The sequence below is a fragment of the Paenibacillus sanguinis 2301083 = DSM 16941 genome (genome assembly GCF_000374825.1).
Taxonomy (GTDB): Bacteria; Bacillota; Bacilli; order Paenibacillales; family Paenibacillaceae; genus Fontibacillus; species Fontibacillus sanguinis.
On the sequence record NZ_KB895379.1, the window covers coordinates 288357 to 346027 of the forward strand.

Annotated in this window: 51 protein-coding genes and 1 other annotated feature (1 of these 52 only partly in view); of the genes, 7 read left to right on the forward strand and 44 right to left on the reverse strand. The window is 50.9% G+C overall.

Annotated features, from left to right (window positions below; genetic code table 11):
* Positions 1–101: 101 nt before the first annotated feature.
* From C557_RS0109150 to C557_RS0109175, 6 genes are all read right to left on the reverse strand, one after another.
* Positions 102–614 carry a Crp/Fnr family transcriptional regulator gene (locus tag C557_RS0109150; protein WP_018751558.1) on the reverse strand — a complete coding sequence of 171 codons (513 nt, stop codon included), beginning with the start codon at positions 612–614 and terminating at the stop codon, positions 102–104.
* A 214-nt stretch (positions 615–828) separates the two neighbouring features.
* Complete coding sequence (map, locus tag C557_RS0109155; protein WP_018751559.1) at positions 829–1575, reverse strand: type I methionyl aminopeptidase; 747 nt, start codon at positions 1573–1575, stop codon at positions 829–831.
* 310 nt (positions 1576–1885) lie between these two features.
* Positions 1886–2203, reverse strand: coding sequence for a stage VI sporulation protein F (locus C557_RS0109160; protein ID WP_018751560.1), 318 nt, complete (start codon positions 2201–2203; stop codon positions 1886–1888).
* 58 nt (positions 2204–2261) lie between these two features.
* On the reverse strand, positions 2262–4307 hold the full coding sequence (recG, locus tag C557_RS0109165; RefSeq protein ID WP_018751561.1) for an ATP-dependent DNA helicase RecG: 2046 nt from the start codon (positions 4305–4307) through the stop codon (positions 2262–2264).
* A 28-nt stretch (positions 4308–4335) separates the two neighbouring features.
* Positions 4336–5208, reverse strand: a complete 873-nt coding sequence (locus tag C557_RS0109170; RefSeq protein ID WP_018751562.1) for a DegV family protein — start codon at positions 5206–5208, stop codon at positions 4336–4338.
* Positions 5209–5241: 33 nt separating this feature from the next.
* Positions 5242–7014, reverse strand: a complete 1773-nt coding sequence (locus C557_RS0109175) for a DAK2 domain-containing protein (protein ID WP_018751563.1) — start codon at positions 7012–7014, stop codon at positions 5242–5244.
* 534 nt (positions 7015–7548) lie between these two features.
* Between C557_RS0109175 and rpmB the strand changes: the two genes are divergently transcribed.
* Positions 7549–7737, forward strand: coding sequence for a 50S ribosomal protein L28 (rpmB, locus tag C557_RS0109180; RefSeq protein WP_018751564.1), 189 nt, complete (start codon positions 7549–7551; stop codon positions 7735–7737).
* 148 nt (positions 7738–7885) lie between these two features.
* Here the strand turns inward: rpmB and spoVM are convergent, their stop codons facing one another.
* The 7 genes from spoVM to C557_RS0109215 form a co-directional block, all read right to left on the reverse strand.
* Complete coding sequence (gene spoVM / locus C557_RS23235) at positions 7886–7966, reverse strand: stage V sporulation protein SpoVM (RefSeq protein ID WP_018751565.1); 81 nt, start codon at positions 7964–7966, stop codon at positions 7886–7888.
* A gap of 138 nt (positions 7967–8104) precedes the next feature.
* Complete coding sequence (gene rpe / locus C557_RS0109190) at positions 8105–8776, reverse strand: ribulose-phosphate 3-epimerase (protein WP_018751566.1); 672 nt, start codon at positions 8774–8776, stop codon at positions 8105–8107.
* 4 nt (positions 8777–8780) lie between these two features.
* A complete protein-coding gene (rsgA, locus tag C557_RS0109195; RefSeq protein ID WP_018751567.1) occupies positions 8781–9695 on the reverse strand; it encodes a ribosome small subunit-dependent GTPase A in 915 nt (304 codons plus the stop codon).
* Positions 9696–9719: 24 nt separating this feature from the next.
* Positions 9720–11792, reverse strand: a complete 2073-nt coding sequence (pknB, locus tag C557_RS0109200; protein ID WP_018751568.1) for a Stk1 family PASTA domain-containing Ser/Thr kinase — start codon at positions 11790–11792, stop codon at positions 9720–9722.
* A complete protein-coding gene (locus C557_RS0109205) occupies positions 11789–12562 on the reverse strand; it encodes a Stp1/IreP family PP2C-type Ser/Thr phosphatase (protein ID WP_018751569.1) in 774 nt (257 codons plus the stop codon). Before C557_RS0109205 ends, pknB begins: the two co-directional genes overlap by 4 nt.
* 6 nt (positions 12563–12568) lie before the next feature.
* Positions 12569–13615: a dual-specificity RNA methyltransferase RlmN gene (rlmN, locus tag C557_RS0109210; RefSeq protein WP_018751570.1), complete on the reverse strand. Its 1047-nt coding sequence runs from the start codon at positions 13613–13615 to the stop codon at positions 12569–12571.
* A 129-nt stretch (positions 13616–13744) separates the two neighbouring features.
* A complete protein-coding gene (locus C557_RS0109215) occupies positions 13745–14701 on the reverse strand; it encodes an AraC family transcriptional regulator (RefSeq protein WP_018751571.1) in 957 nt (318 codons plus the stop codon).
* Positions 14702–14886: 185 nt separating this feature from the next.
* Here C557_RS0109215 and C557_RS0109220 point away from each other — a divergent pair, with 185 nt between their 5' ends.
* Positions 14887–15618 carry an SDR family oxidoreductase gene (locus C557_RS0109220; protein ID WP_018751572.1) on the forward strand — a complete coding sequence of 244 codons (732 nt, stop codon included), beginning with the start codon at positions 14887–14889 and terminating at the stop codon, positions 15616–15618.
* Between the two features lie 143 nt (positions 15619–15761).
* Here the strand turns inward: C557_RS0109220 and C557_RS24145 are convergent, their stop codons facing one another.
* The 14 genes from C557_RS24145 to C557_RS0109290 form a co-directional block, all read right to left on the reverse strand.
* Entirely contained in the window at positions 15762–16433 is a 672-nt protein-coding gene (locus tag C557_RS24145; protein ID WP_018751573.1) for a DUF1129 domain-containing protein, read from the reverse strand.
* Positions 16411–16743, reverse strand: coding sequence for a PadR family transcriptional regulator (locus C557_RS0109230; protein WP_040676681.1), 333 nt, complete (start codon positions 16741–16743; stop codon positions 16411–16413). The genes C557_RS24145 and C557_RS0109230 overlap by 23 nt, the downstream gene beginning before the upstream one ends.
* A 330-nt stretch (positions 16744–17073) precedes the next feature.
* Positions 17074–18465: a 16S rRNA (cytosine(967)-C(5))-methyltransferase RsmB gene (gene rsmB, locus C557_RS0109235; protein ID WP_018751575.1), complete on the reverse strand. Its 1392-nt coding sequence runs from the start codon at positions 18463–18465 to the stop codon at positions 17074–17076.
* Positions 18462–19436, reverse strand: coding sequence for a methionyl-tRNA formyltransferase (gene fmt / locus C557_RS0109240; RefSeq protein WP_026263390.1), 975 nt, complete (start codon positions 19434–19436; stop codon positions 18462–18464). Before fmt ends, rsmB begins: the two co-directional genes overlap by 4 nt.
* Positions 19437–19444: 8 nt before the next feature.
* Positions 19445–19927, reverse strand: coding sequence for a peptide deformylase (gene def / locus C557_RS0109245; protein ID WP_018751577.1), 483 nt, complete (start codon positions 19925–19927; stop codon positions 19445–19447).
* A gap of 71 nt (positions 19928–19998) precedes the next feature.
* Positions 19999–22566: a primosomal protein N' gene (priA, locus tag C557_RS0109250; protein ID WP_018751578.1), complete on the reverse strand. Its 2568-nt coding sequence runs from the start codon at positions 22564–22566 to the stop codon at positions 19999–20001.
* Entirely contained in the window at positions 22563–23783 is a 1221-nt protein-coding gene (gene coaBC, locus C557_RS0109255; RefSeq protein WP_018751579.1) for a bifunctional phosphopantothenoylcysteine decarboxylase/phosphopantothenate--cysteine ligase CoaBC, read from the reverse strand. Before coaBC ends, priA begins: the two co-directional genes overlap by 4 nt.
* A gap of 200 nt (positions 23784–23983) precedes the next feature.
* Positions 23984–24205, reverse strand: coding sequence for a DNA-directed RNA polymerase subunit omega (rpoZ, locus tag C557_RS0109260; protein ID WP_018751580.1), 222 nt, complete (start codon positions 24203–24205; stop codon positions 23984–23986).
* Positions 24206–24232: 27 nt separating this feature from the next.
* Positions 24233–24826, reverse strand: coding sequence for a guanylate kinase (gene gmk, locus C557_RS0109265; RefSeq protein ID WP_018751581.1), 594 nt, complete (start codon positions 24824–24826; stop codon positions 24233–24235).
* A gap of 13 nt (positions 24827–24839) precedes the next feature.
* Entirely contained in the window at positions 24840–25100 is a 261-nt protein-coding gene (gene remA, locus C557_RS0109270; protein WP_018751582.1) for an extracellular matrix/biofilm regulator RemA, read from the reverse strand.
* 54 nt (positions 25101–25154) lie between these two features.
* Positions 25155–26042: a YicC/YloC family endoribonuclease gene (locus C557_RS0109275; protein ID WP_026263391.1), complete on the reverse strand. Its 888-nt coding sequence runs from the start codon at positions 26040–26042 to the stop codon at positions 25155–25157.
* Between the two features lie 32 nt (positions 26043–26074).
* On the reverse strand, positions 26075–27982 hold the full coding sequence (locus C557_RS0109280; RefSeq protein WP_018751584.1) for a bifunctional homocysteine S-methyltransferase/methylenetetrahydrofolate reductase: 1908 nt from the start codon (positions 27980–27982) through the stop codon (positions 26075–26077).
* A gap of 207 nt (positions 27983–28189) precedes the next feature.
* Positions 28190–29026, reverse strand: a complete 837-nt coding sequence (dapF, locus tag C557_RS0109285; RefSeq protein WP_018751585.1) for a diaminopimelate epimerase — start codon at positions 29024–29026, stop codon at positions 28190–28192.
* A gap of 110 nt (positions 29027–29136) precedes the next feature.
* The gene (locus C557_RS0109290) at positions 29137–31935 is read right to left on the reverse strand and encodes a calcium-translocating P-type ATPase, SERCA-type (RefSeq protein WP_018751586.1); all 2799 of its coding nucleotides are present in this window, start codon (positions 31933–31935) and stop codon (positions 29137–29139) included.
* A gap of 242 nt (positions 31936–32177) precedes the next feature.
* Between C557_RS0109290 and C557_RS0109295 the strand changes: the two genes are divergently transcribed.
* The gene (locus tag C557_RS0109295) at positions 32178–33941 is read left to right on the forward strand and encodes an Rqc2 family fibronectin-binding protein (RefSeq protein WP_018751587.1); all 1764 of its coding nucleotides are present in this window, start codon (positions 32178–32180) and stop codon (positions 33939–33941) included.
* An 86-nt stretch (positions 33942–34027) separates the two neighbouring features.
* On the opposite strand, the gene C557_RS0109300 is transcribed toward C557_RS0109295, so the two are convergent.
* From C557_RS0109300 to C557_RS0109335, 8 genes are all read right to left on the reverse strand, one after another.
* Positions 34028–34909: a PHP domain-containing protein gene (locus C557_RS0109300; protein ID WP_018751588.1), complete on the reverse strand. Its 882-nt coding sequence runs from the start codon at positions 34907–34909 to the stop codon at positions 34028–34030.
* Between the two features lie 46 nt (positions 34910–34955).
* Entirely contained in the window at positions 34956–35873 is a 918-nt protein-coding gene (locus tag C557_RS0109305; RefSeq protein WP_018751589.1) for a selenium metabolism-associated LysR family transcriptional regulator, read from the reverse strand.
* 126 nt (positions 35874–35999) lie between these two features.
* Positions 36000–36437, reverse strand: a complete 438-nt coding sequence (locus C557_RS0109310; RefSeq protein WP_018751590.1) for a hypothetical protein — start codon at positions 36435–36437, stop codon at positions 36000–36002.
* 232 nt (positions 36438–36669) lie between these two features.
* Complete coding sequence (locus C557_RS0109315) at positions 36670–36933, reverse strand: YlbG family protein (protein ID WP_018751591.1); 264 nt, start codon at positions 36931–36933, stop codon at positions 36670–36672.
* A 45-nt stretch (positions 36934–36978) separates the two neighbouring features.
* Complete coding sequence (locus C557_RS0109320; protein ID WP_026263392.1) at positions 36979–37416, reverse strand: YlbF/YmcA family competence regulator; 438 nt, start codon at positions 37414–37416, stop codon at positions 36979–36981.
* Positions 37417–37509: 93 nt separating this feature from the next.
* Positions 37510–39468: a helicase-associated domain-containing protein gene (locus C557_RS0109325; protein WP_018751593.1), complete on the reverse strand. Its 1959-nt coding sequence runs from the start codon at positions 39466–39468 to the stop codon at positions 37510–37512.
* Entirely contained in the window at positions 39465–41159 is a 1695-nt protein-coding gene (locus tag C557_RS0109330) for a DNA repair helicase XPB (RefSeq protein ID WP_018751594.1), read from the reverse strand. The genes C557_RS0109325 and C557_RS0109330 overlap by 4 nt, the downstream gene beginning before the upstream one ends.
* A 71-nt stretch (positions 41160–41230) precedes the next feature.
* Positions 41231–42397, reverse strand: a complete 1167-nt coding sequence (locus C557_RS0109335) for an amidohydrolase (RefSeq protein WP_018751595.1) — start codon at positions 42395–42397, stop codon at positions 41231–41233.
* Positions 42398–42625: 228 nt separating this feature from the next.
* Here C557_RS0109335 and C557_RS0109340 point away from each other — a divergent pair, with 228 nt between their 5' ends.
* Together C557_RS0109340 and ftsW are read left to right on the forward strand one after the other, a co-directional pair.
* Complete coding sequence (locus tag C557_RS0109340; RefSeq protein ID WP_018751596.1) at positions 42626–42967, forward strand: YugN family protein; 342 nt, start codon at positions 42626–42628, stop codon at positions 42965–42967.
* Between the two features lie 12 nt (positions 42968–42979).
* Positions 42980–44242 (forward strand): putative lipid II flippase FtsW, encoded by a 1263-nt coding sequence (gene ftsW / locus C557_RS0109345; RefSeq protein WP_018751597.1) that lies wholly within the window; start codon positions 42980–42982, stop codon positions 44240–44242.
* A 114-nt stretch (positions 44243–44356) separates the two neighbouring features.
* Here ftsW and C557_RS0109350 read toward each other — a convergent pair whose 3' ends face one another.
* From C557_RS0109350 to C557_RS0109375, 6 genes are all read right to left on the reverse strand, one after another.
* Complete coding sequence (locus C557_RS0109350) at positions 44357–44719, reverse strand: Asp23/Gls24 family envelope stress response protein (protein ID WP_018751598.1); 363 nt, start codon at positions 44717–44719, stop codon at positions 44357–44359.
* 151 nt (positions 44720–44870) lie between these two features.
* Positions 44871–45158, reverse strand: a complete 288-nt coding sequence (locus C557_RS0109355) for an Fpa/YlaN family protein (protein ID WP_018751599.1) — start codon at positions 45156–45158, stop codon at positions 44871–44873.
* A gap of 177 nt (positions 45159–45335) precedes the next feature.
* Positions 45336–45581, reverse strand: a complete 246-nt coding sequence (locus C557_RS0109360) for an HPr family phosphocarrier protein (RefSeq protein ID WP_018751600.1) — start codon at positions 45579–45581, stop codon at positions 45336–45338.
* Between the two features lie 82 nt (positions 45582–45663).
* A complete protein-coding gene (locus C557_RS0109365) occupies positions 45664–46779 on the reverse strand; it encodes an aminopeptidase (RefSeq protein ID WP_018751601.1) in 1116 nt (371 codons plus the stop codon).
* Between the two features lie 144 nt (positions 46780–46923).
* On the reverse strand, positions 46924–47778 hold the full coding sequence (locus tag C557_RS0109370) for a hypothetical protein (RefSeq protein WP_018751602.1): 855 nt from the start codon (positions 47776–47778) through the stop codon (positions 46924–46926).
* 191 nt (positions 47779–47969) lie between these two features.
* On the reverse strand, positions 47970–49934 hold the full coding sequence (locus C557_RS0109375; RefSeq protein WP_018751603.1) for a sensor domain-containing diguanylate cyclase: 1965 nt from the start codon (positions 49932–49934) through the stop codon (positions 47970–47972).
* A gap of 462 nt (positions 49935–50396) precedes the next feature.
* Between C557_RS0109375 and rpsD the strand changes: the two genes are divergently transcribed.
* Positions 50397–50996, forward strand: coding sequence for a 30S ribosomal protein S4 (rpsD, locus tag C557_RS0109380; RefSeq protein WP_018751604.1), 600 nt, complete (start codon positions 50397–50399; stop codon positions 50994–50996).
* Between the two features lie 58 nt (positions 50997–51054).
* On the opposite strand, the gene tyrS is transcribed toward rpsD, so the two are convergent.
* The gene (tyrS, locus tag C557_RS0109385; protein ID WP_018751605.1) at positions 51055–52308 is read right to left on the reverse strand and encodes a tyrosine--tRNA ligase; all 1254 of its coding nucleotides are present in this window, start codon (positions 52306–52308) and stop codon (positions 51055–51057) included.
* 73 nt (positions 52309–52381) lie between these two features.
* Positions 52382–52654: a binding site (T-box leader), on the reverse strand.
* 191 nt (positions 52655–52845) lie between these two features.
* Between tyrS and C557_RS0109390 the strand changes: the two genes are divergently transcribed.
* Positions 52846–55980, forward strand: a complete 3135-nt coding sequence (locus tag C557_RS0109390) for a transglycosylase domain-containing protein (protein WP_018751606.1) — start codon at positions 52846–52848, stop codon at positions 55978–55980.
* Between the two features lie 160 nt (positions 55981–56140).
* On the opposite strand, the gene C557_RS0109395 is transcribed toward C557_RS0109390, so the two are convergent.
* Together C557_RS0109395 and ccpA are read right to left on the reverse strand one after the other, a co-directional pair.
* Complete coding sequence (locus C557_RS0109395) at positions 56141–56851, reverse strand: 5'-methylthioadenosine/adenosylhomocysteine nucleosidase (RefSeq protein WP_018751607.1); 711 nt, start codon at positions 56849–56851, stop codon at positions 56141–56143.
* 173 nt (positions 56852–57024) lie between these two features.
* Positions 57025–57671, reverse strand: partial view of a catabolite control protein A gene (gene ccpA / locus C557_RS0109400; RefSeq protein WP_018751608.1) — the 3' portion only. It continues 358 nt past the right edge of the window; 647 of the gene's 1005 nt are visible here — the last part of the coding sequence; its start codon lies beyond the right edge, outside the window — the gene reads right to left on this strand; its stop codon occupies positions 57025–57027.

The following is a 57671-nucleotide window of genomic DNA, read 5'->3' on the forward strand; positions in this document are numbered from 1 at the left end:
GATCCTTTCTGTTTGAATTTCTTCTATAATTATATTATAGCACAAAGCCAATCATGCCTGCACGGCTTACGCCGTGGGAAATCATATTTTGAGGCTACAATCTAAGATTTGTCATGGCCGTGGCCCCGCAGCAACCGGTTCACTGTCTCGCGACGAACACCGATCAACTGCCCAATTTCCTCCTGCGTCAAATATTCTGTCAATGGAACACCATGTGCGTGCTGATCCAGCCATTTGCTAAGCAATTCCATACGTTCAGCCGGTGTACCCACCGTCAAATGATCCAGGCGCTCCTGCATGAAGCGGAACTTATCCTGGAGCATCTCGGCAATCTCCAGCGGCTTCTTGGGGTCCTCCTGCAACTCCCGATACCAGGTTTTCGCAGGAATAACCTCCACCTCACTACGCATCAAGGCAATGGCCGTTCCATGGATTTCTTTAGGCGAAATCAGGGAATGGTGAGGGACCGTTTCTCCCGGATATATAATATTGAACAATACCATGTTTCCGTTCTCATGCAAGCGCATCACTTTGAACAGTCCACTCTTGATATGATATAAGTAAGTACCTTCGTCCCCTTGCCGAAACAGGATCTCGCCTTTATGTAAAATCATGCCTAATCTCTCCATTCCATCATTGCAATTACATTTATTATAGCAAAAATAAAATGGCCTGTCCCCGTCCTCGTGTCCTCTCTTGAAAACAAGTCAAACCTGCCATATGTGACTGCCATACCCATAAACAAAACTGCAGGCCAGAAGGATTAAAAACGGCCTTTCAGGTTTTGTTAAAACCCGAAAGACCACTTTGACATTCGTGTTATCCAGCTTAATGAGCCGTCAAGATTAGTGGACCGTCTCCAGTAATAGCAATCGTATGCTCGTATTGCGCCGACCACTTGCCATCGGCCGTTCTCGCGGTCCAACCATCATCATCGATCTTAATGCGGAAGGTTCCTTCATTAATCATTGGCTCCACCGTGAAGACCATACCTTCTTTCAGACGAATCCCCTTGCCCGCTACACCAACATGCTCATAGTTGGGCTCTTCGTGCAGGCTACGGCCGATCCCGTGTCCAAGCAAATCACGCACCACAGAGAAGCCATTAGCTTCCGCATGCTGCTGAATGGCCGAAGTCACATCCCCAAGCCGTCCTCCGGGAAGGGCCTGAGCGATGCCAAGCTCCAGGCATTCCTTCGTAACACGCACCAGCTTGGCGATTTCGGGACGCAGCTCCCCAATGGCAAAGCACCAGCATGAATCGCCGTACCAGCCATCATATTCCGCAACGATATCTAATTTGAGCAGGTCTCCCTCCTGCAACTTGCGATGGGACGGAAAACCGTGAGCCACCACATCGTTAACAGAGGTACACGTTTCGGCGGGAAAACCCTTATAGCCCTTGGTGAACTGCTTGCCTCCCAATTTTGTAATATGTCTCGCTACGAAATCATTAATTTCCTGCGTTGTTATGCCCGGGGCAATTAGTTTGGACACTTCACGATAGCAATCAGCCACAATTTGGCTGGCCGTCTTCATCTCTTCAATTTCCCTTGGTGATTTCAATATAATCATTTCCGCTTCTACTCCTCCGCTACTTCTATGTCCAGACTACCAAAATGGCCTTGACAATGCAAAGACTATTCGAGTAGTACATAATTAATGATTGCAACACTCTGAAAGAAAATACCTGCTTATCAGCATCAGGTTATTCCCCCCATATTATCTGCCCGGCCATCCTCTCCCAAGAATAAGTACAGCAGCAGGAGACAACAGAGCTTATTCACAAAGTGCTTTGGCGGCTCTACCCATCTGCAGTTCGCTTCTCCATTCCCAAAAAAACAAGGACCTCAGGTATATACCCTGGCCCTTTTGTTAGCGTGGCTTAGCGGAACATTCCCCACAGCCGAAGTAAATGCAATGTATTACGTGGATCAATCTTCTGGTCAATAACAAAATGGACGATCTGCTCCTCCTGAGCTGTGCTGAGCCGTTCCCCAAGCACGGAGGCGGCTGATTTTACCAGCCTGCGGACCTTGGCGCGATCCTGTAAATCCGTGCGGGTCAGGCCGTCCACCATTTTTTTAATCCGGTCCTTAATGGCCGGATTTTTCATTTTCAGTTTAATGCGCTCTACCAATTGCGGACTAATTCCATATTGATGATAACTCGGCACCGTAACAAGCACCTCCTGTTCCGTCATACGGGCTCTAATCCTAATATATGACGCAAAGGCTGTACATAGTGCAGAGCAAGCCTTGCTAATCAATCAGTTCACCTTGAAAAATCTGCTCCCGCCGCAAAAAGTCCCGCAAAGCCTCATATTCGGGAGATGTCCAGAAGGACTCGTCCCTTACCAAACGGGTAGCATCCTCCCTCGCTTTCTCCAGCACCTCATAGTCGCTCACCATATCCGCAATACGAAAGTCAGGTACACCGCTTTGCTTGGTCCCGAAGAAGTCCCCTGGGCCACGAAGCTCCAGGTCTCGCCTTGACACCTCGAATCCGTCATCCGTCTCGGTCATAACCTTCATTCGTTCCCGACCAATCTCCGATTTCGGATCGGCGATGAGCACACAATACGAAGCATGTTCCCCCCGTCCTACCCGTCCGCGCAACTGATGCAATTGAGACAAGCCAAACCGGTCGGCATCCATAACAATCATCAAGGTGGCGTTCGGCACGTCTACGCCTACCTCGACAACCGTAGTCGATACAAGGAGCTGCACCTCGTTGTCATAGAAGGCCCGCATTACTTCATCTTTTTCGGCTGCCGTCATCCGGCCATGCAGCAGACCCACCTGAAAATCAGGAAAGGCTTGCTGTATCGATACGTACAAATCAATCGCATTTTGCACGTCCAGCTTATCCGATTCCTCAATGAGTGGGCAAATGACATATGCCTGACGTCCCTGGGATACCTCTCGCGAGATAAAGCCCAGCACCCGATCCATCATGCTGTGCTTGACCCAATATGTCGAGATCGGCTTGCGGCCCTTCGGACGCTCCGACAACGTAGATACATCCATATCGCCAAAGGCGGTAATGGCGAGCGTACGCGGAATCGGCGTCGCCGTCATCGTCAGCACGTCAGGGTTAAAGCCCTTGCGCCGCAATATGCTGCGCTGGTTCACCCCGAAGCGGTGCTGCTCATCCGTTACGACCAGGCTTAGAGAACGGAAGAACACATCCTCCTGGATCAAAGCGTGCGTACCCACCACAATATCGGTCAATCCCATCTGGAGCGAAGCCAGCAAATCCTTGCGCTTGCGCCCTGTCACGCTACCGGTCAGCAGCCCTACGGTGATGCCGAAAGGCTCAAACAGCCGGCTTAAGGAACGAACATGCTGCTCCGCCAAGATTTCCGTAGGCACCATAAAAGCTCCCTGATGACCTGACCTAACCGCAACATACAATGCTATAGCCGCAATAACCGTTTTCCCGGAACCAACATCCCCTTGCAGTAGCCGGTTCATACAATAGGGAGAGCGCATGTCGCCTAATATTTCAAGCTCCACTTTCTTCTGAGCATCCGTTAGCTCGAAGGGTAAACTACGCACAAATTCACGAATTGTCGCATTATCCACTTCATGTGCCACTCCGTCCATACGCTCATGATTCATCGCCCGGTAGGCCTGCAGCTTCAACTGGAACAGGAAGAGCTCCTCATACACCATGCGGCGTCTTGCACGCTGGCCTTCCTCATTGTCCTGAGGCTGATGCAGCCGCAGAATCGCCGCCTTCCGAGGCATCAGGTCGTACTGCCTCAGCAACTCCTGCGGCAGTATCTCCGGGATCATTTCTCCATATTGCTGCAAGGCTTGTCCAATGGTTTTGCGAATCCACGCCTGCGTGATTTTGCCACCTACCGAGTATACCGGCTGGAGACTTCCGCTGCGCACCGTTCCACGGTCGGGAAATTCGGAGTCCGTTGCGGTAAGCTGGCTACGACGCATATCCCATTTCCCGGTAAGAATAATCTCCCGTCCTGCCGTCAACTGATCCTTCAAGAAATGACGGTTAAACCAGGTTGCCGTGAACATCCAGTCCTCCGCAATCATCTTGCAGGTCAGCCGCGATTTGCGCCCATACCGCTGCAACACCGGCACTCCCATGATTTTAGCCTGAACGGTCACCTTCTCCCCATCCTTCGCCTCGCTGAGAGAGCGCAATCGATAATCCTCATAGCGGAAGGGATAATATTCAATTAGATCCTTTACCGTAAAGACGCCAAAGGCGTGAAGCTCTTCTTGCTTAAGAGCGCTCACGCCGCTAACTTGCCTTACGGGGATGTTGTTCAAGTCCATAGAACATAAACCCTCGCTCATCTTATAGTTACGATGCAGGCCATATGAAGACCGCTACAGTACCATGCCCCACATGTGAACCAATAACGGCTCCGATACTGGTGCGCACCACCTCATGCAATGTAAAGTGCTGACGCAATAGATCGATCATTTCATCAGCACCTTTTGAATTAACACTATCGCACACAGCCACATTGATATCCTTGATGTCCTTGAGATCATTTACGAATAGTTCAATTACCCGTGAAACTGCCTTTTTGCGACCACGAACCTTATCCACGGCGAAAATGACGCCCTCTTGATCTACCGACAAGATAGGTTTGATATTCAGCAGCGTCCCCAGAACTGCCGCCGCTTTACCAATCCGCCCGCCCTTTTGCAGGTATTCCAGTGAGTCCACCAGAAAATACAATCGCCGTTCCTGTCCAAGGCGCTTAACCTCAGCTACGATTTCCTCCAGAGGTGTTCCTTGCTTGGCCAGTCTTGCCGCATGCACAACCTGCAGCCCGAAGCCATAAGTGGCACAAAGCGAGTCAACAACGGTAATATCCACCGTCTTCCCTAGTTCCTCCTCCAGCATCTCCTTCGCAAGCAGCGCAGACTGGTAGCTACCGCTCATCCCCGAGGAGAGATGAATAGAAATGATCGGTGATCCGGGATAGGCTCCCAGCAAATTGCGGTATACCTCTACATATTGGGATGGAGAATTTTGAGAGGTCGTCGGCAGCACTTCGGACTCGGCTAATTTGTCGTAAAATTGCTCAACCGTGATATCAATACCTTCAATGAAAGACTCATCGCCAAAGGCGAGCCTCATCGGTATAATATGAACACCGTACTTCGACACCATCTCCTGAGGTATGTCCGCCGTACTGTCGGCAACAATAACAGCCTGAGTCATGGAGTCTCCATCCTCTCATTAGTTCAATTTCAATCAGGGTTCTACCGAAAATAAGTAATAATAAATCGGTTGTCCACCATGATGCACTTCCACTTCCACATCCGGATATTCCTCGTTAATCCAGGCAACAAGTGCATCTGTCATTTCCGCGTCATTCTCCTCACCCACCAGAATCGTGACGGTCTCGTCGCCAAATGTCAGCATCTTGCCAAGCAGGCCCTGACTCGTTTCCAGCAGCCCTTCCTCCGTAGCTACGATCTTGGAGTCGGCAATGCCGATATAATGTCCGGCAGTGATCTCAAGATCATCGAACGTCGTATCACGAACGGCATAGGTTACCTGTCCCGTTTTTACATGCTGCACGGCGTTCAACATATTCTCCTCGTTGCTGTCCACGCCTTCTTCTTCCTGAAAAGCAAAGGCTGCAGCGATTCCCTGCGGAATGCTCTTACTTGGAATTACAATGACGCTACGCTGTTCCTTCAGCAAATCGCGAGCTTGCTGGGCAGCCAAAATGATATTCGAATTATTCGGCAACACAAATACATGTTCCGTAGAAATCGATTCAATCGCTTTAACAAAATCCTCCGTGCTCGGGTTCATCGTTTGTCCTCCAGACAATACAACATCTACACCCAAGCTAGTGAAAATATCCGAGATGCCTTGCCCTGAGGCGACTGCAATGAAGCCGTAAGGGGCCAATTCATCCGCTGGCACCTCCGCGGGGTCCACCGGACGAGCCGGTTCCGCAGGAATGTCGGCAAACAGCTCCGGCATGGACGCAGCATCCATCCCTGCCGTCAGCAGATCCCGATGCTGCTCACGCATATTCAGGATATGGATCTGCGTAATTTCTCCATAACGAAGCGCCAAGTTTAATACATCGCCCGGCGTTTTGGAATGAACATGTACTTTAATAATTTCATCATCCGAAATAACGATAATTGAATCCCCATTTTCTGACAACGCTTTCCGAAACTGTTCTTCATCAAACGGTGCATCCTTGACCTCTCCAAGCTTCCGATTAATGAAAAACTCCATATCATACAAAAATTCAATATCTTCTGTGTCAAGCTTGGCTTGTGCGGAGGCAGGAGCATACAGTGCGGCAGTCGCCGCTTGAGTATGAAGCTCTGTCTGCGAATGTACAGAAGCTTGTCCAGGCACATCTGACGGGTCCGCAATCGCATTCCCGGCCAGGTATTCCAGAAATCCTTCATAAATATATACCAATCCTTGACCACCCGAGTCTACGACACCTACCTGCTTAAGCACAGGCAGCAGGTCTGGCGTGCCTGCCAAGGCTTCCTTGGCCTTTGTCAGCACCTCGCCCATCAATTCCGTGACATCCGTAGTTCTGCGTGCGTAAAAAGCTGCGTGTTTGGCGGCTTCCTTCGCTACCGTCAGGATCGTCCCTTCCACCGGTTTGACGACCGCCTTGTAGGCCGTCTCGACACCGCTTTGCAGCGCAGAGGCAAATTGCACCGTATTCAATTCCTCCAACGAAGCCGCATACCGGCTAAAACCACGAAATAGCTGGGATAAGATTACGCCCGAGTTCCCCCGAGCACCCATCAGCAGTCCTTTGGACAGCGTAGAAGCCCGGCTTCCCAAGCCTCCTGATCCATGATTTTTCAATTCGGTTACACCGGCCGTCATCGTTAAATTCATATTTGTACCGGTGTCTCCATCAGGGACCGGAAATACGTTAAGCGTATTGACATGCTCGGCTTGCTCGGCCAACCGTTGCGCTCCGGCCAAGACCATCGCGGTGAAATCTGTTCCATTCAAAGAACGCTTACTCAATGAAGATTCCCCTTCCTAGCTTGATACACATACGCGCTGAACAAGGCAACTATAATATCTGTGCCAAGTCCTGGCGGTTCATTTGATACATTACATATTGATTATAGTATAGTATAAAGTCATATCGCTAATGGACGATCGAAGCTGACTTTCACAACTCGGGTTCTTGCTTGTTGACCCGGCATATTTGACAACACCGGCCTTGATCTGTGTCGGCTTGCCGCTCCTACCATCCATAATATTCTTGGCGGTTGATTCGGCGATAACCTGGAATCGCTTCTTACCGATATGCTTGTTCGTCCATACTCGGTTGAAAGCCCTGCGGCCACGCCTGTACTACTCCTCCCTAGAAATATTATGGACTGAACTATATTGTACTATAAGAACAAGGAGAAATAAATAAAAGAGTCCGCGACATATCAGTTGACGAGACTTTTTTTACTGTGATATTATATTTAAGTATTGTCAATAACCGTGGATAAGTAATAAACTGTTATTTTCGAGACAGGTGTATTTGAACAGGAGGTGTAACGAATGGCTCGTAAATGTTATGTAACTGGCAAAAAGCCAAGCAGCGGTAACCATGTATCTCATGCGAACAACCGCAATCGGCGCTCTTGGGGCGTAAACGTGCAAAAGGTTCGTATCTCGGTAGACGGTAAACCAAAACGCGTATACGTCAGCACTCGTGCTTTGAAATCCGGCAAAGTGACCCGCGTATAATGACCGGGACGAGACATATAGACAAAAAGCACCTTTTCCAATAGAGGTGCTTTTTTATTGCGTTCTTTTGTTAAAGTGAACTGCTATGGCGGGAAAACACCGGGCGTGCCTATTCGCTGCTATGGCGATGGCCAGACGCCTCTCCCCGCTAGTTTTTGTGAAACGTGTTTAATATGGCCTTAACGAACCCTCCCAAAAACTTAGGCAGCTTGAATGTGTAAAATTTCATTCGTTCACCCTCCCCATCGTACTCATGCCTTCACCCTATTTTATGTCCGCTGTCATTTGTCCGTGTATTCCCGCCACAAAAAAAAGGCTACATGAGAACCCTGCTCATGTAACCCATTCTATGCGCATCATCGCTCACCTATGCCAAACCGGCTACGCTATCCCGGATTTCCTTGATCGCCGCCTTGCGATCAGGCCGGCCAAATACAGCGTTGCCCGCGACCAATACGTCTGCGCCGGCTTCTACTACTAGTGGAGCAGTCTCGGCCGTAATGCCTCCATCCACTTCAATACGCAGTTCAGACAGGCCTAATTCGTCCTTCCAGGTTTTTAGCTCCCATATTTTACGCAGCGTTCCCGGGATAAAGGCTTGTCCGCCAAAGCCCGGGTTCACGGTCATCACTAACACCAAATCAAGCTCCTCCAGCACTTCCCTGACAGCAGAAGCTGGCGTAGCCGGATTGAGGGCTACCCCCGCCTTGATGCCGTGTTCGCGGATCAGATGCAGTACCCGGTGCAAATGCACACATGCCTCCGCGTGTACCGTGATCAGATGCGCCCCCGCTTGGGCAAATGCAGGAATATATAGCTCCGGCTTCTCGATCATCAGGTGAACGTCCAATGGCAACGAGGTATGTGGCTTCAGCGCAGCCATGACAAGGGGTCCAAAGGTCAAATTCGGCACAAAATGGCCGTCCATGACATCGACATGTAACCAGTCAGCCCCGCCGCTTTGCACATCAATGACCTCTTCGCCCAATTTGGCAAAATCAGCGGATAAAATGGATGGTGCTATATAAATCTCGTTCATGAAGTTAATACCTCCGCTTCTTCTCCTTCATTTCATCCTGAAATTGTACATAATGCTCGTAGCGGCTGGCCGCAATCTGTCCAAGCTCCGCCGCCGCCCTTACCTTGCATCCTGGCTCATGCAGATGGCTGCATCCCCGGAACTTGCAATTCTCGGCATACTTGACGAACTCGCGAAAGCACTGGGACAGCTCTTCTACACCCAGCTCAAGATAGTCCAGTTGACTAAAGCCAGGGGTATCCGCCACATATCCGCCATTTTCCAATTCAATCAATTCCACGTGCCTCGTTGTATGGCGTCCCCGCCCCAGCTTGAGGCTGATTTCGCTCGTTTCCAGTGAAAGGCCAAGCATGCGATTCAGCAAGGAGGACTTGCCCACCCCGGATTGTCCGGCAAACACACTAATCTCACCGGCTAAATGCCGCATGACTTCCTCTGTGCCCGTTCCGGTTAATGAGCTTGTTACAATGACTGTGTAGCCGATATCTTCATACAATTGCTTGATTTGCGCCAGGCTCTCCGTATTTTCCTCATCCTGATCTTCCAGAAGCAAATCTTCTTTGGTCAGACAAATTAACGGCTTCAATCCGGCATGCTCAATATGAACAAGGAACTTGTCCAGCAACTGCAAATTCATATCCGGCTCCCGAACCGAAAACAACAGGACGGCTTGCCGCGCATTAGCTATAGGTGGACGGATCAATTCTGTCTCCCGAGGTAAAATTTCATCGACGGTGCCTTCCCCGTTCTCAGTCGGCGTGTACAGCACCTCATCACCTACCAGCGGCGTTATTCCCCTCTTCTTGAAGATGCCGCGGCCGCGGCACTGGACGTAACCGCCCTGTGCCTCAGCCTGCGATGCCGCGGGCTTTACATAGTAGTATCCGCTTAGTGCCTTTACAATCATGCCTTGGGGCATATATGCCGGCCTCGCTTTCTTCAGCTATTGCTCAGAATCATTCTCCGAGTACATGTCCTGCCCTTCCTGATCAGTGCTCTCAGGTTCTGCGATTACCGGGAACTCCGGAACCGGAACCGTCCCCTGCTTCGCGTCAATATATGTGATTGGATAGGTATCCAGCAGGGCGCCGTCACGATGAACGGAGACATAACCATTTTTATTCGGGGCCAGGACCAGGTCAACGGCAAGGTACTGCGCCTTGCCAACCTTCTGACTTCCCCATTCCCGATTCTCCCCGCGAGCGTCACCGTATACGATCCGAATTTGGCTGAGCTTGCCCTCCTCGGCCGGAACCACCGGCACCTGGAACGTATACTGGATCGCTTCCGGCGGATATCCTGTACTGACAAACAAGGTGATTTCCGAGCCCGGAGCTACCTCTTCATTAGCTTGATATGGCCATTGCTTGGTTACCAGACCCGATTCGACCTCATAGCTGGCCTCCTCTTTAATTCCGTCTTTGGCCAGCTTGAGACCTGCCTCTTCCAGGGCTTTCACCGCTTCGGTCTGTGTTTTATTCACCAGATCCGGCATCGTCACCTCAGCCGGCCCCTTGCTAACCTTCAACACCACATTGATTGATGCAGCGTCAAACTCGGTATCCACATCCGGCTTTTGTTCAAACACCTTGCCAGTTTCAACATCATCATTATTCTCTTCCGTCTTGGTAACCTGGGAGTTATCCACCCCAAGGTTATCTAACATTTTCAAAGCTTCATCATAAGTGTAATTGCTTAAATCGGGCATCCGGGACAACGGCTTGGCAACACTGACCTTCAAATCGACGGTCGAGCCTTTCTTGACCATCGTACCTTCGGGCTTGCTTTGCTCATAAACGATACCTTCATTAACGCCCTCTTTATATTCACGGGCAATAGTGCCCACCTCGATGCCCGCTTCGGTCAGCATATCGATCGCTTGCTGCTCCTCCAGATTCAACACACTAGGCACCTTGACCTCAGGTACAGTGACCAGACTGTTCACGTACCATGCCACCCCTGCCATTGCCAGCAAGACGATCAGCGTCAGACTGATCCATAGTGCGGCAGACTTGCCTCCGCCTTTCCTCTTGGGCTCTTTCCACTGCGGCTCCGATGAGGCTCCGGCATCACGAGTTAGCTTGGAACCACCAGATGCGGATGACGATGAGGAATTTGACGGACGAATGGCCGGAATGATTCGGGTACTATCTTCATCCTCATCTTCGATGAAATCCAGCTTGGATTCTGACCTTCGCTCCGGCAACAGACAGGTCTCCAAATCGTGCAGCATCTCCTTGGCCGACTGATAACGCTCGGCAGGATTTTTGCGCATCGACTTGAGTATAATATTCTCTACGCTTTGCGGAATCATCGGGTTAACCATTCGCGGCTCATCAAAATGCTCCTGCAAATGCTTCAACGCCACACTGATCGGACTTTCTCCCAGAAATGGCAACCTTCCCGTCAGCATTTGATATAATACGATGCCCAAGGAGTACAAATCCGATTTCTCACCTGTTACGACTCCTTTGGCATGCTCCGGTGAGAAATAATGCACCGAGCCCACGACCGAGCCCGTTTGAGTAATCGTCGTAGAGGTTACAGCCCGGGCAATCCCGAAATCGGTCACCTTCACGCGTCCATTGCGCCCTATTAAAATATTATGTGGTTTAATATCGCGGTGAATAATTTGGTTCTGATGGGCGTGATCCAGCGCATCGGCAATTTGCGAGGCAACACGGACAGCTTCGTCTACCTGCAACGGCGCCCGTTCTTTAATGATCTCGTTCAGGTTCTGCCCTTCAATGTACTCCATGACGATATAATGGACATCCTCTTCTTGTCCTACATCGTACACGCTGACGATATTTGGATGTGACAACGATGCCGCAGACTGCGCTTCGCGGCGGAAGCGGCGGATGAATTCCTCATCATTCACAAATTGCTGCCGCAGCACCTTAATGGCTACGTTGCGGTTCAACAGAATATCCTGCGCTTTATAGACAAGCGCCATGCCTCCTCCGCCGACCCGTTCGATAATTTGATACCGGCCGCCCAATTCGTGTCCGATCATGAATTCCACTCCTTTACGCCTGACGCGGCATCCCCATGTTGCTCCAGCAAGGCGACACTGATATTGTCATCGCCCCCGGCATGCAGCGCCAATTGGAGCAAATGGTCAGCCCGCTCGTCCAGACTCATGTTGTCCGACCCCAGCGTCAGAGTCATCTGCTCCGGTGTCACGCAATTACTCAGCCCATCGCTGCATAGCAGCAAAATATCCCCCGTTTTCATGATTAGCGGGGTCATGTCAACCTCGACCTTCTCATCCGTGCCAAGCGCCCGGGTGACTACGTTGCGATGAGGATGCACATCGGCCTCTTCCTTGCTGATTTGCTTATTCTTCAACAGCTCATTCACCAGAGAGTGGTCATCCGTCAATTGGGACAGCTCGCCTTGGCGGTACTGATAAGCCCGGCTATCGCCGATATGAGCGATCATGCCTTCATGATCAGCCAGAATAGCCGCCACGACCGTCGTCCCCATATTATGATATTCCGCGTGCTCCATCGCTTTGCGAAATACCACCTCATTGGCGTGGAGAACCGCCTTCTTAAGCTGTTCTCCGCAGGCATCCGCCGGCAAGCCGGCTGGCAAAGCGCCAAGATCCTGCTTGATTGTATCTACCGCAAGGCGGCTGGCGATGTCTCCTGCCTGATGTCCGCCCATCCCGTCAGCTACGACGGCCAACGTATAACCTGGCTCCAATTGCTGCACAAAGGTGCAGTCCTCGTTAACAGAGCGTACTCTTCCTACATCACTAACCGTAACCGTTCTAATCAAATTCGCTCACCTCGCACCAGACTCCATGTGCTTGGCCCGCAATTGTCCGCAGGCTGCCGCAATATCATGACCTTGCTCACGGCGAATCGTCACATTAACCCCTTGATCCGCCAAAATGCGCTGAAATTGAAAAATATCATTGCGGGAAGTCCTGACGTACTTCCGCTCAGGAACATAGTTTACCGGAATCAGGTTCACATGGCAAAGCATATCCTTAATTACACTCGCCAGTTCCTCTGCATGCTCCGGCTGGTCATTGACCCCGCCGATCAAGGCGTATTCGAAGGTAATTCTGCGCCCGGTCTTCGCAATGTAGTAACGCAGCGACTCCATCACATCATCGAACGGAAACCTCCGGTTCACCGGCATTAGCTTGGAACGCAGCGCATCATTCGGCGCATGAATGGAGATCGCTAGATTAATCTGTGTCTCTTCATCCGCAAAACGATAAATATTCGGAACGATGCCGCTGGTAGATACCGTAATATGCCGTTGTCCAATACTCAGGCCCTTCTCGTGAATCATGATTCGCAAGAACTTCATCGTTTCATCGTAATTCTCGAACGGTTCTCCCGTTCCCATAATAACAATGCTGCTAACCCGTTCGCCTCTCGGGTCTAAAATTTTCTGCGCCTGGACGACTTGAGCCACTATTTCCCCAGCCGTCAGGTTGCGCTTCAGGCCACCTAACGTCGAAGCACAGAAGGTACAGCCTACTCTACAGCCTACCTGCGTCGTCACACAAATGCTATTCCCGTAATTATGCTTCATGATGACTGTCTCAATCGCATGATCATCGTGGAGTCCAAACAGGAATTTTACCGTGCCGTCCTTGGATTCCAGCTTGGTGATCTCCTTGAGCATCACGAAGGAAAAATGCTCCTCCAGCTTTTGCCGAAGAGGCTTGGACAGGTTGGTCATCTCTTCAAAGGAAGACACTCTTTTGACGTAAAGCCAGTCAAAAATCTGGCCGCCGCGAAAGGCAGGCTCTCCCTGAAGGACAGCCCACTCCTTCAACTCTTCCAACGTATAATCATATATAAAAGGTTTCATTTCGCGCACCTGTCCTATCTTATTTTCATTTTTGCCAACTCATTCTTCCCATTTTAACATAAATAGCTATACTACTAAAGCATAGCTGGGTCAAGGGGATTCTCACACCCGTTAATTCTCGCTTGCAGATCAGGGAGTCGATCCGTTCGCAGCTCGCAGCGACTCCCTCAGTTGCTGAACATCCACCATGGGCGGCTTCCCAAACAGGCGAGCATACTCGCGGCTAAATTGCGACGGACTTTCATAGCCCACCCGGAAGGCGGCATCCGCTACCTGGGTTCCCTCCGCCAGCATGATACGTCTGGCTTCATGCAAGCGAACCGATTTCTGGTATTGCAGCGGGCTAAGGGTGGTAACCTGCTTAAAATGCTTATGAAAGGCAGATACACTCATATTTACCGATTTAGCTAACTGCTGCACAGTCAGCATGTGGTCGTACTCCCGGTTAATGATGTCGATGGCTTGAGCAATATTGTAAGCCTGACTGCCGCTGACACCAAGCTGTTCAAGGGAACCTGACGGCTGATCCTGAACAATTCGATACAGTATCTCACGTATAATCAACGGTCCCAATACAGGAATATCCCCAGGTGTGTCCAGCAGACCTACAAGCCTCACGGCAGCATCCAGCAGCGCTGAAGAGATTTGCTGTACCGAAAGGCCTGGATGGCTTTCCGTCCGGGATGCTTCCTCATGAGCTGTACGGAGCGAAGCTGCTTGTCCGGCAATCTCCACGATCACTTCGGGCTCGAAGCACAGCTTCAATCCCAAATAGGGAACTGAGGGTGACGCTTCAACGATGCTGCTGGCCACAGGCAACTGTACAGAGGTGAGGAAGTAGGCCGAGGAATCATACCGATAGGGCTGACCCGCGAGTGTCGACAACTTGGCTCCTTGTGCCACAATACAAACCGATGGCTTATAGACCGATTCAAAGGGGGTCGATGGCTGGATTGCACGCATTAGTGACAAGGAAGGAATCGCCGTCTGATACGTGCCCGCAGCAGGGGCATGACGGTACAACAACCGGGTTAACTGCTGTAGCGTTTCCGTTCTGACTTGTGCTTCTTCCGTTATCTGGTTCATCATATCGGCTCCTTTGCTACCGAAATCATTTGTTGTTTTATTATAGAAGTGTGAAAGAGGATTAGGCAAGAACAGAAGATGAATGAGCTAACAGACACCACGCCTTTCTGGATATAATGATTTCACAAGGTCCGGGAAGACATCCTTAAGCTTGGCCTACATTATCGAATCGGAGGAGAAGGATTATGCATGGAAAAGTAGCTATCATCACCGGGGCCTCACGGGGCATCGGGAGACAAACAGCCATTCAACTGGCCCAGGCGGGAGCCAAGGTCGTAATCAATTATTCAACCCAGCAGGAAAAGGCGGAAGAAGTGGTGACAAGCATCGTAAAAAGCGGTGGCGAAGCCTTGGCCGTTCAAGCTGATCTTAGTCAAATTAGTCAGGTGGAGGCCTTGTTCGCAGAGACGATGAGCCGATTCGGCCGCTTAGATATTCTGATTAATAATGGGGGAATTATGAACAACTACCCTCTTGAGCAGGTGACGGAAGAGATTTTTGACAAGCATTTCTCGATTAATGTGAAAGGGACCTATTTTGCTTGTCAGCAAGCTATGAAGCATATGGCGCCGGGCGGAGCCATCGTGAATTTCTCCACCTCCGTATCCGGAGCCATGCTGCCAACTTACAGCGTCTACGCAGCCACCAAAGGAGCCGTCGAGCAACTGACACGACAACTGGCTAAGGAATTTGGACCGCGGAATATTACGATTAACTGTATTGCCCCGGGTCAAGTAGCGACGGAGCTGTTCCTGACCGGAAAATCTCCGGAGCAAATCGAATCCTTCACGCGGATGAATGCGTTTGGCCGTCTCGGAGAACCTGAAGATATCGCCAGCGCTATCGAACTGCTTGTCAGCGATAAGGCGCGTTGGATCACAGGACAAACCCTGAGAGTGAATGGCGGGTTTAATTAACCGAAATTGTACCACAGGAGAAGTCAGGTCTTGCCGAGCAGCACACCAATAGCTCCATACAGTCAGTGCTGTGAGAACTGACTGTATGGAGTCCCCTTTTATATGGCAGCCGTTAGGTATTTCCCTATCAGCATTTCCAGTTATCAATGGCTAGAGGGTTTCAAATCAGCCTTGCGGGATAGGCGCTTGAACCATTGGTGCAACAGGATCAAAACAATTGTGACTGCAAGGCAGGACCAGAAGTTAATCGGAATGGTCCAGATGCCCTCAAACAAGATAGTTGCGTACACAAATCCGCCAACGGCTGCCACATAGGCGGCTATGCCGACAATAAACCACGATTTATTGCGAAATATAGAAGCTTTAAGCGCGTACAGCACAACCAGGATAGCGATTGCTGCTACAGCGATAATGACCAGAAAGGGCAGTAAACTGAGGCTTTCCATTTTGAGAGAGGGGATGAAGTAAGAGAGCAACTGGACGATTGTATAAACTGCAAAGAGACTTCCAAGCAAGACAGTTGTATTTCTCAATATATCCAGCAGCCAGGACTGCTTGCTTTGATGGGGAATATCAGCAATTAAAGTATCGCAATAGACATGCAGATCGTCACCAAAAACATCCTTTGCAGATTTGCCATGCTGCTGAGCTTCAATCAGATGTTCCAGCAATTCCAGCAGGATGCTTTCTGTAGCATATTCGGAGCGAGCATTTAGCCGAATGTATATCATGGCGTCTTCATAAACCTTCAGGTTTTCTTTATTTAGAAGCTCACGTCGTTCATTGTTGAGCTTAATCATTTCCGTTGTGTTCATCACGATTACGGTTCCTCCTTAAATAAGTGATGGCCTGAGACAACTGGGTCCAGCTTTCGTCAAACAGCCGCAAGGCCTGTTCTCCTTGCTTAGTAAGATGATAGTATTTCCGGTCCGGCCCACTTGCCGAAGGCTTCATCGTTCCTTCGATCAGCCCGTTTTTCTGCATGCGCAGCAGCAACGGATAAATACTGCCTTCCTTGACCATAGTCAAGCCTGCTTCATGCAGCTTCTCACTCAATTCATATCCATATACTTCCTTTTCTGAAATGATAGCAAGCATACAGCCCTCAAGCAGACCTTTCAGCATCTGGCTCTGACTATCCAACTCCCGACTCCCCTCTCTCTATATTGCAATGCAAGATACATCGGCGTAAAACAACGCTATATTGCATTACAAGTTAGGTGATGGCTAAATTGTAGCACACGCTACTTTGCAATGCAAGCTAGTAGCGCCATATGATGAATGATGAATACAGTGATGTATACAGACTTAGAATAAGCAACACCGCCGACAGGATCGCCCGCTTCACCCTGCTAGGCACAGAAGAGAAGGCCAGGCTCGCCGAAAACGACAGAGACCCGGCCCTATTTTCCTTGCTTTAGCATTATAGCAACTTCCTTCGCTATACTGTTACCGTCATACTTGCCCCTGCTTCTTGCGTAACCGCGCGATATAAAAGCCGTCGGAATGGGCATCCTGAGGCAGAATTTGCAAGCCGATGCTCCCGCGATCCGCCGCCGCTGCCAGCGACTCAGTCTCCCAGGCTGCCGGCTTGTCTGCCGCCAATTCAAACTCTGAGTGGCGACTCAGGAAGCTGCTCACCATGTCCACATTTTCTCGCGAATCAATGGTACAGGTGCTGTAGACCAGCAGACCACCCGGCTTCAACAAGTCTGCAGCCGTGTCGAGCAACATCCGTTGAATGCCGGCAATTTCTGCAATATCGCCAGCCGTCTTGGCCCATTTCAGGTCCGGCTTGCGGCGAATCACACCCAGCCCGGAGCAAGGGGCGTCCAGCAAGACGCGATCAAAGGAATTCAGCTCCAAGCGCTCGGCCAGCTTTGAAGCATCCCCTGTCGCAATATCAATATTGGTCAAACCCAGCCGGTTCGCCTGATCCTTGACCAGCTTCGCCTTATGAGGATGAATGTCGTTGGCCAGCACCCGACCGCTGCCTTGCAAGATCTCGGCAATATGACAGGCTTTCCCCCCCGGAGCTGCACAGCAATCCAGCACGGACAGGCCCGGTTCCAGATCCAGTGCTTCGGCTACCAGCATGGAGCTTTCATCCTGTACAGAAATCAACCCCTCCCGGTACCAGGGAGTAAGGGCCATATTGCCCCCGTCTTCCACTACAATTCCATCCTGGGCAAGCTTGGATGGAGTGGCCGAGATCCCTTGTTCCTTTAGCAATCGCAGCATGTCTTCCCGGCTGGTCTTTGCCCGGTTTACACGAATACTGATCGAAGGCGGTTCGTTATTGGCACAGCAAATCGCCTCCGTCGTTGATTCGCCGAACTGCTCCAGCAAGCGCGCTACCAGCCATTCCGGATGCGAATGCTCCAGAGCGATGCGCTGAACAGGACCAAGTTTCTCCGGCAGCTTCAGCTCCTCCTTACGGCGGAGTACGCTGCGGAGCACCCCGTTAACCATGCCCGAGATCCCTTGATGCCCGCGCTTCTTCGCCAGGTTCACCGCCTCATTGACTACCGCGTGCGGGGGAATGCGATCCAGATAATAAAGCTGGTAGAAGCTCATGCGCAGCAAATTGCGAACCCAGGGAGCGAGCTTGCCCATCCCCTTGGTCACAAACGGCTCCAGCAGGAAGTCAATCGTATTCAGCCGCTGGATCGTCCCATATACCAGCTCGGTAGCAAGCCCGGCATCAGGCCCGGAAAGGCGAGATTTCTGCAACGCCCCATTGAGCAGCAGATTGCTGTATGCGCCCTCCTGTTCCACCGCGGTCAGCACTTGCAGCGCTATGCTTCGAGACGTAGCCTTGAGCGGACTGCGCCCGCCGCTGCTCATAAGAGGACCGTCCCTGGCTTCATGACGCCGCCGCGAATGAACTCTTCCGCTTCCATCGCCTTTTTGCCAGCAGGCTGAACCCGTGTCAGCCATACAGAACCATCCCCGGTTCTCACTTCGATGCCTTGCGGTGAAAGGCTTAGTACGGTTCCAGGAGCTTGTCCGTTAGTCTGACCACTAACGGCAGCAGCGACCTCTTTCGCCTTCCCTTGTCCTGCATCAGGCTTGGCAACCGCCCAGACCTTGAACACCTCGCCGTTCCAGGTTGTAAACCCGCCGGCAAAGGGAACCAGCCCTCGCACCTGATCGTAAATAGCGCGCGAACTAGCTGACCAGTCAATGCGCTCATCCTCGCGCGTCAGGTTGGAAGCATAAGTGGATTCCTCGTCATTCTGCGGAATGCGATCAGAGGTTCCTTCGATAATGGCCGGCAGCTGTTCCAGCAACAGCTTGGCCCCGGCTTGACTCAGTTTCTCAAACAGCGTCCCCGAGGTATCCTCGTCATCAATTGGGACAACGGCTCTGGCAATCATATCGCCCGTGTCCAGCCCCTCGGCCATATACATCAGGGTGATACCCGTTTCCTTCTCGCCATTAATGATAGCACGCTGGATTGGTGCACCTCCCCGATACCTGGGAAGTAGCGAACCATGCACATTCAGGCAACCGTATTTCGGGAGCTCAAGCACACCCTTCGGTAGAATCTGCCCATAGGCAGCCGTCACGATCAAATCAGGCGCCAGCGCAGCCAGCTCCGCAACGGCCTCCGGCGCACGCATGCGCACCGGCTGCAATACGGGAAGACCATGCCGCAGCGCGGCTTCCTTCACCGGCGTTGGCGTTAGCACCTTCCTGCGCCCCTGCGGGCGGTCCGGCTGGGTAACTACGCCCACGATGTTATAACCTGCGTCAAGCAGTCCTTCCAACGAAGGCACGGCAAATGCCGGGGTTCCCATAAACACAATATTCATCGCACGCATCACTCCTTCTCTTCACCCTCAGGGGTAATTTCATACACGCGCTCCGCTATGTCCGTGTACAACACACCGTTCAGATGATCAATCTCATGTTGAAACGCCCGAGCCAGCAATTCTGAGCCGGTATAGGTCACTTTCTTGCCATTGCGGTCAAGTCCCTTTACCGTCACCGTTAACGCCCGTCGTACTTCTCCACGATATCCCGGGATGCTCAGGCAACCCTCGGAACCAAATTGCTCTCCCTCAGAGGATACAATTTCCGGATTTATCAATTCAATCAATCCATGCTCATCGCCTACATCCACTACGATGACCCGCTTAAGAATACCGATTTGCGGCGCAGCCAGTCCAACGCCTTCGGCGTCATACATCGTATCTGCCATATCCGTAAGCAGCTTCTGCACGTTGGGGGTTATTTTCTTCACTTCCTTGGCAACCTGATGCAGTACCTCATCCGGTTCCTTAACGATAATTCGTATGGCCATGCTGGCACTTCCTTTCCGTGATCGCCTTGCTTCTTTAAATATATATGTTTATGGTTTGTTATCAGTGTATGCTACATCAGCATTTGCGGATCAACATCGATGCTGATCTGCAAGGTGGCATCCTTCAACTGCTCCAGTGTGGCTGAAGCCACGTCCCGAACAAGATCTACAGCATCCAGGTCACCACGGTATTTTACCATGCATTGAAAGCGATATCGGTTCTTGATCCGCGGAATAGGTGAGGCTACCGGTCCCAAAATATCGAGAGCAGCCGCTGCAAAACGGTCCAGGCTGCCAAACCACCCTTGGCGCTGGGCCTTGGCTCGCAAATCGCCGGTAAAATTCTCAGCCATCCGTAGCAGCAAAGGCAGCTTCTCATGCGAGAGCGTAACCAGGATCAGCCGGCTGTATGGCGGATAATGCAGCGCCTTGCGGTGTTTCAGTTCATCGCGCACAAAGGCAAGATAATCATGCCCGCTTGCATGAATGATCGAGTAATGATCCGGGATATAAGTTTGAATGAATACCTCCCCCGGCAATAAATGACGACCTGCTCGTCCGGCCACCTGTGTCAGGAGTTGGAACGTCTTCTCTGCCGAGCGAAAATCAGGAAAGTTCAGCGCAGTATCGGCAGCGATTACTCCCACTAGCGTCACATCGGGGAAGTCCAAGCCTTTCGCTACCATTTGTGTTCCCAGCAGCACATCGCCCTTCTTCTCCCGGAAGGCTTGCAGCAGCTTCTCATGCGAGCCCTTCTCGCTGGTCGTATCGACATCCATCCGTATCACACGGATGCCGGGGAAGAGCTTTGCCAGCTCGTCCTCTACGCGCTGAGTCCCTGTTCCGAAATAACGAATATGCTCACTGCCACACTCCGGACAAACCGCCGGGGCATTCTCGGCGTAACCGCAATAATGGCAACGTAAATTATTTGATTTCTGATGATAGGTCAGTGAAATATCGCAGTCCGGACAACCCGCCACATAACCGCAGCTGCGGCACATAACAAAGGTCGAGTATCCGCGACGGTTGAGGAACAGCACTGTCTGTTCCTCTCGCTCCAGCCTTGCGGCAATGCCAGCGTGCAATGAACGGCTGAACATGGAGCGATTCCCTTCCTTCAGTTCCTCACGCATATCCACGATATGCACGGCTGGCAGCTTGCTTCCCGATGGACGCTGCTTCATCTCCAGCAGAATTGGCGCATACTCCCCAAGATCGCCTCCCGCCGAACGCGCGGCATGGTAGCTCTCCAGCGACGGAGTGGCCGAGCCAAGTATCACGGCAGCCCCATGCTGCCGCGCTCTGCGGACAGCTACATCGCGCGCATGATATTTGGGCGTTTCCTCCTGCTTATAGGAGGTCTCATGCTCCTCATCCATCACAATGAGACCCAGTTGCTTGAATGGAGCGAAGATGGCCGAACGCGCCCCAATGGCCACCTCCACGCGCCCCTCGCGGATTTTGCGCCATTCATCATACCGCTCCCCGCCTGACAAGCGGCTGTGCATCACGGCCACCTTGCCTCCAAAGCGACCTTTGAACCGCTCCACCATCTGCGGAGTCAAGGAAATCTCGGGGACGAGCACGATCGCCTGTCTGCCCGAGGAAATGCAACGCTCGATCGTCTGCAGATAGACTTCGGTTTTACCGCTGCCGGTAACGCCATGCAGCAAGAAGACTTCATGATGACGAGCATCCAGCGCTTGTGCCAGTTGGTGATACACGACCTCTTGCTCCGGTGTGCGAGTCAAGGGCTCACTGCTCTGGAAGCGCCGTCCAGCATAGGGATCACGAAATACCTCCACATCCTCAAGACGAATGTACCCCTTCTCCGCTAGCTTTTTGACGGTTCCCGCAGTTACCTGCAAGGTTGACAGAACCTCCTGCAAGGACAAGGTCATTCCCGCCTCCAGCAGGAACTGGAGCACTTCCTTCTGTCGACGCGCTTGCCCGGAGAAGGAGGCCAGTGCATCCTGAGCAGCCTGGCCGCTCACGGCAGCCGTTACGCTTTTCATCGTTTTTTTGTTAACTTTATCCTTAATGGCCTGGCTCTCCGTTAATACACCACGGCTTATCATATCTTTGATTAATTCCCCGGACTCAGGATACTTGCTCCCAAGTGAAGTCATCGTCACCTCGCCGGAAGCGGTAATATACCGAATGATGGCCTCTTCCTCTGCCGTAAGCAGCTCAGGGAGCGCCATCCATGGAGCCTCCTGCACGGCACTGCTATCTCCGGCCGCCTTCTGCCCCGTTTCTGCAGCAGAGACCGCAGCAACACGAATGTAGCGCTCGGCCTTGCCCTTTAAAGCAGCCGGAATCATAGCTTGCAGCACCTTGATCATGCTACAGGCATACTTGTGACTCATCCATTCCGCCAAGGCTACCAGGTCCGCCGGCAGGGGCGGCACCAGGTCCAGCAGTTCCTGGATAGGCTTCATCCGCATGCTGTCCATTTCCAAATGCTCATGCAAGGATACCACGAAGCCCTGCACTGTGCGGCGACCAAACGGAACACCCACCCGACTCCCAACCTCGATCCATCCCGCAATGGAACCGGGGATTAAATAGTCAAAAGGCCGGTCGGTTTCCCGGCTCGGCACATCGACGATCACCTTGGCCATTCGATAAGTCATCGGCTCGTTCCCGCCACCTTGGAAGCGGCTAATTCCATAATACGAAGAGCCACTTCTTCTTTGGCCATCCGGGGCAAAGATTGTACCAGACCGGAAGCATCATAAATATTTACGATATTGGTGTCTGTGCCAAAGCCCGCTCCCTGCGCCGTGACATCATTGGCGACGAGGAGATCGCAGTTTTTGCGCTTCAGCTTGTCCATCGCATGCTGCTCCACATTTTCTGTTTCCGCGGCAAATCCGATCAAATATTGGGAGGTCTTCAGCTTGCCTAGCGTTTCCAGAATATCAATATTCTTTACCAGTTCAAGTACCAGTGAATCCCCGGTTTTCTTGATCTTTTGCGCTGCAGTTTCTTTAGGGCGATAGTCTGCCACCGCAGCAGCCTTCACCATGATGTCCGTATCCGCCCACACGGCTTGGACCGCCTCATACATCTCTTGGGCTGAGGATACACGAATCAAGGGAATTCCGGCAGGCGGCTCAGCCTGCGTATTGCCCGCGATCAGCGTTACCTGCGCACCTAGACGCTTGGCCGCTCTCGCAAGGGCGAAGCCCATCTTGCCGGAAGAATCATTCGTGATATAACGCACCGGGTCGATCCGCTCCACCGTACCTCCGGCCGTAATCGCTACCCGCTTCCCAGAGAGCGGCTCTTTGTCCAAAGCGGCTTCCCGGTTAAAATACTCATCTACAACCCGTACCAGTGTTTCCGGCTCTTCCATCCGCCCTTTGCCCGTATAGCCGCAAGCCAGCAGCCCTTCTCCAGGCTCAATCATCATAACTCCACGCGATACCAGCTCCGCCAGATTTCGTCTCACTGCAGGGTGCTCGTACATATGCACATTCATGGCTGGCGCTACCATAATCGGCGCCTGGGTAGCCAAAAGCGTTGTCGACAGCATATCGTCTGCAATGCCCGCTGCCATCTTGCCGATGATATTCGCGGTGGCCGGAGCTACCAGAACCAGGTCAGCCCAATCAGCCAGACTGATATGAGCAATGGAATTAGCGTGCTTCTCATCGAACGTGTCAGTATAGACCACATTTTTGGACAAAGCTTGCAGCGTTAGCTCTGTAATAAATTGAGTGGCGGATTGGGTCATGATGACCTTGACCTCTGCCCCTTCCTTCACCAGCTTACTGCACAAGGAAGCCGCTTTGAAGGCGGCAATACCGCCGGTAACGCCCAGAAGAATTTTCTTGCCGGTTAACATCGCTACCCCTCACTTTCCGAACAGAAAAAAAATAACAACCTCGCGGTTGTCTTCAAAAAAACGTCTATCGACGCCCCCCCTAAGGGGACAGACCGCGTATGCGGCAGTGGCTTCTTTGCAATCTCAGAAGGCCTTCGCCCGATTCAGAGGATCGCCTTCTGATGATTCACAAAAAACAAAGCCGTAAATACTACTTCTCATTACTTCTCATTCTCAGGAGCGGGCTCCTCATCCAATTTGAGCTTGACGTAATCACCATAGATTTCTTCCAGAGCCACGCCAACCTGCTTATACGATCTTGGCTGCTTGAGGTCACTTCTCTCTCCTTCGCGAAGTTGTCTTGCACGCCGCGAGGCAGCTACAACCAGGGAATATTTACTCCCTACCTTGCCAAGCATTTTATCAATCGATGGATACAGCATCTTCACAAACACCTCTTCTTCATTTGGTCATTGCCGCGAGCTGTCGCAAGACTTTCTTATCTTGCAGTGCTCAGCAACGATAATAGATTGAATTCTTTGGCAGGCCAGATCGATCTCATCATTCACAACGGCATAATCATAATTTTCCATCAGCCCGATTTCATGAGCCGCCACCGTCATCCGATGATCAATCGTCGCTTGATTCTCCGTTCCCCGCCCTTCAATCCGTCCCTTCAGCTCGTCAAGCGACGGCGGGAGCAAAAACACAAACACGCCCTCAGGGAATTTCTCCTTAACCTTCAGCGCGCCCTGAACCTCGATTTCCAAAATAATGTCCCGGCCGCCGGCAATCGTCTCTTCCACAAAATCACGAGGTGTTCCGTAAAAGTTACCGACATACTCGGCATGCTCCAGAAGCTGATCTTGCTCAATCATATTCAGAAACTGCTCACGGCTCTTGAAAAAATAATTTACCCCGTTCATTTCACCCATACGAGGTTGCCTTGTGGTCGCGGAGACTGAATAAATCAGTTCAGGCATCCGTTTGCGAAGCTCGGCGCATACCGTCCCTTTTCCCACGCCTGACGGCCCGGACAATACAATAAGTAACCCTTTTGCCATTGTTCTCTCCATTTTATTCGTCGTTGTCTTCGTCTTTGGTGGACAATCGATGAGCAACTGTCTCCGGCTGCACCGCCGACAAAATAACATGGTCGCTGTCCGTAATAATTACGGCGCGCGTCCGTCTGCCATATGTAGCATCGATCAGCATATGACGATCCCGCGCCTCTTGAATGATACGTTTGATCGGTGCAGATTCGGGGCTTACAATGGAAATGATACGGTTGGCCGATACAATATTTCCGAAGCCAATGTTAATAAGTTTAATTGCCATATTCAGGTAGTTCCCCCTAATTAATTTGACTCACCCTGTGCCCTTAGCGTAGCCTTATTCCAGGTTCGCGGCCTGCTCGCGAATCTTCTCCAACTCAGCCTTCATCTCGACGACAAGGTTGACTAGAGCCAAATGATTGGCTTTAGATCCAATGGTATTGGTCTCCCGGTTCATTTCCTGTATGAGAAAATCCAGCTTGCGCCCCACCGGTTCAACGGATTGCAGCAGACTGTGACATTGCTCCAGATGGCTCCGCAACCGAATCAATTCTTCATCGATATTGGAACGATCAGCGAATACGGCAACCTCCATAGTAAAACGCTGCTCGTCGAAGCTGCCCTCCACGAGTTCGGCAAGTCGGCTCTTGAGCCGGCTTCTGTACTCGTTCACGACCTCAGGAGCTAATCGAACCAGTTCAGCTTGAATGCCTTCAAGCCGGCCTAAACGCTGCTCCAGATCAGCAATCAGATGCCTACCTTCCCGCTCTCGCATCTCAAGCAATCCGTTAACGGCTTCTTCCAGCCCTTCCGACAGTATCCGCTCCCACTCCGTATCTGCATGTTCTTGAGAAGAAAGTGACTCGGGAGCCGCAAGCACGTCAGGAAGGGATAATAAGTCCTTGGCAGATATAGCAGCGTCAATCCCGTAAAGTTCTCTAAGCTCCTCGGCAGCCCGCAGGTAAGCTTCTGCCACCGTACGGTTTAATACAAGCGGCAGCGCACTGGATTCTTCATGTTCTTTGCTGATATAGACATCAATACGCCCCCGCTTGATGCGAGTCTGCACCAAACGGCGCAATGAGTCCTCATAGCACGTCCACTCGCGCGGCATCCGCAAAACAACTTCGGCATACCGATGATTGACAGATTTTATCTCAAATTGCACGGCATAACCGCCATGAGATCTGGCGGCTCCGCCGTAGCCTGTCATACTGTGCGACACAAGCATCACATCCGTTATCCTATTGTAATTGATTATGTGAAGCGAGACAAGTGGGACACGCTTCGTTTTGCCTTCTCCGCAACATATTTTGTCAGAGCCACATTCATTTCATAGAACATAAATGGCGTCATCAAATAAATCCCGTTGAAATGCTCCATCGCCGTGTCCAGCAGCTCCTTGGCAATTTCCACCCCCATCGCCCTGCCTGCTTCGCCCTGCAAGCCATCCATTCGGGCCCGAACCTCTTCAGAGAGCTGAATTCCCGGTACTTCATTGTGCAAATATTCGGCGTTTTTACCACTTGCCAGCGGCATGATACCTATAAAAATCGGAATATCCAGATGAGCTGTCGCCTGTTTGATCGCCACGATCAGCTCGGGATCATAAACGGGCTGGGTCATAATATAATCCGCTCCGGAGGCAATTTTCTTCTCCAGACGCTCAACGGCTTTGTTCAAATGCTTGACATTAGGATTAAATGCCGCGCCAACCACAAACTTCGCCTTCTGCTTCAACGGCTTGCCGGAGAACGATACCCCGGTATTCAACTGCTTGATCATCCGAATGATCTCAAATGAAGTCAGATCATAAACAGAGCTTGCCCCGGGCAAATCGCCAAATCTGGCAGGGTCGCCTGTGACGGCCAGAACATGGTCAATACCAAGTGCGTCGAAGCCCATCATATGGGACTGGGTGCCGATCAGATTGCGATCCCGACAAGCGATATGAATCAGCGGACGCAAGCCGAGCTCCAACTGTACGAGATGGCCAAGCGCCATATTGCTCATCCGTGTGACGGCCAGAGAATTGTCCGCCAGCGTTAACGCATCGACACCCGCCTGCTTCAAGGCCGCAGCCCCTTCCATAAACTTGCGGATATCGAGATCCCGGGGCGGATCCAATTCAACAATAACGGTATGGCGCTCCTTCACGAGCTCCGTCAGGCTAGGTGGAGCATTATGGCTACCAGTGCCTTCTCCCTGATCCGTTTCCGACACTTCCGGAGTCCGAAGCGAAATGCCAACCGCCTCCCGAGGTTCCGGAAGCGTCCGTTCGCTAGCCAGCGGGGGCGCAATAATATGCTCAAGCGCCCGTACAGTGGCGGCGATATGCTCCGGCGTCGTACCGCAGCAACCACCGATTAATCGGGCCCCCAAGTCGACAAACGATCCGGCGCACTCACCAAAATATTCGGGAGTGGCTCCATATACATACTCTCCATCCACATAATCCGCCAAACCTGCATTTGGAAAAACAGACATCGGCACATCAAGCGGACCGTGCAAATCTTCCATTACGCCCATAATGCCCTTAGGACCGGAATGGCAGTTGAAGCCCAGCATATCGGCCCCCTCTTGCAGCAAAGCGCTGAAGGATTCGGGCATAGTAAAGCCATCCAGCGTCCGGCCCACCTGATCCACAGCAAATTGGCAGATGGTTGGAATATCGCTTAGCTTGCGGGCCTGCACCAGCGCAATCCGCAGCTCTCGCAGATCGTAGAAGGTTTCAAAGAGCAGCGCGTCCACACCTTCCGTAAGCAGTGCGGCAATCTGCCGTTCAAAGTAGTCCTCAAGCTCACGCGAGCTGACATTGACCCGCTTCCCGCCACGAATTGAACCCACAGCACCGGCCACATAAGCGCTTTCTCCTGCCGCCTGCTTGGCGATACGGACTGCGGCGCGGTTGATCTCCTCCATCTTGGATTCCAGCCCAAATTTGGATAATTTATAATAATTAGCGGAGAATGTATTGGTCTCCAGCAGGTTCGCCCCTGCTTCTATATACCGGCGATGCACATCGCCTATCACATCCGGACGCAATAAATTGAATTCTTCATAGGAAATGCCGACTGGAAACCCCAAGTGGTATAAATAGGTTCCCATCGCTCCGTCGCCAACGATCACATCCTGCTTCCAGGCCGTGCGCAAATCCTGCTTCATCAAAGATACCCTCCCGCCTGCCTCTATAGTCTCTTCATGCCGGTCAACTTACCGCATCAAGTTATAAAGCTAGTAGATTATCGTATTAATGTATCATAAATCGATCAGATTGATAAGATATGTGTTTGAATATAATCTGGCAATAACAAAGAGCCAGGTGTCCTCGTTACGGAACACCCGGCTCTGCACCAAGTCCTAGCCCTTCAATCAGATATGAACTTCTCCTTCATATACTGCTGCTGCCGGCCCGGTCATGTAGACATGGTTATCGCGTTCATCCCATTCAATGAACAGGTCGCCGCCCTTAAGCCCCACCCAGGCAGCCCGATCGGTCAGCCCATTCAATACCGAGGAGACGAGAGTAGCACAAGCACCCGTGCCACAAGCAAGCGTAGGTCCCGCACCCCGCTCCCATACCCGCATCTCTACACGGGAGCGGCTGGTGACCGTAGCAAACTCTACATTGATTTTCCGTGGAAAATAGGGGTGCACCTCCAGCTTCGGTCCCCATGTCGTAAGCGGAAAGCTTGGGGCATCCTCTACATAAATCACACAATGTGGGTTGCCCATGGACACGGCGGTGAACTCAAATTTCTGGTCATCCACTGTAATGTTGTGCCTGAGAACAGGATTGCCTTGCAGCGTGGTTGGCACAGCCAAGCCATCCAGGACAGGTTCCCCCATATCAACCCTCACTGTCTTGACTATGCCGTCTTCCACCTGCAATGTCACCTGCTGAACGCCTGCACCCAGCGTCTCAATCGTCACGCTTTCTCTATTGATCAAGCCGTTATCGTACACATACTTGGACACGCAGCGAATGGCATTGCCACATTGCTCAGCTTCCGTGCCATCCGAATTAATGATGCGCATTTTAAAATCTGCTCGTTCCGAAGGAAGAATGAATACGAGTCCGTCTCCCCCTACCCCGAAATAACGGTCACACCAGGTCACCGCTAACTCGGCTACGTTCTCCGGCAACTCTTGATGTCCGGCAAATACGAGGAAATCATTGCCCAATCCATGCATTTTAGTAAATTTCATCTTACCCCACTCCTGCATCGTCAGTATATATCAAGGGAGAACACTTCCCCCTCAGCAAAGCTTGCCTATGGGGTAAGTCTATATTTTGCAGAGGTGAAAGGGTATTGATTTTATGCACGAATATTTGTACTTTTCGCGGTGATCATCGGACGCGAGCCCTTGGAACGACGCCGCTTGCCGGACCACACGCTGCCGGCCCCCATCAGGAAGGTAGGAATACCTGCCGCTACCAGTGTCAAAGCCCATTCCCGCGTACCGAGGGGCACTGTTTTGAAGATCGGCTGAAGCGGCTCCACATAAATGACGACAAGCAGCAAGGCGATCGAAGATAGAACCGCAGCTACCAGGTATTTATTTTGCAAAATATTGCGATGAAAGATCGATCTTGAACTCCGGCAGTCAAATACATGGATAAGCTGGGCGATAACCAATGTCGCGAAGGCTACGGACTGCGCTTTGATCAATTGATTGGCATCATCCGGAGCCCATTGCAGCGTAATCCAGAAGGCCCCCAGTGTACATAGGCCAATCAAGACGCCGCGGCTAATAATCTTCCAGCCCAGACGGCGGGCAAATATATTCTCGTTGGCTCCCCGCGGCTTATGCTCCATCAGATCTTTTTCCGGCTGATCAACGCCCAGTGCCATGGCAGGCAAGCCATCGGTCACCAGATTGACCCAGAGAATTTGAATCGGCAGCAGAGGCAAGGGCAAGCCGAACAGCATAGCGAAGAACATCGTTAAGATCTCGCCCACATTGGAGGCCAGCAAATACCTGATAAACTTGCGAATATTTTCATAAATATTGCGGCCTTCTTCAATCGCCGCTACGATGGACGTAAAATTATCATCGCTCAAAATCAAGGAGGAAGCCTCCTTGGAAACATCTGTGCCCGTCATTCCCATGGCAATGCCAATATCGGCAGCCTTGATAGCCGGAGCATCGTTCACGCCGTCCCCGGTCATCGCAACGACATGTCCGTTCCGCTGCAGGGCCTTGACAATTCGCAATTTATGCTCGGGAGAGACCCGTGAATAAACGTAAGTATTCTCCACCTGCTTCTCTAATTCTTCATCATCCAATATCTCCAATTGCTGTCCTGACATCGAGGTTCCGCCACGTGGCAAAATGCCAAGGTCGGCAGCAATCGCCTCTGCGGTGAGACCGTGATCTCCCGTAATCATCACCGTCCGGATACCCGCACGACGACAAACAGCAATGGCTTCCCGCGCTTCTCGCCGGGGTGGATCAATCATGCCCGCCAAGCCAATGAATATAAGCTGCGATTCCACCGCGTTCTCCTGAACTCCCTCTTCATGCGGCTTTAACTCACGATAAGCCATGCCTAGCACCCGCAGGGCACTACGGGCCATTCTCTCGTTCGCGGCCTGAACCTTCTGTCTTAACGTGCCCGTCAGCGGTACAATTTTGCCTTCCCATGAAATGTAGGAGCAGCGCTCCAGCAACATATCGGGCGCTCCTTTAACGAGCGCCATCCTTCCTCCTTGATGGGACACGATGACAGACATCCGCTTGCGCCGTGAATCAAACGGGAACTCTTGCTCTCGCACATAAATGCCATTCAAAGAGGATGGAGACAGGCCCATCTTGGAGGCCAGCGTGACTAATGCCCCCTCGGTCGGATCACCTTTGAGCTTCCACGTCGGAGAAGCGCTAGGCTCTTCCTTTGCTTTGCGCCGTCCCCGCATGTCCGAATTATCTTCATAAATCGTCGCATTACCGCAAAGAGCACTCACCTGCAACAGGCGACGCAGCCCCTGCTCCTTGCGCAAATCCACGGGAGCTTTCTGATGCAAAATATTGCCGACAGGCTCATATCCTTCACCTGTTACCTCCAGCATTCGCCCTTCCAGCCAAAGCTTTGTCACGGTCATTTTGTTTTGCGTTAATGTTCCGGTCTTATCCGAGCAAATAATAGAAGCGCAACCCAGTGTTTCTACTGACGGCAGCTTGCGAACAATCGCCTTGCGCTTGATCATGCGCTGCACGCCAAGGGCCAAGGCAATCGTTACAATAGCAGGCAAACCTTCCGGTATTGCAGCAACCGCCAGACTCACACCGGCGAAAAACATGGCGCTGGCCGGCTGGCCTTGGATAATCCCCAGAACAACCACGATGACAGTGAGCGCGAGTGCCGTATAGATAAGAATCTTGCCCAACTGTTCCAGCCGCCGCTGTAGCGGAGTCTCTTGAACCTCGGTATTCTGAATGAGGTCGGCAATTTTTCCCATCTCGGTGTCCATTCCCGTTCGTATGACCAACCCTCGGCCCGTGCCGCGCGTAATCATCGTTCCCATGAAGCCCAGATTTTTCTGGTCTCCCAGCGGGACATCGTCTTCCGTGATCACTCCGGCATGCTTGCCCACCGGATGGGATTCACCGGTTAAAGCCGACTCCTCTACATCCAGGCTATTTGTCGTTAGCCAGCGGATATCCGCCGGAATTCGATCTCCACTCTCCAGAAGCACAATGTCTCCAGGAACCAGCTCTTTAGCCAGAATATTTTTGGAGACACCTTGACGCAATACGTTGGCATGCGGTGCGGAAAGCTCCTTTAGTGCCCGTAAAGACCGCTCTGCGCGAAATTCCTGAATAAATCCAAGCACCCCGTTCAGAAGAATGATCGCAATGATCGTGATGGCATCCAGATATTCGCCAAGAATGCCGGATATGAGTGTAGCGCCCATCAATACCAGCATCATAAAATCCTTGAATTGATTCAGGAACAACAGAATCGGGGAGACACGTTCCCCTTCCTGCAATTCGTTCCAGCCGGATTCCTCGCGTCTTCGCCCCGCTTCTTCATCGGTCAGCCCCTGTCCAAGGGCAACGCCGAAGTGCTCCATAAGCGCGTCGCTACTCCACTGGTGCCAGTTTTTTTGTTCCATCCTCCCTCTTCCCCTTCCGTTTTTGTAGATACGACAAGTATGCTTATCCACGCGTCGTCAGCATGAAGGCTTTTCCACCTAGGGTAAATGTATTCTGGCCAGTCCCAAATTATCACAGCGCTCCTCTTAAGTTTTTGCCGCAAGTATGGCATCATAAAGGAAACGTCTATTTTTTGACGCGAGCGGTATCATTCGTTATGATTAGCCTCATCATCATTCAGAAGGAACAGGAGAATTACACAATGGCACTTGACGGAATCGTGACAAGAGCGATCGTCCATGAACTGCAGCAATGCATTGGCGGCCGCATTCATAAAATACACCAGCCCGCAAGCAACGATCTTATCTTCCACCTGCGTACCCAGGCTGGAACCAGGAAGCTGCTGCTATCGGCTAATCCAACCTATCCACGTATTCATTTCACCGAAGCTGCTTTTCCCAATCCTATGGAAGCACCTATGTTCTGCATGCTCATGCGCAAGCACTGTGAAGGCGGAACCATCGAGGCCATTACTCAGGTAGGCATGGAGCGTATTATCCATATCGACATTCGCACGCGCGACGAGCTTGGAGACTTGTCTACCCGAAGAATCATTGTGGAGTTGATGGGGCGGCACAGCAATATCATCCTCATCGACCCGACCACCGGAACGCAACTTGACGGCATCCACCATGTAACCCCGGCGATATCCAGCTTCCGTGTCGTTATGCCGGGTTTTGCTTACAGCAAGCCGCCGGAGCAGCACAAGCTTGACCCCCTGGCAGCGGATTTTGATTCCTTTATTTCGGCTTTGCGAAAGGCGGAGGAAGCGGGCAAAGGGAGCGGCTGGCTCGTAGAAGCCTATGAAGGTTTAAGCCCTTTGATCGCAGGGGAAATCTATGCGCGGGCCAAGCTAGGGAATAACGTTGTGCAGCTCGGACTGGGCGAGATAGAAACAAAGCAGCTATGGAAGGCCTTCTCTGGGTTGATGGAGGAGATTCGCCAGCATCAGTACCATCCCATGAGCGGGGAGAATGCCAAGGGGAAGAGTATTTTTTCTGCCATTCCGCTAACCTCTATCCATGGAGAAGTTCTAACCTATCCTTCTATCAGTGCTTGTATGGAGGACTATTACGGAGATAAAGCGCTGCGAGATACAGTGAAGCAGAAGACTGCCGACCTCCTGCGCTTCCTGCAAAACGAGAAGAGCAAAAATATCAAGAAGCTGGCCAAGCTGGACCAGGACTTGAATGAAGCCGAGGATGCGGAACGCTACCGAATTTGGGGAGAACTGCTGTTGTCCTCTCTCCATACGATTCACAAAGGCGATACTTCCGTGGAACTGGTCAATTATTATGATGAAGAAGGACGCATGGAAACCATCCCGCTCGACCCGTTACTGACTCCTTCGGAGAACGCTCAACGCTATTTCAAGCGGTACAATAAATTCAAGAACAGTCTGGCTGTCATTGACGAACAGAAGATGCTGGCCCAAGCCGAGGTTGCTTATCTGGAAGGACTTCTACAGCAATTGCACGATGCCAGCTTAAGCGATATTGATGAAATTCGCGAGGAGTTGACGCAACAGGGGTACTTGCGTGATCGGGGCAAGAAAGGCAAGAAAAAGAAAAAAAGCGACCGGCCTACCCTGCATCTCTATACCTCTTCCGAAGGCATCGAGATCTACGTTGGCAAAAACAACTTGCAAAATGAGTATGTCACCAATCGGCTGGCCAAGCCCAATGATACCTGGCTGCATACCAAGGACATTCCCGGATCGCATGTGGTCATACGCAGCGAATCCTTCGGTGACGCGACCTTGAATGAAGCTGCCCAACTCGCCGCCTACTTCAGCCAGGCCAAGCAATCCAGCAGCGTGCCTGTCGATTGCACCTTGATTCGTCATGTTCGCAAGCCAAGTGGAGCCAAGCCGGGCTTCGTCATTTATGATCATCAGCGCACCCTATTCGTAACCCCTGATGAGCAATTGATCAAGGGGCTGCCTAATACGGTCAAGAATGGCTGAATTTTCTCGTTCATAGAACAACAAGAACCGGAGCATACCCGACTGAGTTAAAGTCGCTGCTCCGGTTCTTTATTTTCGCCACTCTTCTATTCAATTTCCGCTTGTTTCCGGGCATCCGTGGCTGCTTGTCGAAGCTGCTCCACGGCTTCAAACGGTGTAATACAGCTGCCCAAATCCCCATGGAACACCACTCCCTGGCGGACACCGTGGTAATCAGAGCCTCCTGTTACGATCAGCTCATATTGAGCCGCTAGGTCCAGATAACGCCGTTCTTCCTCGGGACCATGATCGGAATGGTACACCTCGATGCCGACAGGCCGCCCTTGCTCCAAGATTGCCTTCACTAATTCGTCATCACCATATAATCCGGGATGAGCTATAACCGGGGCTCCTCCGGCCTCACGAATCCACTGGATGGCTTCCTCGGGCAAGATTCGCGGGAGAGAGGCATACCCCGGCTTGCCCTCCGCCAAATACTGATCAAAGGCATCCCTCAGGTCGGACGCATAGCCTTTGCGGACCAGACAATCGGCGATATGCGGCCGACCGATGCTCTCGTCCGGGCGTAACGTCCGGCCCAAACCGTCCTTGACCTCCTGCAGTGTAATCTCTATCCCCAATTGCTGCAGCTTTCCAATCATAAGCTCATTCCGTTCATTCCGTACCGAACGAAGCCGCTGAAGCCTGTCCCGTAATTGCCTGTCCTCCGTATTCACAAAATAACCCAGGACATGAATATCCTTGTCTTTGGCGCGGGTGCTAATTTCAACACCTGGAACTACGTCTATCCCCAGTTCCTTCCCGGCCATGGCGGCCTCGACTACCCCTGCCACCGTATCGTGATCCGTAATTGCCAGACCCGTTAGGCCCTTAGCCTTCGCCAATTCCACATTGGCTCTGGGGCTGTTCATTCCGTCCGAGGCTTGCGTATGTGTATGCAGATCATACCCCATTGTTTTATCAGCCATAGTTATTCCCTCTTTCCGTTTCGGTTAGCAGGTATTCACCATTCATCTATTTGTAGCTTTGCGTCTGCTTGGAGTATTCCCGTAAAAAAGTCAGAAATGTGACCGCCGTCACGGGCAGTAGCGTCGATTTTAGATGAATCGAATAAAACATGCGCTTAAAGGATACATCCTGAATATCCAGTGTCTTGATCAAGCCCAACGCCTCCTCATGCTTGATGGATGAAGGCGAAATGATAGTAATGCCGATGCCCGCTTCCACGGCAGACTTTACGGCTCCAGTGCTTCCCAGTTCCATCACCGTCTGGATCTGCTCCATGTGAAAACCCTGCCGTCTTAATTCATCTTCCATCACCTGACGGGTCCCCGATCCCTTCTCGCGAAGCACAAAGGGATAGGCGATAATCTCTTCTAGCGTAACGGAGGATTTATCAGCGAGTGGATGTGCTGCTGGCACGATGAGCTTTAGTTCATCCTCCATCACAGGCTCGGATACCATATCCGGATGCTGCACCGGGGCCTCGACCAGTCCGAAGTTAAGCTGGTGATTGACGATCTCTTCGATAATTTGCGTCGTATTGGTTACTTTCATCATAATCGAAATATGGGGATATCGTTGACCAAAGGGGGCTAGCAGACGAGGCAGCACATATTCGCCAATGGTCAGACTGGAGCCAAGCTGCAATCGCCCTTGAAGCATGGAGGTATATCTGGACATCGCCTGCTCTGTCTCCCGGATCAGTTCCACGCTTTGTTCAGCAAACGGGAGTAAGGCCCTTCCCGCTTCAGTCAAATCAATCCTCTTGGTTGATCTCACCAAAAGCTTGACCCCGAAATAATCCTCCAGTGACTGGATTTGCATCGTTACCGCAGGCTGGGTCATATGAAGCGCCTGAGCCGCCGCCGAAAAGCTGCCCCGCTGTGCCACGTTATAAAAAATATGAAGCTGATGGTAGTTTAACGCCATCACACAGCCTCCTCTCTTGTCTAACCATAGCACGCACAGCGCAACAAAAAAAGCATGCCTTGTACAACATGCTAGTGTATGCCCTTCTAAATTCGTTCAGCTATTATCTATTAGGTCTGATTAACCTTATCGACGTTTACGGCTGTTCTTCAGCAGCGTCATACGACGGGAGTGCCGCAGCCACGAATAATATGATTTCAAATCCCGCAGTTCTATGGTCTCGGACATCCGCCCAAGGAAGGTCACAATGATCATGCGGTGCAGTGGACGACCAGCAAGATCAGACTCACCGGGGATCTCCGCAAACTCCGCAACCATCACTAAATCATCATCAATCAAATAAACATCTTCCTCTTTGCGATAATACGGAGTGATTCGTCCCTGCTTCAAGCAATCCCAAGCCCAACTGGCAATTTGCTCAAATTCCATTTGATCCCGGTCAATTCTGTCATGATATCTGAGCTTGGCATGGTTGGTCACTACGATGTCGGCAACTCTCTTGTCTCCCAGCACAATATGAAAAGCTTCGTAGGTCCCCCAACGTTTTGTCGCTCGATCTCTCATGCCACACCTCACATTAATAGGTCTTTTTAACTAAGTAATTTTACCTATTATACTACAACATTCTCCATCTATCTACAAGATAAGCGCTACCATTTTCCAAACAGAAGAGCCTTAAGAGCCATAAAATTATAAAATCACATCCCTGTACCTACCAAAATAAGACAAAAGAACGCCTTGGCAACCATTATGGCTACCGAGGCGTTCCTGCTGATCTACTCCAGTTCCCTGCTTATTATATGCCATAGTACTGTGTCTTGTCGGGAACATTCTTGCTGTACTCCGTCTTGATCTCCCCTCGATAAGAGCGCTCGATCTTGCGAACATAGGATAGCTTCCGAACATTACGCATGATATCCTCTGCCCGTTCGGCGTTGACATACATCACCACGTAATGCATGCGGCGGGATAAATAATGCACGCTTCCGTATTTATCCAAATTTCTTGCTGCCTTCAAGTCACTGACCCATATAATAAAGCCTGTACGCTCCGGAAACATGAATTGCCCCCCTTTCCTATTGCGCATCCCTTTGCGGTGTTCATCTTACCCACAACTGCATTTCCCGCCGCTCCCGCACCCTCCTTGAGGATGGGGATCATTGCTGGGTACCTTGATGGAATCAGAGACGGCAAAGGCAATCATTTCAGACATCTGATGCAGGATGTCATCCAATTCACTCTCAGCAGCCTTAAAATTGCGAACTGCCTCGATCTGCTCCAATTCACGCTCCACTTCGGCGACCCGATCCTTCGCTTCATGGTAATTCGGGTGAAAATGGCCGAAACGCTCCGTTTCGCGGAACAGTTCCTTCTGTGCCTCCAGCTTCTTGACCAAGATCTGGACATCCGCACTTTCATCTACCTGCTGCTTCCAATACAGATATTCAGAAACCGCCGTAGACTGATTTATCATATCGCCTAATTCATAGGCGTATGTTAGCACTTCGGCCATATCGACCGTGTTCCTGGCAATTACGCTCATGAATTTCAACTCGATTCTATGCTAGTATTCTACCCAAAGTAGACGTCATTATCATAACACAATCCTTTAGCGAGCAGAAGAGTTTCATTCTTCCTAATGATCTGCCTGCCGGATTCCTTCGGGCAATACAAGCTGAATCCCCTGCCATTCTTGAGGAGCAAGCAGCCGCACAGCCTCTTCATTCCCGTCCTCCAGAGATATAGATAAGCAGCGCACCTTGAGCCGCCACATTTCTTCGCCTTCGAGAGAGAGCGGCAGGCAGATCAATCTTTCGCCGCCTGTATTCACCTTCAATCTGGCTTGCCATTTCAAGGCCAATTCTACCAGCTTGCGTGCCGTAGACAAGTGATATGATCTGCTCTCCTTCCACCAGATGGACGGTAAAGAAGCCAAGCCCGGGAACAGCTCTTCCAGGTCAGGCATCCTATGCTCCGGTTCATAAAAATGCAAATCAGCGCCCTTATAAATCCAGCCCTGAGTTTCAGATGTATGGTCGAAAGCAAGGTGATGCGGCCTCTTATTCTCAGCAAATACACTGTGATCGTCCAACAGTCTCGGGTAATCCCTGCGCTCGCTGCCGACCAGCGCAGAAGAGACAGGCGCCAGTCGTTCTGCCTCCAGCCGCTTGATAATCTCCACGCTCTGCCCGCCGATGACTATGAAGTGCAGCGGCCCAATCCGCTCAAGCTTCCCGCCAAGCTCAGCCATAGATGCGATCCGCTCAGCAGCCTCCACGTCCACACAGCGCAGCAATTGCGCCTCTACAAGCTCTGTGCGCCCAATCTCCTTACCCCACTGCTCAAGCGCATTACGAACGGACTCCGGAACGGTGACTGCATATCTGGAGAGAAAGTCCAGCATATCCTGTACAGAGCGTCCCAGCCTAGCTGCTTGCTCTACAGCACTGCGACTGATTCGGTAGACACTCATGACATCCGTTGTAATATGCTCGGCACAGGCCTCCAGTTCGAAGCGTACAGTGAACGGAAGTTCAGGCGGCACGAGAATTTCAAAATCCGGCTGTACAATGATCCGAATAGGAAGACCATGCTTTCCTTCAGAGCTTGAGTCGTCAGCAGGGCTACCTGTCCGGGTAAGCTCAGACACTACCATACTTCTGCGGCCAAGCAGCGCCAGGCCCTCCCGGTCAAGCAACCAACGGAATGCCGTTCCCTCTGCCATTATTCCTCCCAGCTCTATAAAGCCAAAGCCGCATAAGGCTTCCAGCCAAGCATCGATCCAGCTTTTCTGCTCCGTCGTCAACTCTTGATCCAGCAAGCCATGTTCCTGAAGCGAATTCAGCAGCTCATCGAGAGAATACCACTGACCGGACTGGAGATCAGCAGCGACTAGCCGAAGAGCTACATGCTGTAGCCCAGTATCCGCAGGCACATACCGCTGCAGCAACTCTAGCAGTAATTGCTCATTCATCTCCTGGCTGTCCCGGGATAGCCAGGATGAGAGCCGCTCAAAATGGAGCTGCCAATTAGGACGATCCTTGACAATTAGTCCCCCGGCCAACAGCATGTCCAGCACAACTGCAAATGCAGGCGGGTAGACATCGGCATGGGGATAGTTAAGTCCAAGACCCGCTACATCTTCATCACACAAACCGATTAACCCTTGCAGCCTGCTTCGTTCCTTTTGGTGAATCGTTCCTTTCGCTGTAATACGCAAACCGTGCTTGGCAATCCAGGCCAGGCAGTGGAACAAGTCCAGGGCAAGTCCTGCTCCTGCCTCACGGCGCAGCGTAATTCCCTCCGAGTCCTGTTCCCGGAGTGGAGGATAGGCTTCTATGTATGGGATGCCCAGCAGCCTGGGGAGCGGCAGATAATACAATTTCTCTCCCCAGGCTTTGCGCACGGCTGACACTACACCCGAGTCAAGCAGGAGTGGGAGCGCAGCCAGGATATCTGCTCCGCCGAGGTTGCCCGATGCCGCTTGGCGGGCCTGCTCCAATTTAAAGGGTTGTCCTGCAAACCGGGAAAATAGACAGATTAACGCAGACCGCAGTATAGTATCTTCTGTCTGCTTGCTCGTTCTCGTCTTCATGCGTTAAGTACCTCCCGCTCTTGCTGCACGGCATATTCATAACCTTGCTCCAGCAAGAAAAGCTGCCTGCGCTGGGCAAAATCCTGCTCCCTGGTATGCTCTGATACCAGCGTGTAGAAGAAAGCTCGGCTCCCATCCGCCTTCGGCCGCAATATGCGCCCCAGACGCTGAGCTTCCTCCTGTCGCGAGCCAAAGCTGCCCGAAATTTGAATAGCCACCGAGGCATCCGGCAGATCCACTGCAAAGTTAGCCACTTTTGACACAACCAGAACAGGCAGCTTGCCTTCCCGGAAGGCTTGGAAGAGCCGCCCCCTCTCATTTTGCGGCGTGCTTCCCGTAATGAGAGGAACTCCCATCTCCTTGGCAACGCTCTGCAACTGATCAAGATATTGTCCGATAATCAGCACCTGACGGTCCCGGTGTCGATCCAGCAATTGTTCGATGACCGGCTGCTTGCCGGGGTTCTCTGCAGCCACCCGGAATTTCTCACGCCCCTCAGCCCGCACATATCGCTCCAACTGGTCTTCCGGCATGGAAACCCGTATCTCCCGGCAATCTACCTCGGCGATATGCCCGCTCTCTTCAAGTCTTCGCCATGGAGCTTCATAGCGTTTGGGTCCAATCAGTGTGAAGACGTCTCGTTCACAGCCATCCTCACGAACCAGGGTGGCTGTCAGCCCTAGCCGCCGGGTAGCCTGGATATCTGCTGTCGCCCGGAAGATCGGAGCAGGGAGAAGATGGACCTCATCATATATAATCAATCCCCAGTCCCTTTCCTTGAACAAAGACATATGGCGGAACTCCTCATTCTTTCGCGCGCGATGGGTCAAGATTTGATAAGTCGAGACGGTAACCGGCTTGACTTGCTTCTTCTCCCCTGTGTACTCTCCGACCTGTTCGACGGGCAGCGTTGTTTTGGAGGTTAATTCTGCTACCCACTGACGTACTGAGGTCACGTTAGAGGTCAAAATCAGCGTTTCACACTGAAACTGTTCCATGGCGGCCAGACCAATCACCGTTTTGCCAGCTCCGCACGGAAGGACGACCACTCCACTCCCGCCTTCTCCTTGCTCGCCCGCAAAAGCCGTTACTGCCTCCCTCTGATAAGGCCTTAGCTGGAAGGCGCGTCCGGAATCCGGCAGCACAGTGCGAAGCTTGAAGCTGAGAGGACGACCCTGGTGATAACCCGCTTCATCCAACACAGGATAACCAAGCTGGCCCAGTTCCCGCTTGAGGCTTCCCCGAAGTGCAGCACCTAGGCGGCAATGCCGTTGGTCCTGAAGAGAAAGGCGCTCGTCAGACCAGTTCAGCTGCGGCAGCAATTGCTCAAGAAGCGTTTCATCCGGTCCGCAATTCTCCAGTTCAAGCAGATCAGCTTCGTCTGGCACCGGATACAGCTTCAACTGTCCGTATCTTCCCATCCATTTGCGGATATCCTGAGCTACTCCGCCAGGCAGTGGATAACGGGCAAGTTCAGCCAAATCCTTAAGGATGCCTTCCGCATCAATGCCTCCTGCTGCTGCGTTCCATAAAGTTAGCGGGGTCATGCGGTAGGTGTGGTAAAAAGCCGGAGTTTTTACTAATTCAGCAAATGAGGATAGTCGCTCCCGCGCCTCTTCAAAACCGGGATGCTCCCTCTCCAGCAGCACCGACAAATCACGCTGAACGATACATGCTCCGGGTTTATTCATCGGCTCACCTCATTTAATATATTTAACCCCGAGTTGTCCCTAAGGTCATAGCTTGCCATCGATGGAAATATTTATGCATGCTCCTTGAAGTAGGACTCTGCCATCGCTATTAATAGCCCGGCAGCGTGCAGCATCGCTTGTTCATCGATATCAAACTTCGGATGATGATGCGGATATATAGCATTTTGCTCGTTACCTGCTCCAACCAGCATGAAGCAGCCCGGCACTTTCTGTACATAATAGGCGAAATCTTCCGCCGGCATAATCGGAGGCGACAATTCGGCACGCAAGGTGAATACACTTGGTGCCGTCTCCATAAAGCGTTGGTATTCTCGTTCATGATTGATCAGGCTTGGGTAGCCGGACATATAATCAATAACCGCATCAGCCCCGTAGGCCTGAGCCGTCCCCTCAGTCAAGGCATGGATTCGTTCACGAATCAATGTCCGCGTCTCCTCCTGAAAACAGCGCACGGTCCCGGATAATTTGCATCGATCAGCAATGATATTTTGGGCTGTCCCTCCCTGGATGACCCCAATTGTGACCACTGCAGGGTCCAACGGATCCACCGAACGACTGACCACACTTTGCAATTGCAGAACTAATGCCGAAGCGGCAACGATGCTATCTACGGATTTATGCGGCACGCCACCATGACCACCTTGACCGTGTATTTCAATGAAAAATTCATCTGTAGAAGCCATGAAGGCTCCCGGCCTGCTCGCTACGGTCCCCACAGGCAAAGGAGTCCAAAGATGAACGCCATAAATGACATCAACCCCGTCAAGCGCGCCCGCCGCAATCATCGAAGCTGCCCCGCCCGGACAGACTTCTTCTGCTGGCTGAAAGAGCAAGCGAACCTCTCCGCTCAGCTGCTCTCTGGTCCTGGCAAAATATTCACCAACCGCCAGCAGAGTTGCTGTATGTCCATCATGTCCACAAGCATGCATAACCCCAGGCTGCCCTGAGGCATATTCACAAGTTTTCTCGTCCTGAATGGGCAAAGCATCCAGATCCGCTCTTAGCGCCACGGTCTTCCCCGGGAGAGCTCCGTAAATCTTGCCCACTACCCCATAGCCACCCACGTTAATCGCAGTCTCTATACCTAGCTGCTGCAGCTTCTTTACAATATAAGCCGATGTCTGCTCTTCCTTGAAAGAAAGCTCCGGATGGCGATGAAGGTGCCGTCTCCGCTCCACCATTTCCGGAAATAACTCGTATAACAAACTCGCTTCCATAGTCTCCCCTCTTCCCTTTCCCCGGAACCTATTATTGCTTCATAAATCCTCGCCGTCCATCCGGTACCCTGATTTAGCTCTATTGTAGCAGAAAAAAGCCAGGTGAATCATTATGAACAGAAAGGGCAGGCGGACAAGGCTTTCTCGGCTTGCACAAGCGCTGGAAACATAATATCATGGGGGAGGGAAGATTTGAGAAAAGTTCACAATTTAAGGGGGCAAATTACCATGATCGTGGAAAATACCGGCTTGGACGGTTTGCAAAGCGATTTGGCCTATTTGGATGAATCAGCGGAGAAGCTAGGTTTCGTACGCTGGCAATGGGAATATTACCGCGCTACATACGATTACAAAATTGAATATAACAATAGCGATTACTTCTTGCGCATCAATACGCGGGCATTGGAGGGCAAGTTGGAGCGCCCGGATACCGTGCTTGCCATCGAAGCGGTCTATATGGGGCGGGCCACTTTTCCACACGGGTTGGAGTACGAATCGGAGATTCCTCCGCTGGTGATGAAGACTGCCAATTATAAATTGACGGAATTGAAGGAACTTCTTGAGTCCTAAAGTGACGCGATCATGAGAGAAGAAACCGGAAAACCAAGACGCGGAGCCCCCGACTTTCAATTACTCATCCTGACACTGCTGCTCGTTGGTTTCGGAATCGTGATGGTGTTCAGCTCCAGTTCCAGCATCACGCTTGTCAGCAAGCTGTTCGATAACGATCCCATGCACTTTACCAAAAGGCAGATTATTTTTAGCCTGCTCGGTATCGTCGCCATGTTTATCACCATGAATATTCCTTATCCTAAATTTAAAAAGTTATTTGTGCCTATTTTTATCCTTGCTATTGCGATGCTCATTCTTGTTCCTTTCATTGGAGGACGCATTAACGGCGCCACCAGTTGGTTTGCTATCGGGACACTTGGCATTCAACCCACAGAGCTAGCCAAGATTACGACGATCTTGTATCTCTCGGCTCTCATCTCCAAGAAGGGGGAAAGGTTCCGGGACTTGCGGACCGGATATATTCCCGTCATGGTCATTGTCGGGTTTATCGCCGGACTCGTCATGCTTCAACCGGATTTGGGGTCCTGCTTCATTCTGGTTGCCACGGCCGGCTTGATTATTTTCGCCGGAGGAGCCAATCTCAAGCACATTGTGGGCTCCATCGCCTTATTGATTTTTGGTGCAAGCATCGTGATCGGCATCGGGGCCTTGTGGGAGCAGATCAATCCGCCGGACCCGGCTGCCGTTACGGGAGATAACTACAGACTTGGTCGCATTCAAGCGTTCCTGAACCCATGGGAAGATACACAGGGCACAGGATACAATCTGATTCAGTCCTTGACTGCAATTGGCCATGGAGGCATCACAGGCACCGGGTTTGGGCAAGGCATTCAGAAGCTGCATTACCTGCCTAACGCTTATAATGATTTTATCTTTGCGGTCATTGGTGAAGAATTTGGACTTATTGGCACCTTGATTTTCCTGATCGTCTATATTTATTTTATTTGGCGCGGACTGCTCGTCTCTCTTCGCTGCAAGAGCACATTCGGCACCTTAAGCGGCGTTGGTATTATGGGGCTCATTGCCATCCAGGCGTTCGTCAATATCGGTGGCGTTACCAATACGATTCCGGTTACAGGAGTCACCTTGCCATTTATCAGCTATGGGGGATCTTCGCTTCTGGTTATGATGGTAGCGATGGGGATCGTACTCAGTATCTCACGGGAATCATCACTGCCGGTCAAGCAAGAGCGCACGAAGTCCGTTGTCGTCCGTGAACCCACCCCATTTGAGGTGCGCAGTCAGCGCACTCAGCATCGGCGGCATAAGTAACCTGACCATAAGCAAAAGACTACGGAGCATGCTCCGTAGTCTTTGTTTTGTTCATCAATTATTCAGCTTGCTTGAGGCTGAACATAAAACTTCTATCGCACCGTAGTCTTCAGGCTACACCTCGTCATCCTTAAACGCAACGCCCTCAACTTTAACATTCACTTCTACGATCTTCAGCCCTGTCATACTTTCTACGGCTTCACGCACATTTTGCTGGAGCATCCGGGAAACCTCATGGATCGGCGTTCCATATAACACGATGATGCGCAGATCAATCGCCGCCTCCAATTGACCGACCTCCACCGTAACGCCCCTTTGCACATTCTTACCGCTTAACCGTTTGGCCCAGCCCTCAGACAGTCCTCCGGACATCGCAGCGATTCCCGGTGTCTCTAACGCAGCCATCCCGGCAATCTTGGCCACGACATCGTCTGAAATGCGAATCATTCCACTATCTAATTGCAGTTGCTCGGTCATGGTTATTCCTCCTTCAACCTCATTAATTTCATTGTAAAGCGTAAGCCCATTTAAAGCAAATGACATGCCCCCTGGCCCATGTATGATGAAACAAGCGTATGCTCCTTGTAAGAAAGGAGTATACGCTTGCACTATTTGAAGACAAACCAGTTCACTGTTTATTGTTCATGGCTTCGTATAGTGAGGCCAGGTTCCGTTCAAGTCTGCTAAGAATTTGTTTGCCTACCATTTCATCGATAAGTCCAACGCGAGTCGCGTAATCCACTTGCCTGGAGAATCCATACATCTGGGTATCCAGCACTTCCTCATAGAGAGGACAGTAACGTGTAGCCAAGTTCTCCATCTGTACTTCAATCAGCTTCTCTATTTTATCTGCATCTTCTTTCAGAAGATTAAGTGCTTTCTGGTTCAGTTGCTCCTGCAACTCAGATGAAGTCATGCCTTTCCCCCCCTATGTCCAAAAATCGTCACACCTCTGCTCTATCCTAATATTAGACGAAATCGAGGACCAATACAAGAACCTGTGTAAATTAACCTTGTACCTCCCCGGCAAATTTGCGAGGCGAAAAGAGCATAAAAAAAACACCCCCATACTGCGGGAGTGTTCTCTCATCTTCTATTCTGCAACAACCTTAACGTCCAGCCCATGCTTGACAAAAGCTTCGGTCACAGCTTTCTTAGCTTCATCTGCATCCGGTCCATGGACATGAAGCTCATAACTCTTGGTGTTTACAAGCGTAGTGAAGAGACCAAGAATGCTCTTTACATCAATGTACTTATTGTCTGCCTGAAGCACGATGGATGAAGTAAATTTACCCGCGATTTGGGCAATTTCTACTACTGCTTCATTATTCGTAGCCATATGGATCCCTCCGTGATCAACTTTGAAAATAATACACTTTCATCATACATTGAATCCGCTTTCCTAGCAAGGGGATTTCTAATTATTTCAAGTTCTCCGGATTTAAAGCCGCCAGCTCAGGTATTACAAAAATACCATCCTTGCGAATTAATACGTCGTCGAAATAAATTTCGCCACCGCCGTAATCCGAACGTTGAATTAGTACCAGATCCCAGTGGATCGAAGAACGGTTGCCATTATCGGCCTCTTCATAAGCTTGACCTGGCGTAAAATGCAGGCTGCCGGCAATCTTCTCGTCGAACAAAATATCCTTCATCGGGTGCAGAATGTATGGATTAAAGCCAATGGCAAATTCCCCGATATATCTTGCCCCTTCATCGGAATCCAGAATATCGTTCATACGCTTCGTGTCATTGCTGGTCGCTTCTACAATTTTCCCATGCTCAAAGCGGAATTTAATATTCTCGAATGTAATGCCGTTGTATAGTGTGGCTGCATTGTAGCTGATTGTGCCGTTTACGGAATCCCGCACTGGAGCACTATACACTTCTCCGTCAGGGATGTTTTTTTGCCCAGAGCATTTGATTGCTCCAATACCCTTGATCGAGAACGATAAGTCCGTACCTGGCGAAACGATACGTACTTTGTCCGTTCTGCTCATCAGGTCAGCCAAGGCATCCTGGGCGCGGTCCATCTTGGCATAATCCAGGTTGCATACGTCAAAATAGAAATCCTCGAAGGCTTCGGTACTGGTATTGGCCAACTGCGCCATACTGGCATTAGGATAACGAAGCACTACCCACTTCGTCCGTTTTACCCGTTGTTCACTGTGCACCGGATGAGAATAAAGCGAGTTGTACAATTTCATCTTATCCTCAGCCACATCCGATAGATCATTGACATTGGCACCCGCACGAATGCCGATATAGCAATCCATCATTTGCATCCGCTTCATATCATATTCGGCCCATGTCTTGATCCCTTCGGCTGTTGCATGTTTCAATTGCACCCGTTGCACGGTACGGTCGGTAATTTCTACAAAGGCATTTCCGCCTTTTTTCCCTATTTCTTCCACGATCGCCTTCAGCAAATCACGTTCATCGCCAATCATTTCGACCAGCACGTTCTCGCCAGGCTGAACGCTTACGGAGTACCCCACGAGGTTTTCCGCCAGTTTTTGAATTCTTGGATCACGCATCTGACTCACTCTCCTCATTATGTAACGGGAATCTGGCACAACTAAATGCTTGAAAGACTCCCGCTCGTTAACCATTGGTTAATTCTTCTTATATTGTAGCACGAAATCAAATGCAGCGTCAGCCTGGGCTTGACAGGCCACGGTCTATCTATAGCCCCCGAACCGATTATCCGTACGCAATACTTCTTGCCGCTCCGTCCCGTCCACCGAGAGGTAGGTAACCGCAATCTCTGAGGTCAATCTTGCCGGAAGTCCGGATTTACGATCGATAGTTAAATGATATACTTTCTGCGCCTTCATATTCCTTAGCATACGTTGCAGTTGCTCATTCCCGCCTGTCCAGACAAGCGAAAGCTTATTCCTTAGCGCCTCGCGCTGATTTGACGGTACATCTGCCAAGCGTTCCTGCCAATCCTCGCCAAGCCGGTTCATCTCTGACATTAAGCGTTCCTTTAAACGAAGGGCTGCTTCATCTGGATCCATCTCAATTCTTAGCACCATCGTTCCCCGGGCAGCCGCGCTTTCTGTAGTGATATGCTTGCGCGAGGTTTGCCTGATCTCCTCAAGCTGATCCAAAGGATTTAATCTTGCTACCCCTTGGCGTAATACATCCTCCTGAGGGACTGATGCCTGCCAGGTTCCATCGGACCAATAAAGCTTGGCCTCCCAGCCTGAAGCTCCGCTCATCCCGGCAGCTCGTAATGAATTTCCAGGAATTTGGGAATCCTGGCTAGCCGGCTCAGCGCTCATATGCAACTCCCGATGCGCACGCAGCTCTCCGATATAGCGCAAGCTCTCCCCCGGCCCCGTTCTGTTCCCCCGCTGCAAGACAGCCAAACCACGAAAGGTAAGCTCATCACAACCCGCCAGTCCTGACCAGGTAAAGTCGAACCACTGCTCCGGCGTCTTCGCCACCGGACTGCAGGCAATGAGCAGGCACAGAAATAGCAAGCCTACGGTGGCGACTCGTCCAGCATTGCGTATCTGCAGCAATTCCATCACCAAGCACTCCTTACCCGATTTATTAGGTTATCCGACTAACCTGTTCTCACTTGGCTTCAGCAGGTTGGGCTTAAGCTCCAGTTAACTGTATGCTCCCACCTCGCCCTCTAAACTATGCGTAGCAAGCACGCAAAAAAGCACTCTGCGGCAGGGGGTTCCACCGCAGAATGCTTTTCTTAAAAGCTCGACTATAAACCCTGCTCTCCGGTAGCTGTATGTGTCTGATTGCGCCCATTGTTCTTGGCACGATACAAGGCCATGTCAGCTTGGTAGAACAGGGATTCTACGCCAAGCTTATCCTTACCACGCTGCCATTCCGCAATCCCGCAAGATACTGTAACCTTAGGTTCTGTTTCCATCGCTACTCGCAGTCGAACCATCTCCGCAATTTTGTAGGCACTGCTGGCTGCGGCCCCTGGCAAGTATACCGCCAATTCCTCACCACCCCACCGGGCAGCGATATCTGTTTTGCGAATGGTCCCCTTCACGATTTGGCATACTTGCTTGAGTATTTTATCGCCTACCTGATGTCCGAAGGTATCGTTGACCTGCTTGAACTGATCGATATCTACGATAATCAGCGATCCGTTGCTGTCTTTCATCTGGAACTCCTGAATGGCATTATCAACGTAATGCCTTGCGTATAGCCCTGTCAGCATGTCCCGATTAGCCATCCACCGCACCTCTGCATGCAACTGGGCATTGGCTACAGCCAAGCCAATATGAGAGGAGAGCACCTGCAGAAGCTTGTAATTATCGTATGAGAAAAAATGGGGTTGCCGATGAGCCAGCATAATCCCCCCAATAGCCTCGCCACTAACGATAACCGGCGCCGTAATCAGTGAACGGGATTCCGTCTCCTCCATAAAGCGCGAGTTGATATTACTCCCATAAGCGCGATAGTCAGATAGAATAATAGGCTCATTGGTAGCATAAAGCTGACCACTGAAGCCATAGTCACTTGGAAATCGTTCATTTGCCAAACCCGGAACATTGCTGGACACAATCTCGAAAGTGCCATGCTCCCGGTTCAATTGGGAAATACAACAATATTCTGACTTAAAAATGGACAACAGCTCTTCCATAGCAAATTGAAATACGTCATCTATTTGAAGACTTTGATTCAATCGCTTGGTTAACTCGTTAATCAGTCGCAGTTCATTGATCAGCAGATTGGATTGCTCATACAATCGAGCATTCTCAAAGGCTGTACCTGCCGTTTCGGCCAGCATATCAATAAGCTGCAAATCGATTTCGTCAATTAAATCGTGCTTCATGGATAGATGAAACACTCCATAAATGCCCTGCTTCCCACTTAGCGGAACAGCGATTTCCAAGCCCGCCTTCTCGCCTTCCCGCTCGCCGTGGAGCCTTCTAACCTGCATACTTCCTTCTATAAACGCCTGAACGCAAAGATCGTCTTCTTGATCGTAGATCTGCAAGGACTTGATTCTAGGATCACGGCTAAGGTGGTCCTGAGACATCAATAATTCCAGCCGGGCGGCCGGATACATCCCGGACAGCCGCTCAAATAATTCCGTCAGTACGGAATCCACGTCGATCTTGTCATGCAGCTTCTGTACAACGAAGGATAGCTTGGAACGACGCTGTTCCTCCCGCTTGGCCCGCTGCTGAGCAAGTAACAAATCAGAGACTAACAGAGCCTCAAAACATTGGTAGAAGCAAGTGCGCAGAAGCTCCGCTGCCATCTTCATGAATAAATCGGCTGCCGCAATATCATAACCGGTCAGGCGGCAGCCGAATATGGCGAACCTCTCGCCATACAAGCGGGTAAACATCGGTACCGCGGCATAGATGCTTCCCGCCACCTCCTTGATGATGGACTTCTGCTCATTAACAGCAGCCATAATCATATTCATCATAGGACTAGGCTGCGTAGTATCTCCAGCAGCAGAAAGCAGAATTTCCGGGTCAGCTGCCAACGCCTTGCCAAGGTAATCCGTAATCATAAAGCTTGCTTCGTCTAACCCGGGTAAGTCGGAGACCTGTTTGCGCCAATCACCGTAAGCATCCATTAGAAGGGGATCAATGTAAGGATAATCATAAGTAGTGATGTCGAGCTGCCGCAACCAGTCTGTATAATGGGTAGTTTCCTCAAGCTGCGGCAGAAAAGAAGCATGATTAGAATTCATCGTTGGTTGCCTCCTGATCGATTGGCCATAAAAAAGAGCTCTTTTACAAAAGCTTTAAATTTTGCGCCATCAGCTTGTCCGTTTCTATTACTCGTGATCCGCTCTTGATCAATACATTTATTTTACTATCTCCACAAAGGTTTTGCACTACATTTCCCGTGTTTGGAACTACTTTTTTAGGACAAAAGACCTATCGACAAAAAGCAACAATATCATACAAAAACACCTGGTTGACTTCCATCAATTAAATCGTATAATATATATTGTTGAAAAAGACTGGATAGAGTCTTTGCATAGGGCGTAACGCATGCGACCACCCTCTCGGTGTTTTTGTTGCTGATAAGACAGCGGCTGAACTTTCTTGTCAGAGAACGTATTTATCTATCCTTACGTTCGACGAAACAAAACCCGCGCAAGTAGAACCCTACACGAAATATAATTATAAAGGAGTCTACCTATACAATGGCACGTTACACTGGTCCTAAATTTAAACTCAGCCGCCGCCTTGGCATTTCCTTGAGCGGAACAGGCAAAGATTTGAAGCGTCCTTTCCCTCCGGGACAACATGGCGCTAACCAACGCAGAAAAATCAGCAACTACGGTGCGCAATTGCTCGAGAAGCAAAAATTGCGTCACATGTACGGCTTGGGTGAAAAACAATTCCGCACCCTGTTTGAAAAAGCTCAAAGCATGCCTGGCATCGCGGGCGAAACTTTCATGTTCTTGCTTGAAAGCCGTCTGGACAACCTGGTATACCGTCTTGGCTTTGCGAACTCCCGCGCTGGCGCTCGTCAGCTCGTATCCCATGGCCACGTAACCGTTAACGGCAAGAAGGTCGACATCGCTTCTTACCGTGTTAGTCTCGGCGACGTTATCAGTCTTCGTGAAAGAAGCCGCGGTCTTGCCTTGGTAAAGGATGCCCTGGAGAACCGTTCGCATCTTCCAGCTTACCTGGAATTCAACGACACTTCCCTGGAAGGCAAATATATCCGTTTGCCTGAGCGCTCCGAATTGTCCCAAGACATCGACGAGAAGCAAATCGTCGAATTCTACAATCGTTAAGATTAAGTACACCCAAACGGGCCCAAGTCGATATCGACCTGGGCCCGTTTGTTTCGTTTTATTTTATCGTCAGCTTGGCGAACTTGCGCTTGCCTACCTGGATGATCTCGCCACCAACCAGTTCAAGCTCGGCATTCGGATCGGCCAGCTTCTCTTCGTTCAGCTTAACCGCTCCCTGTTGAACACTGCGTTTGGCCTCCCCATTGGAAGAAGCAAAACCAATCAGAGTCAACAGCTTGGTCAAGCGGATTTTACCGTCTTCCAGTTCAGTCCCGGGGATTTCCTTATCCTCAATATCCTCAGGCAATGCCCGCTGCTGGAATACAGTAACAAAATGCTCCTGCGCCCCTTCAGCTGCTTCTTTACCGTGATACATGCGTACCAGCGTATAGGCCAGCTTCATCTTGGCATCACGCGGATGGACCTCTCTCGACTTCACCCCTTCAGCCAAAGCCTCCAGTTCTTCGTTGGACAGATCCGTTACAAGCTCATAATATTTGAGCATTAGCTCATCGGGCACCGACATGGCTTTACCATAAATTTCGTTAGGCTCCTCATCGATGCCGATGTAGTTGCCTAAACTCTTACTCATCTTCTGTACGCCATCCAAGCCTTCGATAATCGGCGTCATGATAGCAACCTGCGTCTCCTTGCCATATTCCTTTTGCAAGGTCCGTCCCATCAGCAAATTGAACTTCTGGTCTGTTCCCCCCAATTCAATATCGCTCTCCAGCGCCACCGAATCCATCCCCTGCATCAGCGGGTAGAAAAATTCATGGATGCTAATCGGCATGTTGCTCGTGTAACGCTTCGTGAAATCGTCGCGTTCCAGCATACGTGCCACCGTTACCTTGGCGGATAGCTTGACCACATCTGCAAAGGTCATTGGCGCCAGCCATTCCGAGTTAAAATGAACATGGGTTTTCTTTGGATCAAGAATTTTGAAGATTTGCTGACGGTAGGTCTCAGCATTGCGCTGCACATCCTCTTCCGTAAGTTCCTTACGGGTTTCTGACTTCCCTGTAGGGTCACCGATGCGCCCCGTAAAATCGCCGATAATCAGTTGAACCTGATGCCCTAGCTCCTGGAACTGGCGCAGCTTCTGCATGACAACGGTATGGCCTACATGAATATCGGGCGCGGATGGATCAAGTCCAAGCTTTACCTTCAACGCTTGCCCCGTCACGACCGATTTGATAATCTTCTGCTTCAATTCATCCTCGGGTACGATTTCTACAACACCTCGGGAGATCACCTTGAGCTGGCGCTCCACCTCCGCTTGCTGCGCTCCACTTAACTCTTCCCATTTCATAAGCCTGTTCCTCCAATATATTGATGTCTCGCCGCCTACGCCTATATAAGAACACAAAAAGCTCCTTCTTGTCCGAAGGGACGAGAAGGAGCGCTCGCGTTACCACCCTAATTAAAACCGCTGACCTTTATTATTTCCTGGCAGCCTCAAAAGGCGCGGTTTTCACTTCATTAGCATAACGGATTATTCCGGTACTGGACTACTGACACATTACTTGCGTATCATGCTTTCCCCCAGACGGCTCCAGACGGTAATTCAAAAGCGATTCGCTCGTTCGGTTCGCAGCAACCACCGATTCTCTGAGCAGCGAGAGCCCGCCTTCTACTTAGTCTTTCCAAGCCTTTGTTGATATGTAATTAAAATAATATATATCACAGATGTATTTCTAAAGTCAAACCTCGCGACACTAAAACAGAGGCGATCCAAAAGACCTAAATTTGTCGAAACCGTCGCGCAAAACAGCTAAAACAGGCTGAAAAAGCATCCAAACTCCCTTTTTTATGCTATAATGTTGCTGTTTATAAAGGAGGATCATTTATGGCTCATGAGAACGACAACGACTCCAAGCAGCCTCAAACCGAACCCAAGCGAAGATCTCGGAGCAACAAGTCGGCCGATAAACCGGCCCGGAAGCGCAAGAAGGGTCGAATCGTTTGGGCGATTTTTGGATGGCTTGTTTTGCTGGGGGTTGCAAGTGTGCTATTTGTGGGAGGCGCCGTATTCGGCTACGTATCCTCCATCGTCAGGGAGGAGCCAGTACGCTCACGCGCAGATATTGAAGAGAAGATCAACCATAACGAGATGACAGGATTCGCCTACTTCCGCGATGGGCAGCCTATCGGCCAGTTGCGATCGGAAGAAGACCGGCGCCCTATCTCTTATAAGGAAATTCCACAGAACGTGCTGGACGCGGTGATTGCGATCGAGGATAACCGTTTTGAAGAGCATATGGGGATCGATTTCAAAGGGACCATGCGCGCTGTCAAACAACGGGTACTTAAAGAAGCAGTACAGACCGGCGGCAGTACGCTGACACAGCAATTGGCGCGACGTGTCTTCCTTAATCTCGATGTAACAGAGGACCGTAAGGTGAAGGAAATTTTGCTGGCCCTGCGGCTCGAACGTTTCCTGTCCAAAGAAGAAATTATGATCGCTTATCTGAACAAGGTTCCCTTCGGAAATGGATCGAACGGCTATCAGGTCTATGGCATCAAGGCGGCTGCCAAAGGGATATTTAATATCACCAATCTGAAGGACTTGAACATTGCCCAGGCCGCTTATTTGGCTGGCTTGCCTCAATCGCCTTCCTCCTATTCGGCTTTTAATGGTAAAGGGGAATTCAGAGAGGAAGCTTTCCAGCGGGCAACCAAACGCCAGCAATTAGTATTACAGCGTATGCTGGAGGAGAACAAGATTACAACGGCCGAGTATAACGAAGCCGTGGCCTTTGACATCAAGGGTTCACTGGCAAAGTCAACCAAGAAGGCCTATGATACCTTCCCTTATCTGATGTTGGAAACAGAACGGCAAGGGGCGATCGTCATTGCGATGATGAACAATCCGAAGCTGACCAAGGAGGAGGTCTCCGGCAATACGCAAATGCTGGAGGAAGCTCGCCAGGAGCTGTTAACGGGAGGATACCGGGTATTTACAACCATTGATAAGAGAATCTATAACTCCATGCATAAAGTCTCCGAGAATGCCGAGAACTTCTCTCCGTTCAGCGAGCAGAAAGGGCTTGAGCAAGTAGCGGCAATGATGCTTGACAACCGCTCTGGAGCTATATTAGGCATGATTGAGGGTCGTGACTTTTATACCGAGCAGATGAACTACGCTACACAAATGAAGCGACAACCTGGCTCGACAATGAAGCCAATCGCCGCATATCTGCCGGCCCTCGACAGCGGCTTGGTTCAGCCGGCCAGCATTCTGGATGACTCCCCGATTATTTTGCGGGATTATCAGAAGGGCTATCACATTCCAGGCAATGCCAGTGGCGGATATAAAGGACTTGTCACCGCCCGGACAGCTCTGAATGAATCACGAAATATCCCCGCGCTGAAAGTGTTTAACAACGTCGTGGGGATCGATAAGGCTTGGGATTTCAGTAAAAAGCTAGGGATTACCACACTTGAAGAAGAAGATTACGGCGCACAAACCGGGGTGCTTGGCGGTCTCAAGTATGGAGTAACGGTAGAGGAGCTTACCAATGCCTACAGTACCATCGCCAACGGAGGTCGGTTCACCGATGCTTACATGATCGAGAAGATTATTGATCACAAGGGCAATGTCATCTACAAGCATCAGGTTGAGCCGCAGCAAGTGTTCTCGGAGCAAACCGCTTATCTTATGACCGATATGTTGAGAACCGCCTTAAGAGACGGTACCGGCAAATCGATCAGAAGCGACTTCAAGAGCTATAGCAAGATTCCTGTAGTCGGCAAAACCGGATCAACACAAAACTATGCCGATGTCTGGTTCATGGGATATTCACCGGATGTTACGCTGGGCGTATGGGTCGGCTATAAGGAACCGAAGAATACGCTCTCCAATGCGGGTAAAGCACGTGCCCGCAAAATATGGGCGTTGGTTATGAATGAAGTTGCTGAGAACGTAAGCGATGCATTCAAGACGGATTCGTTCACCAAGCCGGATGGCATTGTCACCAAGACCGTGTCTGGCTATAGTGGCAAATTGCCCACTCAATTAACGCAACAGGCCGGGAAAATGGTTACGGATATCTTTAATGCCAAATTTGTGCCTACTGAGCCGGATGATGTTTTAATCCGTGCCAAGTATGTCACCTACAATGATGTTAACTATGTCCCGCTGAAGACTACGCCTTCCGACATGCTGCGTGAGAAGGTCGTCGTGAAGCGCGAGAAGCCGATTGCCGAGCTGAAGGAAGAGCTTGAAAAGGCATTTGCCCGTATGTCAGGAGGTCATAAATCGCTGGGCTTCTACATGCCAAAAGACATTGGCGAGGATGCTCCATATAAGAAGGATCCTCGGACGGATGATGGCAAGGCACCAAGCGCCCCTGGTGGCGTTACCCTGACCAGCAATGGCGATGGATCCAATATCAGCTTTACCGCAAGTCCAGAGAAAGATGTTGTGGGTTATCGGTTGTACCGTACGGATGACGGCGTGAAATTCCAGTCCACAGGCAAAGTTTCACTTACCGGAGATTCCACCGTGATTGCGGATGCCAGAGCTGCAAGCCTCGGTACGGCCTACTACGTAACTGCCGTAGACGTCGCCGGCAAGGAGTCGGAACCAAGCGCTGTGGTTAGCTCTCTAGACAGTGGCGTCATCCCTGACGGCAATGAAGGTGGGCAAGACATTGACGGCAGCGGAGATCCTCAAAACAACAGCGGCAGCGTTAATGAAGACGTTGGAGTCAATGCTCCCTCCTCACCATCCGGTGTCTTGATGACGAAGGATGAAGGCGGATTTACGGTCAGTTGGAACGCTAATCCAATGTTGGATCTCGTCACGAGCTACAATATTTACGTTTCTGACAGTGAAGCTGGCTCCTATTCCAAGGCTGGATTCACGTCCGATACGCATTACTCTATCAAAACAGATTACAGCAGCGTTTGGGTCAAGATTAGCGCAGTTAGCGTGTTGGGCGAATCTGGCCTCTCGGCTCCAGTACAATATACCCCTTAAGCTGCAAGCAAAGAAGCCTTCGTCTCCACTATCAAGTTGGGGACGAAGGCTTTTGATTTATATCAGATGCATACCTTGATCTTCAATCGTCGATAAGTCACCTGCCGGCAAAGGCAGCCGTGCAGGATTATCCTTAATACAACACTGCCGAGCAGGGCTGCTAGACCGGTTGGCCAATATGCTTCATCATATCATCGACAATAGCGAACGAGCGTGCAGCCGCCATCACGGTAAACTCGGCAAAGTTCACTTCTGCTTCCCCGTCAGCTTGATCCGAGATGGAGCGCAGCACAATGTAGGGCACTCCGTTCATCTGGCAAACCTGAGCCAAGGCCGCTCCTTCCATCTCTACGCAAGCCCCACCTAACTGGCGATATAACACCGTCTCCACATAGCCCGGGTTTGCGATAAACTGATCCCCAGACAAGATGCGGCCAAGGAGATGCTTATGATCCGTACATTGACGCTTGCATGCCCCGCGGGCCAAAGCGATCAATGCAGGATCGGCCGGAAAATCCGACACAGGCTGATAAGGCGTAATCCCACGCGCATATCCAAGTGGAGCCACATCCATATCGTGTTGCTGGCAGGAAGAAGAAATTACGATGTCCCCAACCACCAAATCAGGATGGACCGCTCCCGCCACCCCGGTGAACCAAATCTGCTCAACCTGAAAGCGATCGACCAGAAGCTGCGTCGCTATCGCCGCATTGACCTTGCCCACGCCTGATTTGCAAACGACAACCTCGTGCCCATACCAGCTTCCCTGTATAAAACGAATACCCGCAATGACAGACTGCTCCTGATGCTGCAGCACCTGCAAAATCTGCTTAATTTCCTCGTCCATGGCCCCCATCAGCCCTATTTTCATGCCATCCCTTACTCCCTTCCACCATTTTGCAGCAATAAGGCTGGTTCTTCTTCTGCCTAATCACTCTTGACACTCAAAAAAGCCCCTTTGCAGGAGCTTTTTCCGTTTCATAACCTTTTTCATATATATGTTTCTCTTTGTTTATAAACTTTCTAACCATTTAAGGTTGTCCATTAAACATGGCTAACTGATAAGCGCAGGATAGTCTCATGCGGCAAAATAACCCGCGGATTCTCCACGGCTTCCTTCTTCATTAACTTGGTAAGCAAGCGCATTGCTACAGCCCCGAGATCATACATCGGCTGCGCCACGGTCGTCAGTTGAGGACGCACCATGGAAGCCATGCGAATGTTGTCCACGCTAATAATGGAGATATCATCCGGCACCTTCAAGCCTTCATCCTGAATGCTATGAATCGCCCCGATTGCCATCTCATCAGTGGCGGCAAAGATCCCTGTTGGGCGTTTCTTCAAGCCAAGGAAATACTTCATCGCTTCCACACCCGACTCATACCGATAATTGCCGATACGAACCAAGTCTTCCTGATATTCAATGCCTGCCGTCTCCAACGCACGCTTGTACCCTTGGAATCTGGCGTAACCGTTAGCCGGGTCTTGCAATGTGCCGCTAATCATCGCAACCTCGCGATGACCATGACGAATCAAGGTGCTAACCGCATCAAAAGCCGCAGCTTCATGATCGATATCGACGGACGGGTATTGCCCGTTGTCATCTCTGGTTGCACATAACACAATCGGCACCGAGGAAGTCCGGAACGCCTGAATATGCTCTTCTGTTACCGTACCGCCCATGAAGAGAA

Bases quoted from the DNA above. Each gene is read 5' to 3' on its own strand.
- C557_RS0109150 (WP_018751558.1), bottom strand. From the start codon at position 614: ATGATTTTACATAAAGGCGAGATCCTGTTTCGGCAAGGGGACGAAGGT.
- map (WP_018751559.1), bottom strand. From the start codon at position 1,575: ATGATTATATTGAAATCACCAAGGGAAATTGAAGAGATGAAGACGGCC.
- C557_RS0109160 (WP_018751560.1), bottom strand. From the start codon at position 2,203: ATGACGGAACAGGAGGTGCTTGTTACGGTGCCGAGTTATCATCAATAT.
- recG (WP_018751561.1), bottom strand. From the start codon at position 4,307: ATGGACTTGAACAACATCCCCGTAAGGCAAGTTAGCGGCGTGAGCGCT.
- C557_RS0109170 (WP_018751562.1), bottom strand. From the start codon at position 5,208: ATGACTCAGGCTGTTATTGTTGCCGACAGTACGGCGGACATACCTCAG.
- rpmB (WP_018751564.1), top strand. From the start codon at position 7,549: ATGGCTCGTAAATGTTATGTAACTGGCAAAAAGCCAAGCAGCGGTAAC.
- spoVM (WP_018751565.1), bottom strand. From the start codon at position 7,966: ATGAAATTTTACACATTCAAGCTGCCTAAGTTTTTGGGAGGGTTCGTT.
- rpe (WP_018751566.1), bottom strand. From the start codon at position 8,776: ATGAACGAGATTTATATAGCACCATCCATTTTATCCGCTGATTTTGCC.
- rsgA (WP_018751567.1), bottom strand. From the start codon at position 9,695: ATGCCCCAAGGCATGATTGTAAAGGCACTAAGCGGATACTACTATGTA.
- pknB (WP_018751568.1), bottom strand. From the start codon at position 11,792: ATGATCGGACACGAATTGGGCGGCCGGTATCAAATTATCGAACGGGTC.
- rlmN (WP_018751570.1), bottom strand. From the start codon at position 13,615: ATGAAACCTTTTATATATGATTATACGTTGGAAGAGTTGAAGGAGTGG.
- C557_RS0109215 (WP_018751571.1), bottom strand. From the start codon at position 14,701: ATGAACCAGATAACGGAAGAAGCACAAGTCAGAACGGAAACGCTACAG.
- C557_RS0109220 (WP_018751572.1), top strand. From the start codon at position 14,887: ATGCATGGAAAAGTAGCTATCATCACCGGGGCCTCACGGGGCATCGGG.
- C557_RS24145 (WP_018751573.1), bottom strand. From the start codon at position 16,433: ATGAACACAACGGAAATGATTAAGCTCAACAATGAACGACGTGAGCTT.
- C557_RS0109230 (WP_040676681.1), bottom strand. From the start codon at position 16,743: ATGCTGAAAGGTCTGCTTGAGGGCTGTATGCTTGCTATCATTTCAGAA.
- rsmB (WP_018751575.1), bottom strand. From the start codon at position 18,465: ATGAGCAGCGGCGGGCGCAGTCCGCTCAAGGCTACGTCTCGAAGCATA.
- fmt (WP_026263390.1), bottom strand. From the start codon at position 19,436: ATGAATATTGTGTTTATGGGAACCCCGGCATTTGCCGTGCCTTCGTTG.
- def (WP_018751577.1), bottom strand. From the start codon at position 19,927: ATGGCCATACGAATTATCGTTAAGGAACCGGATGAGGTACTGCATCAG.
- priA (WP_018751578.1), bottom strand. From the start codon at position 22,566: ATGACTTATCGAATGGCCAAGGTGATCGTCGATGTGCCGAGCCGGGAA.
- coaBC (WP_018751579.1), bottom strand. From the start codon at position 23,783: ATGTTAACCGGCAAGAAAATTCTTCTGGGCGTTACCGGCGGTATTGCC.
- rpoZ (WP_018751580.1), bottom strand. From the start codon at position 24,205: ATGCTGTATCCATCGATTGATAAAATGCTTGGCAAGGTAGGGAGTAAA.
- gmk (WP_018751581.1), bottom strand. From the start codon at position 24,826: ATGGCAAAAGGGTTACTTATTGTATTGTCCGGGCCGTCAGGCGTGGGA.
- remA (WP_018751582.1), bottom strand. From the start codon at position 25,100: ATGGCAATTAAACTTATTAACATTGGCTTCGGAAATATTGTATCGGCC.
- C557_RS0109280 (WP_018751584.1), bottom strand. From the start codon at position 27,982: ATGAAGCAGGATTTGCGCACGGCCTGGAAGCAGGATGTGATCGTTGGC.
- dapF (WP_018751585.1), bottom strand. From the start codon at position 29,026: ATGAAATTTACTAAAATGCATGGATTGGGCAATGATTTCCTCGTATTT.
- C557_RS0109290 (WP_018751586.1), bottom strand. From the start codon at position 31,935: ATGGAACAAAAAAACTGGCACCAGTGGAGTAGCGACGCGCTTATGGAG.
- C557_RS0109295 (WP_018751587.1), top strand. From the start codon at position 32,178: ATGGCACTTGACGGAATCGTGACAAGAGCGATCGTCCATGAACTGCAG.
- C557_RS0109300 (WP_018751588.1), bottom strand. From the start codon at position 34,909: ATGGCTGATAAAACAATGGGGTATGATCTGCATACACATACGCAAGCC.
- C557_RS0109305 (WP_018751589.1), bottom strand. From the start codon at position 35,873: ATGGCGTTAAACTACCATCAGCTTCATATTTTTTATAACGTGGCACAG.
- C557_RS0109310 (WP_018751590.1), bottom strand. From the start codon at position 36,437: ATGAGAGATCGAGCGACAAAACGTTGGGGGACCTACGAAGCTTTTCAT.
- C557_RS0109315 (WP_018751591.1), bottom strand. From the start codon at position 36,933: ATGTTTCCGGAGCGTACAGGCTTTATTATATGGGTCAGTGACTTGAAG.
- C557_RS0109320 (WP_026263392.1), bottom strand. From the start codon at position 37,416: ATGAGCGTAATTGCCAGGAACACGGTCGATATGGCCGAAGTGCTAACA.
- C557_RS0109325 (WP_018751593.1), bottom strand. From the start codon at position 39,468: ATGAAGACGAGAACGAGCAAGCAGACAGAAGATACTATACTGCGGTCT.
- C557_RS0109330 (WP_018751594.1), bottom strand. From the start codon at position 41,159: ATGAATAAACCCGGAGCATGTATCGTTCAGCGTGATTTGTCGGTGCTG.
- C557_RS0109335 (WP_018751595.1), bottom strand. From the start codon at position 42,397: ATGGAAGCGAGTTTGTTATACGAGTTATTTCCGGAAATGGTGGAGCGG.
- C557_RS0109340 (WP_018751596.1), top strand. From the start codon at position 42,626: ATGATCGTGGAAAATACCGGCTTGGACGGTTTGCAAAGCGATTTGGCC.
- ftsW (WP_018751597.1), top strand. From the start codon at position 42,980: ATGAGAGAAGAAACCGGAAAACCAAGACGCGGAGCCCCCGACTTTCAA.
- C557_RS0109350 (WP_018751598.1), bottom strand. From the start codon at position 44,719: ATGACCGAGCAACTGCAATTAGATAGTGGAATGATTCGCATTTCAGAC.
- C557_RS0109355 (WP_018751599.1), bottom strand. From the start codon at position 45,158: ATGACTTCATCTGAGTTGCAGGAGCAACTGAACCAGAAAGCACTTAAT.
- C557_RS0109360 (WP_018751600.1), bottom strand. From the start codon at position 45,581: ATGGCTACGAATAATGAAGCAGTAGTAGAAATTGCCCAAATCGCGGGT.
- C557_RS0109365 (WP_018751601.1), bottom strand. From the start codon at position 46,779: ATGCGTGATCCAAGAATTCAAAAACTGGCGGAAAACCTCGTGGGGTAC.
- C557_RS0109370 (WP_018751602.1), bottom strand. From the start codon at position 47,778: ATGGAATTGCTGCAGATACGCAATGCTGGACGAGTCGCCACCGTAGGC.
- C557_RS0109375 (WP_018751603.1), bottom strand. From the start codon at position 49,934: ATGAATTCTAATCATGCTTCTTTTCTGCCGCAGCTTGAGGAAACTACC.
- rpsD (WP_018751604.1), top strand. From the start codon at position 50,397: ATGGCACGTTACACTGGTCCTAAATTTAAACTCAGCCGCCGCCTTGGC.
- tyrS (WP_018751605.1), bottom strand. From the start codon at position 52,308: ATGAAATGGGAAGAGTTAAGTGGAGCGCAGCAAGCGGAGGTGGAGCGC.
- C557_RS0109390 (WP_018751606.1), top strand. From the start codon at position 52,846: ATGGCTCATGAGAACGACAACGACTCCAAGCAGCCTCAAACCGAACCC.
- C557_RS0109395 (WP_018751607.1), bottom strand. From the start codon at position 56,851: ATGAAAATAGGGCTGATGGGGGCCATGGACGAGGAAATTAAGCAGATT.